This is a genomic window from Paenibacillus puldeungensis, assembly GCF_042678945.1.
Lineage (GTDB): Bacteria > Bacillota > Bacilli > Paenibacillales > Paenibacillaceae > Fontibacillus > Fontibacillus puldeungensis.
In genome coordinates, this window is sequence record NZ_JBHTLM010000008.1 from 114,491 (window position 1) to 172,161 (window position 57,671).

Consider the following 57,671-nt stretch of genomic DNA (forward strand, 5'->3'; position numbering starts at 1 on the left):
CAGGGGATGTCTGAGGCAAGGATTACCCTTTACCCAGAGCATTTGGGACATGTTGACGTAAAAATTACGATGCAAGGAGGTCAACTTGTAGCTCAATTTGTAACAGAGCATGCATTTGCCAAAGAATCGTTGGAACAGCAGATGGCTCAATTGCGATCAGCACTCCAATCCCAAGGTTTGCAGGTCAGCAAATTGGAGGTTACGCAGAACAGCTCTTTATCCTCGCATATGTATCATGACGGACGCCAATCTGGCAATGGAAATGGACATCAGCAAACGAGCAAACGCCGTACCTCGACAGAAGATGATGCGATAGCGATTAATGACTTGAATGAAGAGTGGAATGAATGGGTTGCGGAGGTAAGAGCCAAGGAACAAAGTTACGGAAGCTCCTTTGTTGCCAGAGCATAGGAAGAAAGGAGGGAGTCTAGTGGCAGATAGCAACTATCCGCTGGTAATGTGGCCCAATTATTCACAAAGCAATGTAGAGAAAGCAGCAAAGAAAAGTAACCAATTAGGTAAAGATGATTTCCTGAAGCTGATGATGGCTCAGATGCAGTATCAGGATCCGTTATCCCCTATGGACAACAAAGATATGGTAGCTCAGATGGCTCAGTTTACTTCAGTTGAGCAGCTGACGAACATTGCTAAACAAATTACGGATTTGGGTCAGTCTCTGGGAAGCGAATCCGGTCTTATCGGGAAGCAGGTTAGCTGGAACAGTGAAACCAAAACGGGAAATTACGATATAAAGACCGGAAAAGCGGAAGTCATCAAGAAGAAGGAAACCGGAATCGTCGAGTCCATTATTATTCGCGATGGTGTCCATTATGTGAAAATCGGGGATAAGGAAATCAAAATTTCCGAGATCGAGCAGGTGGAAAACCAACCGGTCAAGGATGACAAGACGGACGGGACTGACAAGACTGGTGAGCAGGCGCAGGGAGCTGATAATTCATGAATGCTCCGATAAAAGTTGGACAACTGTATCCAGGGTGTATCCAGCCGAACGGTTTGTCGCCAGCAAAAAGTACTTCGCATGTGGATTCGGGTCAGAAAACAACTGCTTTTAAGGATATGCTGCAAAATCAGCTAATTCATTTCAGCAACCATGCGGTGAAACGTCTGGAGCAGCGAGGTATTACAATCCGACCGGAACAGCTTGATCAGATTGAATCCGCCATCAACAATGCTGCTGCCAAAGGTGCCAAAGATTCGCTCATATTAATGAAAGATATGGCCCTTATTGTGAATGTAAACAATAGAACCGTTGTGACGGCTATGGACGGAAAAAGTATGAAGGATAATGTTTTCACACAGATCGATAGCGCAGTCATTATTTCTTAATCGGCTGGACCGGTTACGGAAAGCCGAGAACGCCGTGGATCGACTGAAACGGCTTCAAGTCATTTTTTCAATGGGAGGTAAGAAAATAAATGTTAAGATCTATGTATTCGGGCGTATCCGGGATGCGCGGGTTTCAAACAAAGCTTGACGTCATCGGTAACAACATTGCTAACGTCAACACAATAGGCTTTAAATCGGGACGCGTTATGTTTAAGGACATTATGAGCCAGACTGTTTCAGGCGTAACCCCACCGGCAGAAGGAGAGACTGGTGGCGTCAATGCGAAACAAATTGGACTTGGTGTGTCCATCGGTTCTATCGACACATTACATACCGGTGGTAGCGCAATGACAACAAATAATCCGCTCGATTTGCGTATTAATGGAGATGGCTTTTTCCTAGTGAAATTGTCCGCTGATCAAGAGGTCCCATTCCTAACACGGGCCGGAGACTTCCACATGGACGCTTCTCGTCAGTTGGTTACTTCCGACGGATTGCTTGTATGTGACTCAGGTGGAGCTCCAATCCAACTTGGTGAAGATGTTACAGCATTTTCAATTGCACAAGATGGTACTATCGTGCAGAAGATGGCCGATGGCGGTACTGAGCCTGGTGTACAAATCGGTATTGGAAAAGTAACGAATCCTGAAGGGCTTGAGAAAATTGGAGGTAATCTGTACCGGATGACCCTGAATGCCGATACAAATGAACTTACGCCTACAACTGCCAACAATGCAGAAGTAGGAACAGGAGCAATTATCGCGGGGCAATTGGAAATGTCTAACGTCGATCTGACTGGCGAATTTACAGAGATGATTGTTGCACAACGTGGTTTCCAAGCCAATTCACGTATCATTACTACATCTGATGAAGTGTTGCAGGAAGTTGTTAACCTCAAGCGTTAAAGTAAGCCTTAGCGGGGGAGGATAACTTCCTCCTCCGATATACTGTCCCGTTACTTCTTAGGAGGGGTATCATGATTTCTCTAACACGCTTAAACGGTTCTCAGATGTGGCTAAACGCTATTATGATCGAGACCGTGGAAGAAACACCGGATACTTACGTGACCCTTGTAACGGGCAAGCGTATGATCGTGCTGGAGAAGGCGGCCGATGTGATCGATAAGATCAAGGAGTATTACCAGGAAATCGGCATCCACGCAGCAACAATTAAAGTGCAACAAACGGAGGAATGGTCATGAAGAAAATGGCACCTTGGTTGATAACGATCTTTCTGGCAATCACATTGATCGTATTAGCCGCCTTCTTGCTGATGAATCAAATGAATAAGCCAGCTTCTGGTACAGAAGTAAATGCCGCTGTTCAAAATGTCGCACCGGCAGAAAGTTTGTCAGCAGATGAAATAGTCAAGGTTACCTCGACTATTGATGACATCAAAACGAATCTGTCTGATCCCAATTATGTTGTGGTCATGAATTTCGCGTTTCAGCTCGATAAGGATACTTCAAAAGAAGCCTTTGATAAAATTAAGGACTATAAAATCAAGCCTATTATTATCAAGACGCTTGCTGACACAAAACCGGAAGAGCTGACTGGGGCGCGGGGCAAAGATAACTTAAGCTCAAAGCTGCTCAACCTAATCAACAAGTCGCTGCCGGAAGGGAAATTGATTCAAATCGATATTACTAACTTTATTATGACGACGATCTAGTCAATATCGATCGAAACTGATTTTCTAAGGGGGTGAGATGTTTGGTAGATGTGTTATCGCAGAACGAGATTGATGCGCTGCTTGCCGCGCTGTCATCCGGTGAAATGGACGCAGAGGAACTGAAGAAGGAAGAGACGCAAAAGAAAATACGAGCTTATGACTTTAAAAGAGCCGTGAGATTTTCTAAGGATCATATTCGCAGCTTGACCCGAATTCATGAGAACTTCGCCCGTTATCTCACCACCTATTTCTCGGCGCAGTTACGTACATTCGTGCAAATTAACGTAGTTCAGGTAGAGCAGCTTCCATATGATGAATTCATTCGGTCTATTCCGAAGATGACCATACTTAACATTTTTGAAGCCGAACCGCTTGAAGGAAGAATGGTACTAGAAGTCCATCCCAATGTAGCTTTTGCAATGTTGGATAGACTGCTAGGCGGCCTTGGAACGGCGCCATCAAAGATCGCGTCGTTGACGGAAATTGAGACAATCATCATGGAGCGAATTTTCAGCAGGTGCTTCGAGAGTTTGCAAGAGGCTTGGAAGACGATTGTAGACATTACACCGAGGATGGAAGGGTTAGAAACCAATCCTCAGTTTATGCAGATCGTTTCTCCTAACGAAACGATTGCGCTCATTTCGCTGAGCACTAAAATTGGTGATACCACCGGGATGATTAACTTGTGCATACCTCATGTAGTCATCGAGCCGATTATGCCTAAACTATCGGTCCACCACTGGTTTGTATCCCAGAAAAAATCGCGTATTCCTGAAGAGGTAGATGCGCTTCGCAATCGTGTAAATAAGGCTCAATTACCGATTGTTGCGGAACTTGGCGAATCACAAATTACAGTTCGCGAATTCCTGGGACTTTCCGCCGGTGATGTGATCTCCTTAAATAAGCCGGTCCAAGAAGGATTGCAAATTCGGATCGGTGACAGATTGAAGTATATCGGCAGCCCGGGGACGGTCAAAGACCGAGTAGCCGTACAAATTGATGAAATTGTCAGCGAAGGAGTTGAGGAACTTGACGAGTAAAGATTATTTGTCCCAAGAGGAGATCGACGCCCTTCTGAAACAAGCTAATCAGGAGCCAACATCGGGCCCTACGATTGATGATGTTTTATCTCCACTTGAGCAGGACGCCCTTGGAGAGATCGGTAATATCACTTTCGGTAGTGCGGCTACAGCGCTATCTACTTTGTTGAATAAAAAGGTGGATATCACCACCCCCAAAGTTTCCGTTATTACACGCGCTCAGTTTGAATCAGAATTTCCCAAACCTCATGTAGCGATTCACGTTGAATATGTTGATGGATTCGAAGGTATGAATTCTCTAGTAATTAAAACGAAAGACGCTCAGGTTATTGCTGATCTTATGCTCGGTGGAGATGGTAATCCTGCAGAGGAAGAACTGAATGAAATTCATATCAGCGCAGTTCAGGAAGCTATGAACCAAATGATGGGTTCTTCAGCTACATCAATGTCGACGATCTTTAACCGGTTTGTTAATATTTCTCCACCAGGAATTGACATTCTGAATATGTCAAATGGACATGGTTTAGGAAGCTTACCACCAGCTGATCCTTTAATAAAAATTTCGTTCCGTTTGACAATCGGAGATTTGATCGATTCCACGATCATGCAGTTGCTAACAGTAAAATTTGCTAAAGAGATGGTGGATAGCCTTATCAGTGGTTCTAATTCGGAACAAGCACCTAAAGAGAAGACGGCACCTGCAGCTGCTCGAGTAGCTCAGCCGGCAAATCCAGCACCAGCATATCAGCAGCCGCCTGTACCGCCTCAACCAACGATGATGCAGCCGCCAGTAGATTATCCATACCCGCCACAGGATCGCCCATACAACGGTGAACCTCATCATTACGGGAGTGTTCCGGCGCGCAATTTGAATGTGCAACCTGTACAATTTGCAAATTTTGGGAATGGAACTTTCAGTCAAGTTGATGAAAATAATTTAAATCTCTTGATGGACATCCCGCTTAAAGTCACCGTAGAATTAGGAAGGACCCAAAAGCAAATTAAAGATATCTTGGAACTGTCCCAAGGTTCCATCATTGAACTGGACAAGCTGGCCGGTGAGCCCGTGGATATTTTAGTGAACAACAAGCTGATCGCCAAAGGCGAGGTTGTTGTTATTGATGAAAATTTTGGGGTTCGTGTTACAGATATTGTTAGTCAGTGGGACCGCATTCAAAAATTACAATAGTAGAAGTTTAGGGAGGATTTTAAATCAATGGCAAACCGAATTCTAATCGTAGACGATGCAGCATTTATGAGAATGATGATCCGCGACATTTTGACAAAAAACGGGTTTGAGGTTGTGGGGGAAGCACAAGACGGCGCTCAGGCAGTTGAGAAATTCAAGGAGCTGCATCCTGACCTCATTACGATGGATATCACGATGCCTGAGATGGACGGCATTGCAGCACTGAAAGAGATCAAGAAAGTTGACCCTAACGCCAAAGTTATTATGTGTTCTGCGATGGGGCAACAAGCTATGGTTATCGATGCCATTCAAGCTGGTGCAAAAGATTTCATCGTGAAGCCGTTCCAGTCCGACCGGGTAATCGAAGCCATAAATAAAACGCTAGGATTGTAGGCCTGGTTTATGAACTCAAGTGGGCAACCCCCATACAATGGGGATGTTAACTTATGGGGTAACTTGGTGACGGTCATAGTCGTTCTTGGCCTCATACTTGTTTTAATTGTCGTATTGATTCGTTTTCTTGGGAAAAGAAACCGATTATTAACCCAAAGTCAATCGATCCGTACATTGGGCGCCATCGGTCTAGGACCGAATAAATCACTGCAAGTGGTTGAGATCGGTGGCAGTATCTACCTTATAGGTGTTGGAGAAGATATTTCCCTGGTAGATAAAATATCCGATTCGGCTGAGGTTGCCTTAATGGTGCAGGCTTTTGAGGAAGAGAGGACTGAATTTGCCGGATTTGCTTCCGTCATGTCCGGCTTAATCTCTCGTTTTAAAAAGGAACAACCCCAGGAAGAAGAATTAGAAGGAACAGCTTTTCACGAAGTCTTTCAGTCACAACTGAAAAAGATGCCAAACCGTAAACGGCAAATGGAAGAATTGCTGCAGAATGCAGAAGAACAATCTACAGATCGGTCGAGGGATTCATGAAGAAAAAAGTCATTTTCGTCAGTTTGATGTATGCACTTTTAAGCCTATTTGCTGTCTCTATTGCTTCTGCTGAACCGGTAGATCCAATTCCTAATATCGGGATACAGATCGGGAATTCGGGTGGGCAATCAGGAACTAGTTCGTTATCAATTATTTTGCTTATTACGGTACTTAGCATCGCACCGGCGATTCTCGTTTTGATGACGAGCTTTACCAGAATTGTTGTTGTTCTGGGATTTGTTCGCAGTTCTTTAGGTACACAGCAAATGCCGCCTAATCAGGTTCTTATCGGTTTGGCATTGTTTCTTACGCTGTTCGTAATGAGTCCAACGATCACCACCATTAATCATGATGCATTACAGCCTTACATTAAAGGGGAGATCACCCAGTCGGAAGCTATAAACAAGGCTGCGGTACCCATGAAGAAATTCATGTACTCACATACGCGAACAAAGGACCTTCAGCTCTTTATGGGTTACACCAAACTGGAAAAACCAAAGAGCTATGCGGATATTCCGATTTCAGTCTTAGTTCCGGCATTTGCAATTAGTGAGCTTAAAACGGCATTCCAAATGGGATTTATGATCTTTATTCCTTTTCTGATCATCGATATAGTCGTTTCTAGTGTACTAATGGCTATGGGGATGATGATGCTTCCTCCGGTCATGATATCACTACCATTTAAGGTCTTGCTGTTTGTACTTGTTGATGGCTGGTATTTAGTCGTCAAATCTTTGTTAGTGAGCTTTAACACTTAGAGAAGGTCCGATGCTTTTCACATTCAGGGAGGGGGACTCGGTTCATGAGTTCAGAATTCATAATCGGGTTGGCCGGACAAGCCGTTTACACTGTTTTGAAGATCAGCGCACCGATGCTGGTGATCGCCCTAGTGGTCGGTTTAATAGTCAGCATATTTCAGGCTACGACACAAATTCAGGAGCAAACACTTGCGTTTGTGCCTAAAATCGTAGCTGTTATGATCGCCTTGCTTTTGTTCGGCCCTTGGATATTAACAACGATGGTTGACTTTACCTATGGTATTCTAAACAACCTATCTAATTATATCGGTTAGGCTGAAGCGATTATGGAGATTTTTTTGCAGGGATTTTCTGTTTTTGTACTTATTTTTTGTCGAATATCGTCCTTTTTTGTAGTTGCACCTATCTTTTCTTCTCGAACACTACCAACTACATTCAAAATTGGACTATCGGGGATCGTTTCTTTTTTAGTTCTACTCATTATTGGGTACAATCAGTCGGTTCCATCCGACCTTAACTATATCTTATTTATGCTAAGAGAAGTTTTGATTGGCCTTTTAATGGGATATGTCGCCTTTCTGATATTTGCTGTAATCCAAATGGCTGGCTCCTTCATAGATATCCAGGTTGGGTTTGGAATTGCTAATGTGATCGATCCAATGACAGGGGCGTCCGCTCCAGTACTTGGAAATCTAAAGTATATTGTAGCCACGCTAGTGTTTCTCAGCATTAATGGCCATCATTATTTACTGGATGCGATTATCAGAAGCTTCAATTGGATTCCATTATCGAACAAACTGTTTGAAAAGATTTACGGAGGGGACTTGTCGGGATTTCTGATAAGAACGTTCAGTCAATCATTTCTTTTAGCTTTTCAAATGGCGGCGCCGATCATTGTTGCTTTGTTTGTGACGGACCTCGCGCTGGGCTTTCTAGCCCGCACTGCTCCACAGTTTAATATTTTTGTAATAGGGATTCCAGTTAAAATCATTGTTGGCCTATTAGTTTTGCTAATTTTAGTACCGACCTTTGTTTACGCTTTTCAGTCCTTATTTCAGGTATTGTTTAATTCGTTACACGATTTACTGAGTACAATCGGCCAAAGGCCAAAGTAGGATGGGGGGTCATCAATGGCGTTTCGGTACTCGCTTGATTTGCAATTATTCGCCGGCGAGAAGACGGAAAAGGCCACGCCGAAGAAGCGACAAGATGCCCGTAAAAAGGGGCAGGTGGCCAAAAGCCAGGATTTATCAGGAGCCCTCGTCCTTCTATCTGGATTCCTTTGTCTGACGGCTTTCGGAGGATACATCAAGGAACGTCTTGTGGCCTTGTTTACGGATGTTTTTTATAATCGCCTGACGATGAATGTGACGAAAGAAAGCGTAATGACGATGTTAGGGGATTATGCGATCCAGATCCTTTTGCTTCTTGCTCCAATGTTTCTTGTTGTGATGGTTATGGCAGTTATTGCTAACTATGCGCAGGTTGGATTTATGCTTACGGGTGAGCCTCTGAAGATGAAACTGAGTAAGCTGGATCCGATCAAAGGTTTTAAAAATATATTTTCTATGCGTTCCCTAGTAGAATTTGCTAAAACCTTATTTAAATTAACCATCATTGGCTATATTGTTTATTCAACAATTTGGGGAATCCGAGGCAGCATATCATCGCTAGGCAACATATCTGTAGAGGATACTTTTCATTTTGTTGCTCAGGTGGCGATGAACTTAGGCTTGAAAATATCGGCTGCTTTGTTTGTACTTGCTGCTCTCGATTATATTTATCAAAAGTATGAGCATGAAAAAAGTTTAAGAATGTCTAAACAGGACATCAAGGATGAGTACAAGAAAATGGAAGGCGACCCGATGATTAAAGGTAAAATTCGGGAGCGACAGCGGCGGATGGCCATGCAGCGTATGATGCAGGAAGTACCTAAAGCCGATGTTATCATCACCAACCCGACTCATTTTGCTGTCGCTTTGAAGTATGACGGTTCGAAAATGGATGCTCCTCAGGTGGTAGCTAAGGGCCAGGATTATATGGCACTTCGTATTAAAGAGATTGCTAAGGAGCACGGTGTCATTACGATGGAAAACAGACCACTGGCACGAGCACTGTTTAAGCGAACAGAGATCGGAGATATAATCCCAGCTGATTTGTTCCAAGCAGTTGCCGAAGTGCTGGCTTATGTATATAGAATCAAGGGCAAAATGAAATAGTGCAGGGATCGGAGGGAGAACACCAATGAAAAAATTTAAAGAATTGTTCATCCTTGTTGGTATTATCGGAATCGTCCTGTTAATGATTGTACCGATCCCGACATTGCTGCTGGACATTCTTCTAATCACCAACATATCATTAGCCTTGATGATTTTGTTGGTAGCGATGAATACGAAAGAAGCTTTGCAATTCTCCATTTTTCCAGCAATGCTTCTCATAACAACGTTATTTCGGTTGGCGCTTAATGTATCCACTACAAAACTGATTCTGGGACAGGCCAAAGCTGGTGACGTTGTTGCCACGTTTGGTTCGTGGGTATCCCAAGGGCAGCCTGTTGTCGGTTTTGTCGTCTTCCTGATTCTCGTAGTGGTTCAGTTTATTGTTATTACGAAAGGTTCTGAACGGGTAGCTGAAGTAGCCGCACGCTTTACACTCGATGCGATGCCAGGGAAGCAAATGAGTATCGATGCCGACCTGAATGCTGGTCTGATCAATGAACAACAGGCTCGTGAACGACGTACAAAAATCGAACGTGAGGCTGACTTCTATGGTGCTATGGATGGTGCCAGTAAGTTTGTAAAAGGCGACGCTATTGCAAGTATCATTATCTTACTTATTAATCTCATCGGCGGATTTATCATCGGGATGTCCATTCATGGAATGGGATTCCAAGATGCTTTGTCCACATACTCGATCCTTACTATCGGGGACGGCTTAGTTAGCCAGATTCCGGCACTGCTCATATCGACTGCAGCCGGGTTGATCGTAACAAGAGCCTCTTCGGAAGGAAATCTGGCCGACGATATTACGGGGCAATTATTTACTTATCCGAAGTTAATCTATATCGTGGCCGCAACTATCGCATTGTTAGGATTGTTTACTCCGATTGGAATATGGACTACATTTCCGTTTGCAGGTTTAATGATATTTGCCGCAAGAAGAATGCAGAAAAATATCGACCTTAAGCAAATCGAGCAAGAGCAGCACGAAGAAGAACAGCAAATTGAGGAGGTCCGAAGTCCCGAGAGTGTCATCAACTTGCTCCAGGTTGACCCCATTGAATTTGAATTCGGTTATGGGTTGATTCCATTAGCTGATACTTCACAAGGGGGAGATTTGCTAGATCGAATCATAATGATTCGGCGCCAATGTGCGCTTGAAATGGGGCTTGTCGTTCCGGTTATCCGCATTCGCGACAATATTCAACTAAAACCTAATGAATATGTCATAAAAATAAAAGGAAATGTCGTAGGTGGCGGTGAATTATTACTTAATCACTATTTAGCGATGAGTCCAGGGATGGATGACGACTCGATAACAGGAATTGAGACCCAAGAACCGGCTTTTGGACTTCCGGCACTTTGGATTGATGAAATGACGAAAGATCGGGCTGAATTATCTGGGTATACCGTTGTAGACCCACCATCCGTAGTTGCAACACATTTAACAGAAATGATCAAGAAACATGCGCATGAGCTATTGGGCCGTCAGGAAACAAAAGCTCTGGTTGACAACCTTAAGGAAAATTACGCAGTGCTTGTAGATGAACTTATTCCTTCGGTCCTATCAATTGGCGATGTTCAGAAAGTGTTGGCTAAATTGCTGCGTGAGAAGATATCCATCCGTGACATGGTAACCATTTTCGAAACACTTGCGGATTATGGAACGTACACCAAGGACCCTGATGTGCTTACGGAATATGTTAGACAGGCGCTTTCGCGGCAAATCACACAGCAGTATACCCAGCCAGGGGAAACGATGCGAGTCATTACCGTGGGACCAACGCTAGAGAAGAAAATTGCTGAGAGCGTTCAGCAGACAGAACAAGGAAGTTACTTGGCACTAGATCCGGCTTCAACGCAATCGGTATTCCAAAAGCTTTCGGAACAGGTTAATCGTTTGGTTCAGATGGGACAGCAGCCAGTATTACTGACTTCTCCAACGATTCGGATGTATTTACGTCAGGTCATTGAACGGAGTATGCAGGATATACCGGTATTGTCCTATAGTGAGCTAGAACCTAATGTAGAAATTCAAAGTGTCGGGGTGGTCAACTTATGAGAGTGAAAAGATATATCGTCGACACAATGCCTGACGCCATGCTAAAAATCCGAAATGAGCTCGGAGCGGATGCCGTCATCTTAAGCACAAAACAAATGAAAGTTGGCGGTTTCCTTGGGATGTTTCAAAAGAAAAAAATCGAGGTGATTGCTGCTACAGAGAGTGAAGCGCCGACGCCTAAGGCTAAATCTGTTGCTAGACCAACCCCGCAGGCACCGACGGCGCCTGTGGCTCGTCAAACGGTACCGGAAGCTTATCGCAAATCTTCACAATTGGCAGCTTCTATGGCTACTCCAACGGTAGCACTCACGTCTGCAGCCGTAGGTTTAAAGGAAAAACCTGAAATCGCCTTTGATGAGGGGCCTCAGCTTCCGCAGAGCGAACCAAGGCTGGTGCCACGGATTTTGGAAGCGATAGAGGCTTCATCTTCAGTAGCTTCGCCTGCTAGAGAAAAAAAGGTGGAGGAGAAAGCACCTCTTCGCCAAGCTTCATTAAATGTCGAACCAGATCCACGGGAAGAACGGTTGCTTGAAGAAATTAGACAGATGAAGTCTTGGATCAGTCAATTAGCAAAAAATCAGGTGAAAAACGGACGTGATGAACTCCCTGAAGCATTACTAACGATACAGAATCGACTTATGGATCAGGAACTTTCAGTGGAACTGGCCGAAACATGGATCAATGAAATCTACGAAGAATGGCTGGATTCAGGAAAAACACTTAGTGATGGGGAAATAATTGCAAAAATCCAGCGCAGGGCTGCCTCTTTCCTTGATGATCGGATCGGAGAAGGAATTGGTGAAAATACACGTATCGTTTATATTGCCGGACCTACCGGAGTCGGTAAAACGACTACGATTGCCAAACTAGCAGCGGATCAAATTTTTCGGCTCCACAAGAAAGTAGGTTTCATTACAGCTGACACATATCGGATTTCAGCGATAGAGCAACTACGTACCTATGCATCCATCTTGAATGTTCCGATCGAGGTGGTTCAATCTCCGGGAGATGTGCAACGAGCGATGCAGCGTCTTGAACATTGCAATTTGATTCTAATGGATACAGCAGGCCGAAATTATTTGAACGAACTTTTCGTGGCAGAGTTGCATAGTCTTCTTACACCTTCAGATGTGAGTGAGATGTATCTTGTGCTTAGTCTAACTTCTAAATCACATGATATGAGAAAAATTACCGAACATTTCAGTAAATACGGCCTAGACAAAGTTATTTTCACTAAGCTAGATGAAACAGAAAGTGTTGGACCTATCTATAACTTATTAAATGATTACCCACTGAAAGTTTCATATATCACAAATGGTCAAAATGTCCCAGATGATCTGCTTCAGGCAGAACGGGAGTTATTGGTCGACATTCTCTTGGGAGATCGCAATCCATGACGGATCAAGCCCAAGTACTTCGACAACTTGTTTCTTCTCGCGATAGTTCTACGGAACCGTATTTCAAAAAAGGCTCTGCCCGTATATTGACCGTAAGTAGTGGTAAAGGTGGAGTTGGAAAATCAAACTTTACGCTAAATTTTGCATTGGCTCTAAAATCGCTTGGCAGAAAAGTATTGCTGTTCGATGCTGATATCGGTATGGCAAACATTGATGTTCTGATGGGAGTCAGACCACAATACAGCCTGTATCATTTGCTAAAAGGGGAAAAGAGTATTTCGGAAATAATCGAGCTAGGAACTCACGGGCTACCGTTCATTGCTGGAGGTTCCGGTTTAGCAGATTTATTTTCCTTATCGGAAGCTGATTTGAATTATTTTACATCGCAGATTGAAAAAATCTCCGAAGAGATGGACTTCATCATTTTTGATACCGGTGCAGGCTTATCTAAAGAGACGCTCAAGTTTATCACTGCTGCTGATGAGTGCTTGGTGGTCACAACGCCTGAACCTACATCAATTACCGATGCGTATGCGCTAATCAAAGTGGTACATGGCTTGGATGAAATGGTTTCGTTCCGGCTCGTCATCAACCGTGTAACCGGTGAACAGGAAGCTAGGCATGTTGCCGATAAAATCGCGCTGGTTGCCAATAAGTTTCTAGATATGACAATACCAACTCTAGGTTACTTGAGTGATGATACACATGTAGTACAAGCGGTTAAAAAGCAGGTTCCATTTTCTATAGCTTTTCCTGGTTGCATGGCTGCGCAAGATATTCAGCGGTTGGCCATGACATATTTGGATGTTCCACAGGTAAAGCCAAGAGATACTTTATCAGGAATCAAGGGATTTATGCACAGGTGGCTAAAACTAGCAAAATGATTCTGCATGAAGGACAGGGGTGGAACGACGAATGCCTTATCGAATTATGGTAGTAGATGATTCCGCGTTTATGCGAAAAATCATAACAGATTTAATTGAGCAAGAACCGGCTTTCAAGGTTGAGGGTACAGCGAGAAACGGGCGTGAGGCGATTGAGCAAATCGCCGCGCTTTCTCCAGACCTCGTCACGATGGATGTCGAAATGCCGGAGATGAACGGACTGGATGCTTTAAAAGAGATTATGAAGAAACACCCTCTCCCGGTCATCATGCTTTCAGGTATTAATGAACAGGGGGTGAGGGAGACCATCATGGCCCTTGAGCTGGGGGCTTTCGATTTTATTCGTAAGCCTTCGGCAACGACCAGCTCGCATGATATTGACGAGGTTGGTCGCGAGCTGCGTGAGCAGATCAAGGCAGCGATGCTGACGAAGCAGCGCCGGGATGCTCGTGCAGAGGCGCTACGGCAGGTAGTAGCGCCGGAGCTGCCAACGGTTGCCCACAAGGCGGCAGCCGAGGAAGCGAAGCCGCAGGCGCAGATTGCGCCGCCTGCAGCTCCTTTGGAAGCGGCAGCATCGCAGCCGCTTCCCCCAGCGAAGGCGCAAGGTGCCCAGCCTAAGCGCCCAACGAAGACGAGCCTGCCTTCTTTAGACATAAGGCAGGTCTTGGATAAAGCCAAGGCAGCCCCTGGCAAAGGCTTCGGGGAGATGGGGCGGCGTCAGTCCATGACGCCGGAGCGGAATCAGCCGATAGGGGATTCCGAACTAAAAGTCTCAGGGGTCCTTTCCTTAACTCCAAATCCGAACCCGTCGCGAGGGACTGTGCAGGCTGAACCGTCTTTTCTTGGGACATTAAGCGGGACTGAGGCGGCGCGGGAACGGCCTGTAAAGAGTTCTAAAACGGGCTTTACCGATATCGTAGCCATCGGAACATCAACCGGAGGACCTAAAGCGTTAAAAGCGGTCTTGGAGAAAATACCGGCCGATTTTCCAGCTCCGATCGTGATTGTTCAACACATGCCGCCAAACTTCACCAAATCTTTGGCGCAGCGTCTAAACAGTTTGACCGACCTGACCGTCATTGAAGCGGAGGAAGGGATGGAGCTGGTTAGCGGTACGGCCTATATCGCTCCGGGTGGGTTTCATCTAAACGTAGTTCCGGGGGTGGCTGGAGCCTACCGAACACATCTCACGAAGCAGGAGCCCTGCAACGGACATAGGCCGTCGGTCGATGTGATGTATGAATCTTTGCTTCCACTTCAAGCTCTTAAGCGGCATATTGTTCTCCTGACAGGGATGGGCAGCGACGGGGCGAAGGTCATGAAGCGGTTATACGAAGCAGGCGTGACTTCTACCTTTGCCGAGAGCGAGGAGACTTGCGTAGTGTTTGGAATGCCGCGATCGGCAATTGAACTGAAGTGTGTCAGCTATGTTTTACCGTTACATGAGATTGGCCCTAAGCTTGTACAGGTTGTGAAATAACGGAATCTCTTGAAGGAGGTGCCTCACCATGGACATGAATCAATATTTATCCATGTTTATCGATGAGTCGAACGATCATTTGCAATCATTAAACGAAAAAATGCTGGAGCTTGAAAATAACCCCGATGACCTCAGCATCGTACAGGTCATTTTCAGATCTGCGCACACCTTGAAGGGTATGGCAGCGACGATGGGCTTCGAGGATTTGTCATCGCTCACACACCAGATGGAAAATGTACTTGATCTGGTGCGGAATGAGAAGTTGAAAATGCAGGAGTTCATTTTCGATACCTTATTCAAAAGCTTAGATGCACTTCAGTCGATGGTTCAAGACATTACTGAAGGAGGAGACGGAAAAGAGGACGTCAGCGAGATCGTTGCCGCACTGCAGTCCATTGTTCGTGGCGATTTCAATCAAGGCGGTAGCGCGAATACTTCAAGCGGGACTGCTGCGGCGAACACGTCTTCCGAAACGACTGGTTCCGGTACAACAGCGATACAGCTAGATCAGTATCAATATTCTGTACTGGATCAATCTATCTCCGAAGGACATAAGGTTCTGTATATTGAAGTTGCGGTTCGCGAGGATTGCCAGTTAAAGGCAGCGCGGGCGTATCTTGTATTCGACCTGTTAGAGCGTTATGGAGAGATTGTGAAATCGTACCCGACCGTTCAAGACATCGAGCAAGAAAAGTTTGATCGCAGTTTCTCTCTTTATTACATAACTCAAAAAGAGGCTGCCGAAATCCAAAGCATGATCCTTAACCTTTCCGAAATTGATTCCGCCCAAGTTGCTGCACTAGATCATGAAACACTTCAGCAGCTTACTTCCGGAGCTAAAGAAACTGCCGCTGCAGTTGCTCCTGAAGCCCCGGCACCATCTGCTGCTTCAACTCCTACCAGGGAAGCGAAAGAGGATGACCACGGCTCATCCGATAAGAAGGATCATCAAGGTGCCGATCATAAGCATGGACGTGCCGGTGCACCGGCACCATCCAGAACGATTCGCGTCGATATTGACCGGCTCGATGTACTGATGAACCTCCTCAGTGAGCTGCTCATCGACCGATCTCGATTGGAACAGCTGGCAGCCGAGGTGAAACGTACCGATTTAACGGAAACAGTAGAACATATGAGCCGCGTTGGAAGCGATTTGCAAAATATTGTGCTGAAGCTGCGGATGGTGCAAATCGATACCGTCTTTAACCGATTCCCTCGGATGGTTCGCGACTTGGCCAAATCACTCGATAAAAAAATCGATTTGGTCATCATTGGGGCTGAGACCGAGCTGGACCGAACCGTTATTGATGAAATTGGCGATCCGCTTGTTCACTTACTTCGCAACGCCGTTGACCATGGGGTTGAATCTACAAGTGAGCGGATTGCGGCAGGTAAGCCGGAAACAGGGACAGTCACTCTTAAGGCGTTCCAAAGCGGGAACCATGTGTTTATCGAAATCGAGGATGATGGCCACGGTATAGATCGTCACAAGGTATTGGCTAAGGCGCTCAAAAACGGAGTCGTTACAGAGAGCCAAGCGGCTACGATGACCGATGAACAGGTTTATATGCTTCTGTTTGCACCGGGATTTAGTACTGCAGAAGTGATCTCTGATATTTCGGGTCGAGGCGTTGGCTTGGACGTAGTAAGATCTAAAATTGAGTCGCTCAGCGGGGTCGTGGCAGTAGACTCCAAACTCGGTTCGGGCACTAAGTTCTCGGTTCAGCTTCCGCTGACATTGTCCATTATTGCAGCGATGATGGTTAAGGTTGGAGCCGAGAAATACGCGATTCCGTTGTCTTCGATCGTCGAAACCGGACTTATTAAGCGGACGCAGATTCGTGAGGTTCATGGATATACGATGATTCCATATCGCGATTCGCATATTCCGCTGATGTCTCTTGCTCAGCTGTTCGACATTCCTAGCTATGCTGAAGATGATGAAGAAGAAACGGAAATCGTCGTGATTCGCAAAGGTGACCGCTTGGCTGCAATTACCGTCGAGGACTTCATAGGTCAAAGCGAAATCGTCATTAAGAACCTTGGCAAATATCTTCCGTCAATACAAGGTGTTGCCGGGGCAACTATTTTGGGCGATGGACAAGTTGCTTTAATAATCGATCCAAATGCATTCATTAAATAGAGGTTCCAGGTATGCACTCGGTTAAGTTAGGCATTTGCCTAACACCGGAATCAATAAGGAGGGATTTTTACATGGGAGAGGAATTGAAAGTCATCGTTTTTAAGTTGGGCCACGAGGAGTATGGCATTGAAGTAGATAAAGTACAGACGATCGAGAGAATGATGCCGATTACTAGAGTTCCCAAGACGTTCTCCTTTGTCAAAGGGGTAATTAATCTTCGCGGTGTCGTTATTCCAGTTATCGATCTTCGCGGTCGCTTTGGATTGCCGGAAGCCGAGTTTACCGATCAAACGCGTATCATTATTGTGACAGCGAATGAGATGGAAGTAGGCTTTATTGTTGATTCAGCAAACGACGTTATCGACCTTAACTCAGATCTGATCGATACGCCGCCGGATGTTGTGGGAGGTATCAAGGCTAGATACTTGCAAGGCGTTGCCCGAATCTCCGATGAACGTTTACTCGTGATGCTCAATTTATCCGAAGTGCTTAACCGTAAAGAAATTATACAATTGGAAAGCTTAGAGGGGTAAACCGTGGATCTATTTAAAGATTTGCCGGATTTCAAGATGGATATTTTAAAGGAAGTAGGCAATATTGGAGCCGGAAATGCCGCCACGGCACTGTCGAAGCTGCTGGATAAGCCAATTGATATGGCTGTTCCCAAGGTTCAAATGCTGCCGTTTGAAGCGGTGGCAGATCGCGTGGGTGGAGCCGAAAACATCGTGCTCGCTATCTTTTTTCGGGTAGAAGGAGATGCTCCGGGAAATTTGTTCTTCATATTAAGCCCAGAGGCTGCTAAGAAGCTGCTCCACCGCCTCGCGGGCTTGAGTGTAGAAAGCGATGAAGGCTATTCAGAAATGGAATGGTCCGCGCTTTCGGAAATCGGTAATATTTTGGCGGGGTCTTACTTGTCCTCGCTGGCAGATTTTACATCTCTTTCAATGACACCAACCGTGCCAGCACTTGCTATGGACATGGCGGGAGCAATTCTAAGTTACGGGCTCCTGCAATTTGGTGAAATGGGGGATTCCGCCCTGCTGATTGATACGACATTTATTGAAGGACACCATGAGGTAGAAGGTCAGTTTTTCCTCATTCCGGATCCAGATTCATTCGACAAAATCTTTGCCGCTTTAGGAGTAACTTCCGATTATGATTGATGAGCAATATGTTGTAAAGGTTGGCATGGCCGAGTTGGATGTCATTACTCAGCAGGGATTGATACGTACAACTGGGCTAGGCTCTTGTGTTGGATTAACACTATTTGATCCGCAATTGAAAGTGGGCGGTCTTGCACATGTTATGCTTCCCTCATCCGAGATTGCTCGTGAGGGAGCATTAAACATCGCTAAATATGCCGACACCGCCATCCCGGCACTATATGAGCAAATGTTAGCAATTGGGGCCGCTCCTAGACGACTTGTCGCCAAGATGGCTGGCGGCTCTCAAATGTTCTCGTTTGCAGGGACCGGAGATTCCATGCGGATCGGCCCGAGGAATGTGGAGTCTTGTAAAATAAAATTGTCCGATTTAGGAATTCCTTTATTAGCTGAAGATACTGGCGGGAATTTTGGCCGGACGATTGAACTCGATAGCGAGACGGGAATATTGTATGTTCGTAGTGTACAAAAAGGAATAAAGGAATTGTAGCCATGGCTGGAAAAATGCGATATTACTTGTTGTTGGGCTTTATCGGTTTTCTTATAACATTTGCGGTATCGGCAAGTAACAACTTGTTTATGACCAGCTTTATCCGGGGGCTTATCGCTTTTGCAGTTTGGTTTGCACTCGCATTCGCTGCCAATTGGATGTTAGGTTTTTTAAAGGAATTACCAAACAATCCTGGAGAAGTTGACCAAGAGTCACCACTGTCTGACCGAAGTAAAGGTGCTAATCTTGACTTGACGACACCTGAAGAGAGCGAGCAGTTAAATGATCTGCTGAAACAACCCCCGGGACAATCAGAGGAAGCTAAAGAGTTTACTCCGTTGAGCCCACCTAAATTAGTAAAGACACCTGACGACAAAGATCCTGAAGAGCTTGTTAAGGTCGTTCGTCACCTGACAGAAAAATAAGGAGGGTGAAGGCAATTGAACGAGCGGAAGACATCCACTCTGAATTATGCCGAGCTTTGGGAGAAGTGGAAAGAGCACGGCGATTTAGAGGCCAAGAAACAACTTATCGAGAAGTATTTGCATATTGTCGACTACGTTTCGGGACGTCTCGCGGTTGGCCTTCCCAAAAACGTTTTAAAAGATGATTTGGCCAGCAACGGTGTTATGGGCCTTATCGATGCGGTCGAGAAATTCGATTATAAGCGAGGACTTCAATTTGAAACCTATGCTTCCTGGAGAGTCAGAGGTTCGATACTGGACGGTCTTCGGCAAGGGGATTGGGTTCCTCGTTCCGTGAGAGAGAAAGCTAAAAAAATCGAAGAAGGCTATCAGCATCTGGAACAGAAATTTTTGCGTTCTGTTACAGATGCAGAAATGAGTACTTACCTTAATATCAGTGAGAAAGAGTTTCAAAGCATGCTTCAAGAAGTCGCAGTTATGACGCTTTGTTCACTAGAGGATCCGATCCGGGAAGAGGAATCGGAAACTAGACTCACTTTACTCGTTGACGAAAAAGCGAAAAACCCGGATTATAAGGTTAAGGAGTTTTTTTTACAAGATTCGCTAGCCAAAGGAATCGAAAAATTGACCGAAAAAGAGCGTACTGTTGTCTCACTATTATATTATGAAGACTTATCATTAAGCGAAATCGCAGAGGTAATGTCCCTATCTCCATCACGGATTTCTCAACTTCATTCTAAGGCGATTTTACGGTTGCGTGGTAGTCTCGAAAAACAGCGAGATTTGCTTATGTGTGAGGATTAACCGGTTTTGACCTTTTTCTGACGAATGAATGAAAGGAGGAACGACTTCGTGGAGCTTATGGAAGATTTAAGACAAACTTTGAGTGTTACGATAGACGATGATAAAACTGTAGCGTATTTGCAGTTCTTGAAGAAGGAAGAAGACTTTTCCTGCACAGTGGATGCCCTCCTCCATTTTCTCCAAAGCGAGGGTTTGAAGTTCGGGATTCAAGAAGATATTGTTCGGAGGTTTGTAGAAAATCCGAAAGAGTATTTTTTTAGTAAAACACCAATTGCCATGGGGCAGGAACCCGTTCACGGACAAGACGGATGGATCAGATACGCATTTCCTATGGATGATGACAACCGGCACAAACCAGTTGAAACCGATGATGGTAAAGTAGATTTGAAAGATGTTACTAAACTGAACAACATCCGAAGAGGGCAAATTATCGCAGAACTTGTACCTCCGGTGCCAGGTCGTCCGGGAACGGCAGTTACTGGAGAGCAGATCCCTTGTAAATCCGGGAAGGAAGCCCGATTTAAGCTTGGCAAGAACGTTGTTCTGAACCCCGAGCAGACGGCAATGTATGCTGCGATCGACGGATTGGTAACGCGTACAGACAAAGGAAAGTTAAATGTGTTCCCGGTTTATGAGATCAATGGAGATGTGGATTACAGCACAGGAAATATTGATTTTGTGGGAACAGTAGTCGTTCGAGGTAATGTATTAACGGGTTTCAAAATTACAGCGGCCGGCGATATCAGAGTTGTTGGCGGGGTTGAGGGTGCCGAGCTTTATGCGGATGGATCCATCGAAATATCTGGTGGCATTATCGGCTATAACAAAGGCTTAGTGAAAGCGGGGCATGATGTAAAGAGCTCGTTTATTCAAGATGGAAACGTTCAGGCAGGGGACGATGTAGTTGTCTCACAGAGCATTATGCACTCAAATATACGAGCAGGAAGAGACGTCCTATGCAATGGTGCCAAAGGGTTGATTGTTGGGGGGAACATTCAGGCTGGAGAAAGGGTCATTGCGAGAATTATCGGTAACCCGATGTCAACGACGACAGCGATTGAGGTAGGGGTATTGCCAGAACTTCGGAATGAGCTGCAGGAGTTAAGGCAGCAAGTGAAGGAGCAGATCTCCAATATGGATAAAACTGAGAAAGCGCTGACACTGCTTGATCAGTTGGCTTCGATGGGGAAACTTACACCGGATAAGGTAGCTATGAGATCAAAATTAAGTATGACTAAAAAATCTAATATTGAAGAGTTAAATTTAATGAAGGAACGCATGCTGACAATTGAAAAAGCGCTTGAGGACACAGGAAAAGCGAGAGTCGATGTCCTGAAAATGATATATGGCGGTTCTAAAATCGTCATCGGTCGATACACCAAGTACATTAAAGAGCCTATTTCAAGAATGTCCTTTTATTTTAGTGAAGGAGATATTTCCATGTCGGCTTACATCTAGAATCGGCACTCAAAAGAGGATTTTAGCTCATACAAAGGCCATGTCCTTTAATAAGATGAGGTGATCCCATGAATATGAAATCCGTTGAAATGCAAATCGCGGTCCCGCGGACCAGCGAAGCGGGACGTGTTCAGCATGATCAGCAGCATCGCCCTCTTATCGATCAAAGTCTGCTATCGGTGCAAACCGTAAAGGACAGCGAAGTAGAGCGCCGGCGTAGTGCCGGTGTAGACGAGAGCGCCCATAATACGACCGTAAGGCGGGAAGGAAATGGTTCCTTCACCCAGGAACAACAGGGGCAACATCACCCTGGGGATAAACCGGCTGAGCAAGAGCAGGAGCATTTGGCGGAGCATCCTTATAAGGGGCGGCACATCGATCTTTCATTATAACGGGTAAATGATCAAAACAGCTGTTCATTTTCCGGAAGAATAGAGAGATTGATGCCGCTCCAGTCTTACATTCTAATTCAACAGCATAAAGGTGAGGATTACATTGTCATTTGGAGATCCCTGGATCTATATTGTCCTTCTGGGGGCAGCGGCCCTTGTTTATGCTCTGTTTCTTCCGGAACGGAAAGCTGCCGCTCAAACGAAGAACGATACGGCCAGAGAAGATTTAGAGGCTACTCTGGAGCATTATATGGCGGAAGTTGAGAAAGAAAATGAAGAGCTGATCGATTTAGTTACGCAAATGAAACAAGATTTTACATCAAAGCAGCTTGCACAGCAGGAGCAAATCGTGGAGCTTCGTCAGCGTTTGGGAGAAGTTGAGTTGGCTGCGAAACAAAGCCAAACCGGCTTAGAAACGCTCGGTGCATCTATACAGGAGAAAACCTTGGCGAATGTTCCCGCCACGAATGTATCGAAGCCTGCGTCTGTATTATCGGAGACAAGCTCTGAGGCTACACAAGATGATAAAGCGTTAGCAGAGGAAGGTGATGTTCCTGAGGCTGTTGGGCCGGCTACTGAACTGGTTCGGGACAGATATCCGGAGCTTTTTGACTTGTATGCTAAAGGAAAGTCCATAGACATGATTGCAAAAACCATCGGCATCCAGCGCGGCGAAGTACAGCTTATATTGCAGCTGGCCAAGAGGGAGGAGTCCCGATGATCAAAAACCGTCATTTCATGCTCGGACTTGGTTTTGGGCTGATTATTGGCGCATTGCTGCTGCAGCTTATGATGATTGGACAGAGAACAGCCGGAGGCTTGTATACAAAAGAGGAAGTTCAAAAGGCGGCTACTCGTATTGGCCTTAAAGTAGTGGAGACGGATCAGGAGCTGCTGACCAAAGAAGAGTGGCAAGCCAAAGAAAAGGATAATAAAGGGAATTTGGAGTCTAAGGAAGCTCAAAATCCTTCTGCTCCGAGTGATCCCAAGAAACCGGCGACACCCGTAAAGCCGACTCAACCAAGCTCTAAGGACAGCAAGCCGGCAGCGAAAGCGGAGCCTTCCGGTGCGTCAACCCCGGCTGCTCCCGAGAAACCTAAGGCGGCCTCCGTTGAATACAAAATCGCGTATGGCAGTACGCTTGCCGGCGTAGCGGAAGGTCTCTATGAATCCGGAGTTATTGAGGATAAAGATGCTTTTCTACAAAAAGCAAAATCTAAAAAGATTAACTCTAAAGTTCGAACGGGAACGTACAGCTTTACGGTTGGTGAAGATTTCAGCTCTATTATTTCCAAAATATCACCTAAAGGGTCTAACAAGTAACCTAAAACACGTAACAAGGCACCGAAAGGTGCTTTTTGTTTTTTTACCGTTTACTGGTAAATTGAATTGCGTTGATCTCTAGTTGCATCACCATATGACTTATGGTATAGTAATTGACGGTGTTATAACGCACGGTAGTTGATTCCGACTAGGGGTGCTCTCTTATAATGAAGGGAGTCTTAGCGGGAGATGAAACTTCCGGAGGAAGCATCACAAAAAAACCAAACTTAGGAGGTGCGTGAAGATGGCAGTAATCTCCATGAAACAACTGCTTGAAGCAGGCGTTCACTTCGGTCACCAAACTCGTCGTTGGAACCCGAAAATGGATCGTTATATCTTCACAGAAAGAAACGGTATTTATATTATTGACCTGCAAAAAACGGTCAAAAAAGTCGAAGAAGCTTACAACTTCGTAAAAAGCGTTGCTGAAGAGAATGGAACTATTCTGTTCGTAGGCACGAAAAAACAAGCTCAAGATTCGGTTAAGGAAGAAGCTGAACGTGCTGGTCAATATTACATTAACCAACGTTGGCTCGGCGGTACGCTGACAAACTTCCAAACGATTCAAAAACGGATCGATCGTTTGAAACAGCTTGAAACTTGGGAAGAGGACGGTACTTTTTCTGTTCTGCCTAAGAAAGAAGTTATCATTCTGCGCAAAGAAAAACTGCGCCTTGAGAAATTCTTGGGCGGTATTAAGAACATGAAGGGCTTGCCAAGCGCTCTGTTCGTTATCGACCCACGCAAAGAACGCATTGCTGTAGCGGAAGCTCGCAAATTGGGTATCCCAATCGTAGGTATCGTTGATACAAACTGCGATCCGGACGAAATCGACTACGTCATCCCAGGTAACGACGACGCGATTCGCGCGGTTAAACTACTTACTGGTAAAATGGCGGATGCTGTAATCGAAGCTAACCAAGGCGAACAAACTAACGCTTAATTGCTTTCTTTGCACATAATAGCGAAATTAAATGAAAAGGGTGGTTGGTAGGTGTCAAACCTCTCACTACCCTTTTTTTAAAGAGGAAGTTTAAAAATCGGCTTTTGATCACAAAGCTGTATCAGTTGTATATAATCGATATGGAGGGAATTTGAACATGGCTGTTGATGCAAAATCGGTCAAAGAACTACGTGAAAAAACAGGCGCAGGTATGCTGGACTGCAAAAAAGCGCTTGAGGAAGCAAATGGCGATATGACGAAAGCAGTTGAACTGCTTCGTGAAAAAGGTCTGGCTGCAGCCGCTAACAAAGCTGGACGTATTGCTACTGAAGGTGTTGTTGAATCTTACATCCACGCAGGGGGCCGTATCGGCGTTTTGGTGGAAATCAACTGCGAAACTGACTTCGTAGCTAAAACAGATCAATTTAAAGATTTCGCTCGCGACATCGCTATGCACATCGCTGCGATGAGCCCTCGCTATGTTCGCCGTGAAGAAGTTCCACAAGCCGAAGTTGAGCATGAGAAGGAAATTTTGAAAGCTCAAGCTTTGAATGAAGGTAAACCTGAAAAAATCGTTGAAAAAATGGTTGAAGGCCGTATCGGTAAATACTACGAAGAGTTCTGCTTGCTGGAACAAGCTTTCGTTAAAGATCCAGATAAAACGATTTCTCAACTGCTTAACGAGAAAATCAGCACGATCGGTGAAAACATTTCCATCCGTCGCTTTGTTCGTTATGAACTGGGTGAAGGTCTGGAGAAAAAAGTGGACAACTTCGTTGAAGAGGTTATGGCTCAAGTTAAAAAATAATCGCACTGCCGATCATAAATGTCATGAAAGTTGGAACACGCCGTGTTCCTTCTTTTTTAGCCAGATGACCTGACGAAAGAGTTCAAAGTGGAGGTATACATTTGGAACAGCCAGTGTTTAAACGTATTGTCTTGAAGGTCAGCGGAGAGTCGCTTGCCGGCCAAAACGGCTATGGTATCGACGCGAGTACCATTTCATCCATTGCTCAGCAGGTTAAAGAAGTGGTGGAGTTAGGTGTTCAGGTCGCTATCGTTTGCGGAGGCGGCAATATATGGCGGGGAATCGCCGGTAGTGCCAAAGGTATTGATCGCGCTACTGCCGATTATATGGGAATGCTTGCTACCGTTATGAATTCCCTTGCTTTACAAGATGCCCTTGAGCAGATTGAAGTTCCGACTCGGGTACAAACTTCGATTGCTATGCAGCAAATTGCTGAACCTTACATCCGGCGCCGGGCCATTCGTCACCTTGAAAAAGGCCGTGTCGTTATTTTTGCGGCTGGAACTGGCAATCCGTTCTTTTCGACGGATACGACGGCTGCCCTTCGTGCTGCTGAAATCGAGGCGGAGGTCATTTTGATGGCCAAGAACAAGGTGGACGGTGTTTACTCTGCCGATCCTTTTGTCGATCCGACAGCTGTAAAGTATGAATTCCTTACTTATATGGATGTGCTCAACAAAAATTTGGGTGTCATGGACTCTACGGCTTCATCGCTCTGCATGGACAATAACATCCCGCTCATCGTGTTTGCAATTACAGAACAAGGGAACATTAAACGCGTCGTTCTCGGTGAAAAAATCGGGACGATCGTTAAAGGGAGTGTTGATTAAATGCCACAATCGATAAAGAAACATGCTGAAGAACGCATGGACAAAGCGATTCACGCTCTGAAGAGGGACCTTTCAACACTGCGTGCCGGAAGAGCTACTCCTTCATTGCTCGATCGAATTCAAGTCGATTATTATGGATCACCAACCCCGGTAAATCAATTGGCCAATATCAATACACCGGATTCGCGGACGTTGATGATCCAGCCATGGGACAAATCTTCGCTATCGGAAATCGAGCGGGCCATTCAAAAATCGGATCTTGGTCTGACACCGGCAAATGACGGAACGGCGATCCGCTTGACGATTCCGGCTCTCACGGAAGAACGTCGGGTCGAATTGGTTAAGACGACCAAGAAGTTTGGCGAAGAGGCTAAGGTAGCTGTCCGCAACATTCGACGCGATGCGAATGACGAGATCAAGAAGCTCGAAAAAACGGATATTTCGGAAGATGAATCGCGCAGACACCAAGAGGATATTCAGAAACTGACAGATAAGTTTATCGCGGAAGTGGATAAGGTTCTTGCTGCGAAAGAGAAAGAGATTATGGAAGTTTAAGAGACAATAAAGCGGCCCCTCCTATTACGGTGGGGTTTTGTCTCTTTTTCATCACCGGCTGGAGGAGAACCAATGATCAAGCTATTTGAATCGTGGCGAAAAAAGGGGTCTAAACACAAGAACCCAACGCTGTCCCAAGACAATATACCTAAGCATGTAGCCATAATTATGGATGGCAATGGGCGCTGGGCCAACAGGCTCGGCTTGCCGAGGGCTGTCGGTCACCGAAGCGGCATGAAAGCCGTGAAACGGGCGACGATCGCTGCGGATGATTTGGGAATCTCCGTTTTAACCTTGTATGCGTTCTCTACGGAGAATTGGAAACGTCCAAAGGATGAGGTAGATTACCTTATGTCTCTTCCGCAGGAATTTTTGGCGATTGAATTGGATGAGCTGGTTCAAAAAAATGTTCAGGTTCGGATGATGGGCTATACGCAACAGATCCCACCCCAAACAATTGCAGCTTTGGAAGAAGCTATAGAGAAGACGAAAAACAATACAGGCCTCATTCTGAACTTTGCTTTCAACTACGGAGGGCGACGTGAAATCGCCGAAACTGTGAAAATGATCGCTCAAGAAGTGCAGGAGGGCCGAATTTCGATAGACGATATTACGGAGAATACGATTGAAGAGCGGTTACTTTCCGGAGAAATCCCTGAACCAGACCTGCTAATTCGTACAGGCGGAGAGCTTCGGCTGAGCAATTTCATGCTTTGGCAGACCGCATACAGCGAATTGTGGTTTACCGATCTGTACTGGCCTGAATTTGGCCGAGAACATTTGATCGAAGCGGTCGCGGAGTACCAGCATAGGGCTCGGCGTTACGGAGGGTTATCCTAGCAGGATGGAAGGTGCAGACTTGTGAAACAGCGTTTGATTACAGGGATCATTGCTGGCGGGTTATTTTTGGGGATTTGCTGGCTTGGCGGTTTGACCTATCATGTACTCATTATGATCATGGCTTTGATTGGATATTATGAATTTGTCCGTATGACCAAGCTTCCGGCATTTGGGGGAACTGCTGTTCTAGGCTATTTGGGCGTTCTGTACATCACATTTCCATGGGGACTATTGGATGTAACCATCCCGCTTGGAACGTTTCCGGCGCTATGGCTGCTCATGCTGCTTTTTTTGACAGTTACGGTCATTTCCAAGAATGAAATTCCAATAGGTCAGGTTGCGCTTTTGCTGCTGGGGGTTGTATATATTGGTATCGGTTTTACCTCCATTGCTGAAACACGGAATACAGCGGATGGGCACGGCCTATTTTGGACTTTTCTCATGCTGTCGGCGATTTGGAGCAGTGATGCAGGCGCATATTTTACTGGACGCAAATTTGGAAAAAACAAGCTCTGGCCGGCGATTAGTCCGAATAAGACAGTCGAGGGTGCTTTGGGCGGCGTTCTCTTGGCGGTTGTGGTAGCCGTTATTTTCGCAATGTCATCTGGCGGGCTCCTTACGGTGGGACGAGCTGTATTGCTAGGGGTTGCCGCAGCGGTTGTAGGACAAATGGGTGACTTGATTCAATCTGCATATAAACGCGTTTATGGGATAAAGGATTCCGGAAAATTGCTGCCTGGACACGGTGGAATTTTAGATCGCTGTGATAGCTGGATTGCGGTGTTTCCGTTTATACATATCCTCATGCTATTGCCCGTATAGGAAAGTTCAAAAATCGTCTTTTGATTATTTTTTGGAATAAAACACGCGAGGTGCAACATGAAAAAAATAGCGTTGATCGGTTCGACAGGCTCCGTTGGAACTCAAACCCTAGATGTCATAAGAGAGCATCCCGACCAGTTCTTGGTTGAGGGGCTCGCGGCGGGAACAAACATCGAGTTGTTTGCGCAGCAAGTGAACGAATTTCGTCCGAAGAAAGCATCGGTCGGCACAAAAGAACTGGCGGACCGAGTGCGTTCACAGCTTCCGGACGAGGTTGAACTGTACTACGGCGAACAAGGTCTGATTGAGGTTGCCGCAGGTACTGATGCAGACACCGTAGTAACGGCTATAGTAGGGAGCGCAGGGCTGCCAGCGACACTCGAAGCCATATCAGCCGGGAAAAACATCGCTCTGGCGAACAAGGAAACACTTGTAACTGCCGGACATCTCGTGACGGAAATGGCCAAACGCAAGGGAGTGTCTTTGCTTCCGGTAGATAGCGAGCATTCGGCTATTTTTCAATGCTTGAACGGAGAACACAGCGATGAGATACGCGAGATCACGTTGACGGCATCGGGTGGTTCTTTCCGCGACCTGACTCGCGAGCAGCTGAAGAATGTAACTGTAGCCGATGCTTTAAAGCATCCGAATTGGTCGATGGGCGCAAAAATAACGATCGATTCAGCCACGATGGTCAACAAAGGATTGGAGGTAATTGAAGCCCATTGGCTTTTCGGACTCCCCTTTGAGCAAATCGGTGTGCTGCTCCATCCTGAAAGCATCATCCACTCCTTCGTTGAATATCGTGACGGAAGTGTCATTGCTCAGCTCGGTACGCCGGATATGCGTATTCCGATCCAATACGCGCTTTCGTATCCTCATAGATGGCATTCGCCTGCGAAACGATTGTCGCTTGCAGAGGTTGGTAAGCTGCATTTCCGCGAAATGAACTTTGAGCGCTTCCCTTGTTTAAGACTAGCCTATGAATGTGGTAAAATAGGAGGTACGGCGACAAGCGTGTATAATGCCGCTAACGAAGTTGCCGTCGCTCGTTTTCTGAATGGAAGCATTCCATTTTTACAGATTGAGACGATCATCGAGACGGTTCTGTCCAAACATGACGTCCAGTCCGAGCCTGATCTGGAGGGAATCCGGCAGGCCGACCGCTGGGCCAGAGAAGTGGCCGAAACATTATAATTAATTTCTATCAATCACCTTGCTTCCGGTATTCTCTTGTGCCTGGTCGGAGAATAATGATAATCTAGAGGGACATTGGACGATCCGTGGCCAAAAGGAGGATGCTTACGCTTGGAACTGCTAAAGATCATATTTTTGACAGTGCTGATGTTCTTTGTTATTGTCACCGTGCATGAATGGGGACATTATTTCTTCGCCAAACGCGCGGGTATATTGGTGCGTGAGTTTGCGATCGGATTCGGGCCCAAGCTGTTTTCATATAAGAGAAATGAAACGCAGTTTACCTTGCGCCTACTGCCTTTTGGGGGATATGCCCGGATGGCCGGTGAAGATCCGGAACTGATTGAAATCGCGGTCGGACAGACCGTAGCACTGCGACTTGAGCAAGATCTCGTACGGAAGATTTACTTGGATCGTTTGGACAGTCGTAAAAATGTCATTCGCGGTGAGGTGCAGCATGTCGATTTAGAAGAAGCGCTAGTCATACGGCTGGAAGTCGACGGAGAACCGCAGACTTATCATGTACATCCGCAGGCGATGCTCGTTACCAAAGGCAAAGAGACTCAGATTGCGCCTAAGGATCGGCAGTACGGAAGCAAAACCGTCGGGCAACGTGCGTTGTCCATTTTTGCCGGGCCTTTGATGAATTTCATATTGGCATTTGTATTGTTTGCCTTGCATATTCAAATGGCCGGTATTCCGCTGGAGCATCCAAGCCATTTGCAAATCGGCGAGGTTGTCAAAGGGATGCCTGCGGCTGAGGTTGGTCTACAGCAAGGGGATATCATTGAGACCATTAACGGCAAGCCGGTGGGTACCGATGCAAACAAAATGATCGAAACGATCCAGGCCTCGAAGAACAAACCGATGGAGTGGACGGTTAAACGGGGAAGCCAAACTCTTAATTTCACCATTACCCCACAAGGGGCGGAAAAAGAGCAGGGCAAAATCGGCAGTACGATCGTAACCTTCTTTCCGACACGAAGCGCCTCCTTTGGCGAGACGTTTCAAGTTGCAGGAGAACGAATGGTTACGATGACGAAGGCGATCTTTCTCGGCTTCCAGCAGCTTATCAATAAATTCTCCATGGACGACCTCGGCGGACCCGTTCGGACCTTTGAAGTAACCGGTCAAATCGCCAAACAGGGAATCGACCAACTAACGTATTGGGCGGCTATTTTGAGCCTTTACTTAGGAATCTTTAATTTGCTGCCGATTCCTGCACTAGACGGAAGCAGGCTCGTTTTCCTAGGAGTAGAAGCGCTGCGAGGTAAGCCGATCGATCCTAACCGGGAAGGCATGGTGCATTTCATCGGCTTTGCGATGCTGTTCCTGCTGATGATTGCTGTAACTTATAACGATATACTTCGCTTGATCCGCGGCTAATTTAGGTTCGCTAAAGATTAAGCTGAACAACTATAATCTTGCGTTTTTTACAGGAGGACAAGGGTTCTTATGGCTAACGAGGAGAAACAATTTGTAACGGAGATTACCCCGCAGGGAGAGGATTTCTCAAGGTGGTATATCGACGTCATTAAAAAAGCGGACTTGATGGATTATTCTCCGGTGCGCGGTTGTATCGTGTTCAAACCGGACGGTTACGAGATTTGGGAACACATTCAAGAGGAACTTAATCGCCGGTTCAAAGAAACAGGCCATCGTAACGCATATTTTCCGCTTTTTATTCCGGAGAGCTTCTTCCAGAAGGAAAAAGAGCATGTTGAAGGTTTTAACCCTGAGCTACCTTGGGTAACAGAAGCGGGTGGGGAGAAGCTGGAAGAACGCCTGGCAATTCGCCCGACATCGGAAACGATGATTGGACATATGTACGAGAAATGGATTCAGTCCTATCGTGATTTGCCGGTGCTGATCAACCAATGGGCTAATGTCGTTCGTTGGGAAAAACGGACGTTACCTTTCCTTCGTACAAGTGAATTCTTATGGCAGGAAGGCCATACAGCGCATGAAAACGAACGGGAAGCTCGCGAAGAGACGATGCGTATGCTGGAGGTTTATCGCGATTTCGTAGAGAACTACTTGGCGATTCCGGTCATCGAAGGGCAGAAGACACCTTCCGAGAAATTTGCCGGAGCGGTTGATACGTACTCGATTGAAGCGATGATGAAGGACGGCCGCGCCGTACAAGCGGGGACATCCCACTATTTGGGGACAAACTTTGCCAAAGCGTTTGATATTCAATATTTGAACCGGGAAAATGTTCGGGAATACGTACACACGACTTCTTGGGGCGTTAGCACGCGGCTAATCGGTTCGCTTATTATGGTGCATGGCGATGACCGCGGCCTGGCTTTGCCACCAAAAGTGGCTCCAAAGCAGGTCATGATCATTCCAATAGGTCCTCCTAAGACGCGTGATGCAGTCGTTGGTCGGGCTGACGAGCTGTTTGCTGAACTCAAAAAAGCAGGTATTCGCGTAGGAATCGACGACCGTGCCGATGTTCGCCCAGGTTGGAAGTTCAATGAATACGAAATGCGCGGCGTACCTGTCCGCATGGAAATCGGACCTCGCGATATGGAAAACGGCGTCTGTGTTCTGGTATCACGGATCAGTGGCGAGAAAAAAATAGTGCAGCAAGCGGACCTCGTAGAAGAGGTTAAAGCTATGCTTCATCAGGTTCACCAAGAAATGTATGAACGAGCTCTCGCGTTCCGCGAGGAACATTTCTATAACGTAGATACACTGGACGAAATGAAAGCAAGCATTGAAGAAAAACGTGGTTTTACATTAGCCGGATGGTGTGGTTCGGAAGCTTGCGAACGCCACGTTAAGGAAGAGACGGGGGCGACTAGTCGCAACATTCCGTTTGAGCCAAAAGTTGTGAAGAGCACTTGTCTCGTTTGTGGGGAAAAAGCTAAGCATACTGTCGTTTTTGCCAGAGCCTACTAAGAGGTAAGTCGTACGATTATATAAACTGCTTTATCCGCTAAACTAGGGAAATAAGAACTGGATCAGCGGGATATTAGCACAATTAGGAGAGGGCTTCCGGCAGTCACTGTCGACAGGTTAGCGCTTGTCGGCTCCCTGCCGGAAGCTTTTCTTTTGGAAAAAAGCTTTTAAGGTACCTCTTAAGATTGGGGGAGGATAATGTGACCGAAACTCAGGACAAGAGAAAACGTTTTGAACTATTGATGAAGCAGGCGGAGGTGCCTGCCTCGTTGGTGGATCCTTATTTTCTCGACGGATGGATTGAGCAGGTTGAGGTAAGCCGCAGTAATCGAGAATGGAAAATTACGATCAACAAGGACACGTTGGTACCGGCACAAGCCTTCCGGACTTTTGCACTGCGTATTAAAGAACGGATGGAGCATATTGCTCACATATCTTTTGTGTTTAAGTACGGTATGGACGTTTCCACATCACAGATCGTTCACGAATATTGGAAGTTATTCCTGGAGTGGGTGCAGCGTGAAGTCCCTTCAGTCAACGGCTGGATGACTAGAGCCGGGTTCGAGGTGGATGGTGATTTGGTCACTGTCACGATGAGTGATACTACCTCTTTGGAACTCGCCAGAAAAAAGCATATCGACAAGGCCATCGTTACGTTTTACGAAACGTTCTTTTCGTTAAGCCTGCGCGTCAAATTGCAGACGGGTGAGAACAGTGCCGAAGCGTTCGAGGAATTCCAGCAGCGAATCGTTGAAGAAGAACGTGAAGTCATTCAGCAGCTCATGGAAAGCATGACAGTTGAAGCGCCTCCTGAAGAGGTGGATGGGGAAGTCATCAAGCTGCAAATCGGTTACGACATTAAAGAACCAGCAGTCCCGCTTCAGCAAATTCAAGATGAAGAGAAGAAAATTACGGTTCAAGGGACTATTTTCGGCTTGGATAGCAAAGAGCTGCGTAACGGTAATACCTTGTTTATGTTCTACCTGACAGACTTTACTGATTCATTGCAGATGAAGCTGTTCGCCAAAAACAAGGAGGATTTAAAGGTGATGAACCAGCTTGCCAACGGCAAATGGATAAAAGCCCGGGGCAAGGTTGAGATGGACCGCTTTATGCCGGTCCCTGAACTAGTCATGATTCCTTCGGACCTGAATGAGATCACCGCACCTCCAGGGCGCAAAGACAATGCGTCAGAGAAACGGGTAGAATTCCACCTTCATACGACGATGAGCACGATGGATGCGGTGACTCCGATCGCTGATTATGTGAAAATGGCGGCCAAATGGGGCCATAAGGCAATTGCTGTTACTGATCATGGCGGGGTGCAGAGCTATCCCGATGCAGCGAAGGCGGCCAAGAAAAACGGGATTAAGATGATTTACGGGGTAGAGGCCAATGTCGTAAACGATGATGTAGCTGTTGTTCTTAACCCCCGAAACGATGATCTGAAAACAACGACATACATCGTCTTTGATATAGAAACTACCGGGCTCTCCGTTACACAGAACAAAATTATTGAAATTGCCGCTGTTAAAATGAAGGAAGACAAAGAAATCGATAGATTTACGACCTTTGTCAATCCGCATGAGCGAATCCCATATCATATTCAGCAGTTGACCAACATCAATGATGAGATGGTTCAGGACGCGCCTGATGTGGAGCCTGTGCTTCGTGATTTTCTCGAGTTTGCCGGAGATGCGGTGCTTGTAGCGCATAACGCTCGATTTGACGTCGGGTTTGTCAACGCCAAGCTGAAGGAGCTGGGAATTCCGGAGATGAAGAATCCGGTTCTCGATACGCTGGAGCTGGCTCGGATGCTGTTCCCAACGCTGAAAAATCACCGTCTGAATACGCTGGCTGCGAAATATAAGGTTTCGCTGGAAAATCATCACCGTGCTATTGACGATACGCTGGCGCTTGCCGGAATAATGATTGGCCTGCTCGAAGACGCCACCAAGATCGAAGGCTTTACAACACTGGATCGCCTGAACGACAAGGTCGGCAAGGATTTGTCCAATGCGCGTCCGTTCCACTGCGGAATTTACGCGCTGAATGCGGTCGGAAAGAAAAATTTGTTCAAGCTTGTATCGCTGTCCCATACTGAATATTTCAAGCGGGTTCCCTGCATCCCTAAATCGCTGCTCGTTAGTATGAGAGAAGGGCTGCTAGTGATGTCGGGATGCGAGAAAGGGGAATTTTTTGAAACGGTCTTAAATAAATCCGTGGAAGAAGCCGAGGCTGTGGCGGAGTTTTACGATGTGCTCGAAATCCAGCCGCTGACGATGTACATGCATTTGGTCGAAAAGGGGCTCGTGGGCAGCGAGGTAGAACTGCAGACCGCGGTTCGGAAAATTGTCGAAATCGGTTTTAAACTTGGCAAACCAGTAGTAGCTACTGGAAATGTGCACTACATGGATCCTCGTGACAAACTGTTCCGCGATATTACGATCCATGGTATTACCGGATTCAGTCCGCTGAAGGATATCCGTAAGCCGGATGCTCATTTTCGTACCACTGAAGAGATGCTTGAAGAATTCTCGTTTTTGGACAAGGATGTAGCTTATGAGGTCGTTGTGACTAATACAGCTAAACTGGCGGATCAATTTGAGGAGCTTACACTGTTCCCGGATAAATTGTTTACCCCGATTATCGAAGGGGCTGATGAGGAGATTCGAGAAACCTGTTACAGGACGGCAAAGACGATTTATGGGGAAGAATTGCCGGATGTGGTCGTCAAACGATTGGAGAAAGAGCTTGAGCCGATTGTCAAATACGGTTTCTCGGCCAACTATCTGATCTCCGAGCGGCTCGTTAAAAAATCAAATCAAGACGGTTACCTGGTTGGCTCGCGGGGTTCGGTAGGATCTTCAGTTGTGGCGATGTTTCTCGGTATCTCCGAGGTAAATCCACTGCCTGCACATTACATTTGCCACAATCCGGAGTGTAAGTACAGCGAATGGTTTCTGGATGGCAGCGTACCGAGTGGATTCGACCTCCCTGATAAGAACTGCCCGAAATGCGGTCAAAAGCTAAAGGGAGACGGACATGATATTCCTTTTGAAACGTTCCTTGGCTTTAAAGGTGATAAGGTACCAGATATTGACCTCAACTTCTCGGGTGAATATCAGCCACAAGCGCATAACTTTACGAAGGTAATGTTTGGGGAGAAGAACGTGTTCCGGGCCGGAACAATCGGTACAGTTGCGGAAAAAACGGCCTTTGGATATACAAAAAAATATGAAGAGGATCATCACAAGCATTGGCGTGGAGCCGAACTGAACCGCTTGGCCGCCGGGTGTACCGGCGTGAAGCGCAGTACGGGCCAGCATCCGGGCGGGATTGTGGTCGTCCCGGATTATATCGATGTTGAAGATATTACGCCGGTACAGTATCCGGCGGATGATACGGAAGCGGAATGGAAGACGACGCACTTTGACTATCATGCCTTTGACTCCAACCTTCTGAAGCTGGATATTCTGGGCCATGATGATCCGACGATGATGCGTATGCTGCAGGATTTGACAGGTATCGATCCGCAGAGCATCCCGATGAACGATCCGAAGGTCATGGGCATGTTTAATTCGACCGAATCGCTGGGTGTACCGCAGCAGCAAATTCGCACGCCTGTGGCCACCTATGGCATTCCGGAAATGGGAACGAAGTTTGTACGGCAAATGTTGGTTGAATCGCAGCCGTCCACCTTTGCTGACCTTTTGCAGATTTCAGGGTTATCTCATGGTACCGGCGTTTGGCTTGGCAATGCACAAGAGCTAATTAAAAATGGCACTTGTAACATCAAAACAGTTATCGGCTGTCGGGACGATATTATGCTGTATTTGGTTTATAAAGCCGGCATGGACGCCGGGCTTGCCTTCAAAATCACAGAAAGCGTGCGGAAAGGGAAAGGGCTGACTCCCGAATGGATTGAGGAAATGAAGAAATGCAAGGTGCCGCAGTGGTATATTGATTCTTGCCTCAAAATCCAGTACATGTTCCCGAAGGCGCATGCGACCGCGTATGTTATCTCGGCAGTGCGCACCGCTTATTACAAGCTGTACCATCCGATTGAATTCTATGCTACTTATTTCTCGGTGCGTGGGGAAGAGTTTGATATTGAGCTTTGCTGCAAAGGATACGAAGCGATCTATCGGAAGATAGAAGAAATCGAGCAGAAGGGCTTCCAGGCACCGCCGAAGGAAAAAGCTATGATACCGATTCTGGAAATGGCTCTGGAGATGACTGCCCGCGGATTTCACTTTAAAAATATCGACCTCTACCGCTCTGATGCAACCAAGTTTACGGTTGACGGGGACTCCTTAATTCCGCCGTTCTCGGCTCTGGCCGGTATTGGGGACAACGCAGCTAAGAACATTGCGGCTGCCAAGGAGCAGGGAGAATTTCTTTCGATTGAGGATTTCCAGCAGAAATCAAAGGCCAGTAAGACGGTCATCGAGCTGCTTGGTTCTATGGGTTGCTTCCGTGGATTACCGGAGAGTAACCAGTTGTCCTTATTCTAAAACAGCGTAGTAAAGGTGTTTTACTTGTCACTATACCCGGACTATGATATAATTTTTTTGGCAATCATGAAGATAGAACCGTTGTTTAAAGAGTGGGGAAACCCACTCTTTACTCTTTGGTATACAGGAATGAACCATTATTGGAGGTAATGTACGCTTGAGCACACCAAAGATCAAAGCGACCGTGGAGCAAATGGTCACGCCTTATTTGGAGGAAAACGGCTTTGAACTGGTAGACGTGGAATACGTCAAGGAAGGAAGCAATTGGTTCCTTCGCGTATTTGTAGATAAGGACGGAGGCATCGATATCGACGACTGCGGCCGGATTAGCGAATATTTAAGCGAGAAGCTTGATGAGAATGATCCTATTCCTTCGGCTTATTTTTTGGAAGTGTCTTCTCCAGGCGCGGAGCGACCGCTTAAGAAAGCAGAGGATGTAACCAAGGCTGTGGGGAAAGACGTATTCGTGACTACATATGAACCGGTAGATGGTCTGAAAGAGTTCGAAGGCAAGCTTCTATCCTTTGAAGACGATATGCTTGTCATTGAAGTCGGCAAGAAGAATCACACCGTTCCATACAGTAAGGTAGCCAGCGCCAGATTGGCCATCATTTTTTAATGGAGAGGGAAGTAGTGTTTCTATGCTGCTTCCTTATCTTGTAATTCATCGGTCTGTGCGCTCTATGGCTTAGTTGAACAATTACTTTAACATATGTTTTTATGACGAACTAGCATGACTTGCAGGGGGATTATGAAAGGGGGAACTCGAGGCAAATGAGTATGGATTTTATTGAAGCCTTGAATGAATTGGAAAGGGAAAAAGGGATTAGCAAAGACATTTTGTTTGAAGCGATTGAAGCTGCGCTCATTTCCAGTTACAAGCGCAATTTTAATACGGCGCAAAACGTTCGTGTAGATATGAACCGTCATACTGGGGCTATCAAGGTTTATGCACGTAAGCTTGTCGTAGAAGAGGTGCTTGATCCTCGGACTGAAATATCGGTTCAAGCTGCTCGCGAGATTAATCCGAACTTCCAGTTGGACGATATTAGCGAGATTGAAGTAACACCGCGGGATTTCGGGCGTATTGCCGCACAAACAGCGAAGCAGGTCGTTACACAGCGCATTCGCGAAGCGGAACGCGGACTGATCTACAATGCTTTCGTAGAGAAAGAAGAAGATATCGTTACAGGTATCGTACAGCGTCAGGATTTGCGGAACGTTTACGTGGATCTTGGTAAGATTGAGGCCCATTTGCCGCTGAACGAACTTATGCCTAACGAGAAATTTAAGCACGGTGACCGGATAAAAGCCTATATCACGAAGGTTGAGAATACAACCAAGGGTCCGCAAATTTTGCTTTCCCGCACGCATCCAGGCCTGCTTAAACGTCTTTTCGAACTTGAAGTTCCGGAAATTTTCGATGGTGTCGTTGAGATTCGTTCGGTAGCCCGTGAAGCAGGTTTTCGTTCTAAGATTGCCGTGTTTTCCCGCAATAGCGAAGTCGATCCTGTCGGTTCCTGTGTAGGGCCTAAAGGCACGCGAGTACAGACGATTGTCAATGAGCTCCGCGGGGAAAAGATCGATATCGTCCGTTATTCGGAAAGCGTTGAGGAATACGTTGCCAACGCGCTGAGCCCTTCAAAAGTGCTGGAAGTACAAGTGTTTGAGTCTGAGAAAATGGCTCGTGTCATCGTTCCTGATTATCAGCTTTCCCTAGCTATCGGGATAAAAGGGCAAAACGCTCGTCTGGCAGCTAAACTCACCGGCTGGAAAATTGATATTAAGAGTGAAAGTCAAGCGGAAGAGGAATTTGGTAGAGAAAGAACTGAACAAGGCGAATTGCCTCAAGATTCAATCTCCGTGGATTAGTTAAAGGTGGTGCATGATGAAGCCTAGAAAAGTACCATTGCGCAAATGCGTAGCCTGCCAGCAAATGATGCCTAAAAAGTCGCTGATTCGGGTTGTACGTTCCCCGGAAGGCGTGGTCTCGATTGATCTTACCGGCAAGAAATCGGGACGGGGCGCTTATCTGTGTGGTCAGGAGTCCTGTTTCAAGCTGGCGCATAAGAATCGGGCGCTTGATCGTGCACTTAAAGCGCCGGTGGGTCCGGAAGTTTATGAACAACTGGCCCAGGATTTTTTGGCTGTGGAAGAAGAGTTTCTAGCCAGCCAGGATCGTGAAGAGGATTTGGATGAATAAGGCGCTTACAGGTCTTGGCCTTGCTATGCGAGCCGGAAAGCTGGTGACGGGGGATGAAATCGTGATGAAAGCGATACGTTCCTCGGAAGCCAAGCTCGTTATCGTTGCCGGAGATGCTTCTGCCAACACGCAGAAGAAATTTCGCGATAAGTGCGGAACCTATAAAGTTCCATTGATGATCGGGTTCGACCGGGAACGGCTTGGATCAAGTGTAGGAAAACCTGAACGGGTAGTTCTAGCCCTTGTAGATCAAGGGTTTGCCGATATGATTCGTAAAGCGTACGTGAAAACGTCGGAGGTGGAGTATATTGAGTAAACAAGAAAAACAAGATAAGCTCAGGGTGTACGAATATGCCAAGTCATTAAACATGAGCAGTAAAGAAATTATTACGATTCTTAAGCGTCTTAATATTCCGGTTAATAATCATATGAGTGTGATGGAGAATGATGCCGTCTCTCGTGTGGAGCAGTTTTTCAAGGATATTAAGAGCAATGCCGCAGCGAAAAGAGATCATTCTGTACGCGCCGAAGCTTCAGCTAAATCGTCGTCGGCACCGGCTCCCGCAGGAGGAAGCCAAGCACCGAAAGCTCCGGCCGGTGAAGGATCCGGAACTCATGGAGAACAAGGCCGTCAGCCACAAGCAGCTAGCTCAAATGGGCAAGCAAGAAACAAAAATCAACAGGAAAAGCAGGTAAGCATGAATAATAGACCAAATCAAACTCAAAATGTTACAACCGGTAGCACGGCTGTCCAGGAAAGAAACAACCGTCCAAACGGCGGAAATCAGCAAGGCACTCGCCCTCATGGGCAAAACTCGGGTAACTCATCTTCAGCAGGGCGTAATTCTCAAGGCAATCGTGGACCAGGCCAAAGTGGCGGACAACGTAATGATGCCGCAGCTTCCCGTCCAGCAACAGGCGGGGCTAACCGCGGCCCGCAACAACAAAATCGTAATTTCACACCGAGCAATAATAACGGTGGAGGAAGCAACAATAGCTTTAGCGGTGGTAAAGGTCAAGGTCAAGGAGGCCAAGGCCAAGGTCAAAGAAAAGGCAATAACAACGGCGGAAGAAATCAAAGAGGATTTGATGATAACCGTAACGGTAATTTCAAAAATAACCGCGGTGGTAAAGGCGGCCGTGGTGGCAGAGGCGGCGGGCAGCAGCAGCCTCCGCGTGAGAAAATCGATAATACGCCAAAGAAAGTTATCGTACGTGGTACGATGACGGTTGGCGAAACCGCTAAACTATTGCATAAAGACGCTTCCGAAGTAATTAAGAAGCTGATTTTGCTTGGTGTTATGGCAACTATAAACCAAGAGCTGGATATTGATACAATTCTGCTTCTGGCTGGTGATTTCGGGGTTGAAGTTGAAGTGAAAATCCCGGTTGAAGAAGATCGTTTTGAAACGGTTGAAGAGGTAGATGATGAAGCTGATCTGAAGGAACGTCCACCGGTTGTTACGATTATGGGTCACGTCGATCACGGGAAAACAACGTTGCTTGATGCAATCCGTTCGACAAATGTAACGGGTGGAGAAGCCGGCGGGATTACCCAGCATATCGGAGCTTACCAAGTTGAGATCAACGGGAAGAAGATTACTTTCCTCGATACCCCGGGTCACGAGGCGTTTACAGCGATGCGGGCGCGTGGCGCGCAATTAACCGATATTACCATTATCGTAGTTGCAGCTGACGACGGTGTAATGCCACAGACGGTAGAAGCAGTTAACCATGCCAAAGCGGCTGGTTTGCCGATCATCGTAGCTGTGAACAAAATCGATAAGCCTGGTGCAAACCCGGATAAAGTGAAGCAGGAATTGACAGAATATGAACTTGTACCAGAGGAATGGGGCGGAGATACGATCTTTGTCAATGTCTCAGCTAAGCAAAAAATGGGGCTTGAAGGTTTGCTTGAGATGATCCTCTTGGTAGCAGAAGTTAATGAATACAAAGCGAACCCGGATAAACGCGCCCGCGGTGCTGTCATTGAGGCAGAGCTTGATAAGAGCCGTGGTCCGGTAGCTCGTGTGCTCGTCCAACACGGTACGCTGAAAGTCGGAGATGCTTTTGTTGCAGGTAACTGCTTCGGACGTGTCCGGGCTATGGTGAATGACCGTGGACGCCGCTTGAAAGAGGCAGGACCTTCCACACCGGTCGAAATTACCGGTTTGAACGAGGTGCCACAGGCTGGCGATCCGTTTATGGTGTTTGAAGATGAGCGTAAAGCTCGTTCCATTGCCGATAAACGTGCAACGGCGCAGCGCCAATCGGATTTAGGTACGAATACGCGCGTCACGCTCGACGATTTGTTCCGCCATATCAAAGAAGGCGAAATCAAAGACTTGAACGTGATTATCAAAGCGGACGTTCAAGGTTCGGTAGAGGCTCTGAAAGGTTCACTCGAAAAAATCGAGGTCGAGGGTGTCCGCGTGAAGATTATTCACAGCGGCGCTGGTGCGATTACCGAATCCGACGTTATTCTTGCGGCGGCATCCAATGCAATCGTGATTGGCTTCAATGTTCGTCCGGATAGTCAGACGAAAGCGACGGCCGAACAAGAGAAAGTTGACATTCGTCTGCATCGCGTAATTTACAACGCCATCGAAGAGATCGAACAGGCGATGAAGGGCATGCTGGATCCGGTTTACAAAGAAACCGTGATCGGTCACGCCGAAGTGCGCAATACGTTCAAAATTAGCAAAGTAGGAACGATTGCTGGGTGTATGGTTACCTCTGGTAAAATTGCCCGCTCTGCCGAAATGCGTTTGATTCGTGACGGTATCGTAGTTTATGAAGGTAAAATCGATTCCTTGAAGCGTTTCAAGGACGATGCTAAAGAAGTTGCTCAAGGTTACGAGTGCGGGATTACCCTGGATAATTATAACGACCTCAAAGAAGGCGACGTGATTGAGGCGTTTATCATGGAAACCGTCGAACCGAAGTAAGGTGAGGTGTCATAGATGGCCAGAAATCGTACCGGCCGCGTAAGCGAGCAAATTAAGAAAGAGCTTAGCGTGCTGATTCAAAGTGAGCTTAAAGATCCGCGAATCGGTTTTGTCACCGTGACAGGAGTGGAAGTTACTCCGGATTTGTCGCAAGCAAAGGTATATCTAAGCGTATTTGGCGACGATGAGAAGAAAAATGAATCGCTAAAAGGACTGGAGAAGGCGAATGGATTTTTACGGACCGAGCTTGGTAAGAGAATCCGCTTGCGCCATACACCGGAGCTGATATTCAAAATCGACGAATCGATCGCTTATGGCAGCCGTATCGAGAAACTACTCGGAGAAATTTCGCACGAGGACGAAAAATGAACAATTAAAGGAGAAGGCAATGCAGACCAATGAACGGGAGTTCCGCCAAAGTAAAGAGTTTCTGACGGAGCATGATCAATTCCTGGTAGTCTCGCATGTTCAGCCGGATGGAGATGCAGTCAGTTCTACCCTAGTGGTGGGCTGGCTTCTCTCATGTCTGGGTAAAAAATGCGTTATGGTCAACGAAGGACCGATTCCAAAGCGAATGGCTTATTTGTGGAATGCGGATCAGATTCAAGACCTTTCCCAGCAGCCACTGGACCAGAAATTCAGTCACGTCATTTGCGTCGACTGTGCTGACTTCAAGCGTGTTGGAAAAACGAAAGAACTTTTTGCCGAGAATGCAAAAATTTTAAACATCGACCACCATCCGACGAATGACGGATACGGCATGTTCAACCTCATCGTGCCAAATGCCGCGGCAACCGTAGAAATTTTGTTTGATCTTATTCAGTATATGAATTTAGAGCTTAACGAGCAGGCGGCTACGGCCATATATACCGGCCTATTAACAGATACCGGAGGTTTCCGTTATTCAAGCACTTCTCCAAAGGTTATGGCCATTGCCTCAAAGCTGCTGGAGTACGGTGTGGACGGGCCAGGATTATCCGAGCTCCTGCTGGAGCAAATGACATTACCTCAGCTTCGTTTGCTGACAAGCGCTTTAAACGCTTTACAGCTCAGTGAAGACGGCAAAATCAGCTGGGTTACCATCACAGACGAGGATCTGCAAGCAACTGGGGCGATTCATGAGGACATGGAGGGGATCGTGAACTATCCCCGGAACATTCAAGGGGTAGAAGTAGGCCTTTTGTTTAAAGTGATTGACGAGCATGCCGTTAAAGTCAGTATGCGCTCCGCAGGTAAGGTAGACGTGGCCAAGGTAGCTCAAAGCTTCGGAGGCGGCGGACATGTTCGAGCCGCAGGTGCGCGTATAGAAGGGACACTGGACACCATTATTCCACGTGTCATTGAGCAGGTGAAACAGCAGCTATGAATTCATATGAAGGTATACTGCCGATCCACAAACCGGCAGGATTCACATCACATGATGTAGTGGCCAAATGCCGAGGAATTCTAAAAATGAAAAGAATCGGCCACACCGGGACGTTAGATCCGGCTGTAACTGGTGTTCTTCCTCTCTGTCTGGGCCGAGCAACGCGAATGGTGGAATATTTGCAGGATTTGCCCAAGGAGTATCAGGCAACGCTGGTGTTAGGGATAGCTACCGATACGGAGGATCTCTCCGGCACGATCATCGAAGAGATGGAGAATGTTGTTGTTTCGGAAGAGGCGGTTCGCGAGATCCTGGAACGGTTTGTCGGAACAATTTCGCAAATCCCACCGATGTATTCCGCTCTTAAGCAGGACGGAAAGCGACTTTATGAGCTTGCTCGGGAGGGTAAAACCGTTGAGCGTAAGCCGAGGGAAGTCACGATCTATGAGCTGGAGTTAACCGGATTTCATCCGGAAGATCCGCATCCGAGAGTTTCTTTCCGTGCTTTATGCTCCAAAGGTACCTATATCCGAACGCTATGTGTAGATATCGGCCGAGCGCTTGGTGTACCGGCTGCGATGACGCAGCTCAAAAGAACAATGTCCGCGGGCATCGCAGAGGAAAACTGCTTAACGCTGGATGAAGTTAGCCGCCGTGTAGCAGATGGGAGCTTACAAGATTGCTTATTACCCGTTGATAAAGCTGTTGAACATTTGCCGGCTCACACGGTAGCCGAGGAGAAGGTGAAGGCGGCGCTTCAGGGGCAACGCTTGTCTTCAAAGGTTATTTTTCCGCCAGCATCACCAGGTCAGACCATCCGGCTATATGATCCACAGCAGCACTTTTTAGGCATTTTCCAAGTAGAGGAAGCTACGCTTGCCGTAAAGGCAGTCAAAGTATTCCTCCCTGATACAACGAAGTAATGCGCTAATTCGAGGAAAATTGCAGGTGAGACGATTTATGGAAACAATAAGCTTATCATATCCTTTATCAGCACAATTTATTGAAAATAATGCCCGGCCGCAAGTGTTGGCCATCGGTCAATTTGACGGTTTGCATTTAGGACACGCTAGTGTTATTGAAACTGCCGTACGACTTGCCTCCGAAGTTGGGCTTCCTGCCTCCGTGATGACATTTCATCCTCATCCGAAGGAAGTTATGAAAAAAGGCGACTATGACGGATATTTGACGCCCCCTCAAGAGAAAGAGCGTATTTTACGCAATATGGGTGTCGATAATGTTTATATCGTTGAATTTAACGATGCTTTTTCACAGGTAAGCCCGCAAGACTTCGTTACGGGGATGCTCGTGCCGTTGCAAATTCATACAGCCGTGGTTGGCTTCGATTTCCATTTTGGCTATCGGGGAGAAGGGCATGCGGGAATGCTTCGTGAACTGAGCAATAATACGATGGAAGTCAATACTGTACCGCCATTTCTCATTTCCGGTGAAAAAGTGAGCAGCTCCGGGATCCGAAAAGCGCTACAGGAAGGCAACATGGAATTAGCCAATGGCTGGCTGGGACGGCCTTATGCGATTAAAGGAACAGTGTCGCACGGCGAAAAGCGCGGTCGGCAAATGGGTTACCCAACAGCTAATGTTAAGCCTGACGAGCACTACGTACTGCCAACCACTGGTGTTTTTGCAGTAAGAGTGCACCATAACGGTAACACTTACTCGGGAGTCATGAATGTCGGAGTTAAGCCAACCTTCCATAATGACGCTACCGTACCATCGCTCGAGGTACATCTGTTTGATTTTAATGGTGATATATATGGAGAAAGCTTACATGTCGAACTGGCACATTTTATCCGCAAAGAAAGAAAATTCGGTTCTATGGAAGAATTGATGGAACAGATCGCTAAAGATGCCGAAACGGCCAAAAAATTGCTGGGTTGTGCTAGTAAACAATAAGCGGCATTTACTTTTATCATGTCTTTATGATATACTGTCATAGGTTGTCGTACTAGAAAGCTTATTGCTTTCTGCATTGATAACTATAACCTTAGCTTGGTTGTGCGGACTCACCGACGGCAACGAGGCTAATGGCGATTAAGAGAAGGAGGTGAATAGGATGGCATTGACTCAAGAACGTAAACAACAACTGATTCAAGAACACAAAACTCATGAGTCCGATACAGGATCCCCAGAGGTACAAATTGCTATCCTTACGGAGAACATCGTGAACTTGACGGATCATCTGCGTACGCATAAGAAAGACCACCACTCACGTCGCGGTCTTTTGAAAATGGTCGGCCAACGTCGTAAGCTGTTGGTTTACCTGAAGAACAAAGACGTACAACGTTACTCCGCATTGATCGAGAAACTCGGATTGCGTCGTTAATAGCATGTTTTTACGAAAGCAGCCTAGTGGCCGGCGGACGCTTGCGAAGCGTTTGATGGTCGCCGGGTTGCTTTTTAAAATCATAGCTTTTTCGGCAAATTCATAGGAAAACAATAAGCTCCGTGAGGAGCTTTTGTTGTGAGCGGGACAAGTTCATCGTTTTGCCAATTCCATGGATAATGTTATTTATGAATTGCGGTAAAGCAGGAAATAATGAACTGAGTACCGAACTTTTATTGGTGATAAGGAGGGATTTCATGGAGAATCATGTGAAAATGGAATTAGGGGGAAGACCTCTAGTTCTGGAAACCGGTCGCTTGGCAAAGCAGGCGAATGCAGCAGTCATGGTACGGTACGGTGAAACGGCTGTGCTTTGTACAGTTACGGCTTCATCTGAGCCGAAGGATCTGGACTTTTTTCCACTAACCGTAAACTATGAAGAAAAGCTGTATGCCGTAGGTAAAATTCCTGGCGGTTTTATCAAACGCGAAGGCCGTCCTAGTGAAAAGGCTATTCTGGCCAGCCGGTTGACAGACCGTCCAATTCGCCCACTATTCCCTGAAGGATTCCGTAACGATGTACAGATCGTAAATCTGGTCATGAGTGTGGATCAGGATTGTGAGCCTGAAATCGCTGCAATGATTGGGACTTCGGCAGCGCTTAGCATTTCCGATGTACCTTTCAACGGACCTATCGGCGGTGTTGCAGTGGGGCGTGTTAACGGGGAGTTTGTCATTAACCCGAATGTAGCCCAACAAGAAATCAGTGAGATCTACGTAGTGGTTGCTGGTACGAAAGATGCGATCATGATGGTGGAAGCCGAAGCAAATGAAGTGCCGGAAGAAGTGATGCTTGAAGCGATCATGTTCGGGCACGAAGAAATTAAGAAGATCGTTGCAGTCATTGAAGATCTCGTGAAGATTGCAGGCAAAGAAAAAATGCAGGTCAAGCTGCACAGCGTTGACGAAGCAGTCAACCAAGAGGTTCGTGCCTATGCCGCTGAACGTTTGATCGAAGCGGTGAAAATTGCTGAGAAGCATGCTCGTCAGGATGCAATTGATGCAATCAACGAGGAGACGGTAACTTATTTCGAGGAGAAGTACATAGAATCTCCAGAGCTGTTAGCCGATGTGAAAGAGGTATTGCACGACATCGTCAAGGAAGAAGTGCGCCGCTTGATCACACACGATAAGGTCCGTCCGGACGGCCGCAAGCTTAATGAGATTCGCCCGATTGAGTGCGACATCAACCTGCTGCCGCGTACTCATGGGTCCGGCTTGTTCACGCGTGGACAAACTCAGGCGCTTAGCGTTTGTACGCTTGGTGCGCTGGGGGATGTACAAATTCTCGATGGCATTGATCTTGAAGAAACCAAGCGCTTTATGCACCACTACAATTTCCCGCCGTTCAGCGTAGGCGAAGCTCGTCCGTTGCGCGCACCTGGACGCCGCGAAATCGGCCACGGAGCACTTGGGGAACGTGCCCTCTCGAAGGTTATTCCGCCGGAATCGGAATTCCCGTACACGATTCGTCTTGTATCGGAAGTGCTCGAATCTAACGGTTCAACCTCTCAAGCAAGTATCTGCGCCAGTACCTTGGCTATGATGGATGCAGGCGTGCCGATCAAGGCGCCGGTAGCCGGAGTGGCGATGGGGCTGATCAAGGACAGCGAACATGTATCCATTTTGACCGATATTCAAGGGATGGAAGATCATCTCGGGGATATGGACTTTAAAGTGGCCGGTACCGCTGAAGGCGTAACAGCTATTCAAATGGATATCAAAATCGACGGGATTGATCGGCAAATTTTGACGGATGCTTTGAAGCAAGCTAGAGAAGGCCGGATGTTCATCCTATCCAAGATGATGGAACGTATTCAAAAGCCGAAAGAGCATCTGTCGCCTTATGCGCCTAAGATCGTAACGATGAACATCAACCCGGACAAAATCCGTGACGTTATCGGAGCCGGGGGCAAAATCATCAACAAAATCATTGAGGAAACCGGCGTAAAAATTGATATTGAACAGGATGGACGTGTATTCATCGCTTCTACAAACGAAGAGATGAACAACAAAGCCCGTTCGATTATCGAGGGTATCGTTAAGGAAGTTGTGGTTGGCGAAATTTATGTCGGTACGGTTAAACGTATCGAAAAATTCGGCGCCTTTGTAGAAATCCTGCCGGGTAAAGATGGGTTAGTCCATATTTCTCAGCTTTCTACGGAACGTGTTGGTAAAGTGGAAGATGTCGTAGCCATCGGCGATACCATTACGGTCAAAGTTACCGAAATTGACAACCAAGGACGCATCAATCTTTCCCGCAAAGCGGTTTTAACTGCTGAAACGGAAAAATCATCTTCATAACAGCTGCATATTAAATTGAAGTGTGCGGGAAAAGAGACAGAATAATCAATTCTGGCTCTTTTTTTAATGCCCAGAGAGCTTGTAACGGTGGTCTTCTTGTTTATATCTGGTATAATCCGGGACTTGTCTACATATGATTGGGACAAAAACGGGTTGAGGGGATGAGCCTTTCATGGGCCGTAACAAGTTAACGATTATCGTAACATGCATCGTTTTAGTCATGTTTTTAGGTCAGTTTGCCGGAATTCGGGCGTATGTGATGCAGGGCAGCGGAGAGGACCGTTGGAGCTATGCCTTCAGGTTGTTTTCGGAAAAACGTGAGGGAGGTGAACAGCAAGCAACCAACAATCAAAACGTTGCCAAAGAGGATCCTCTGATGAACCGTATATTAGAGGAAGCAGAAAAAAGACGAATCGAGCCTGTCAATGCGGTAAATGACCGCATCTGGAAAGCGATCCCGGGATATGACGGACGAGAGATCGATGTGGAGCGTACTTACGAAAAGGCGAAGCAGCGGGCTACTGGGACGAATATCGAGTATGTGTACCGATCTATAAAACCAAAGGTTGGCCTGGATGATTTAGGAGCGCAGCCGATTTACCGGGGCAATCCAAACAAGCCGATGGTCGCCCTAATGATTAACGTGGCTTGGGGCAACGAATTCATCGAGCCAATGCTGAACACGTTGGATGAGGCGAAAGTGAAAGCGACTTTTTTCCTGGATGGAAGTTGGCTGAAGAAAAATGCTGATCTCGCACAAGAGATACAAAAGCGAGGGCATCAGCTCGAAAACCATGCATATTCACACCCCAATATGAGCCAGTTGGAGTCGCAGCGTGCCCGCCTGGAGATATCTAAGACTAAAGATTTACTGAAGGTAATGCTGGGGGTGGAAAATCGATGGTTTGCCCCACCATCCGGCGATTTTAATGCGCAAACCGTGAAGCTTGCGGCGGAACAGGGACTAAAAACAGTGTTATGGACGCTCGATACAGTAGATTGGAGAAAACCGCCTGCTGCCAGCATCGTCAGCAAGATTGAATCCAAGGTGGAGCCTGGCTCACTTATATTGATGCATCCGACGGCTTCAAGCCGGGATGCTTTAATGGATATGATTCGTGTGATTCGGAGCAAGGGTCTTGTACTGGGAACGGTGGAGCAAACGCTGTCTTCCGAAAGAGTTGAGGTACCCGAGAGTTGAGTATACCGCCTTTTTTTGGTAGGATAAGGATGCATTTAATGAAGCAAGTTTTGCAGCGATGTAAATTCAGTGAAGCCTATGCTTCGCAAAACTTTTAGGAGGGCCTTTCGTGAACAAAACGCAGTTAAAAAACGGCCTCCGGGTGGTGATAGAGAAAATACCTACCTGCCGCTCGGTTTCGTTTGGCATATGGGTCAAGACAGGGTCACGCAATGAAAGACCCGAGCTGGGCGGGATATCGCATTTTATCGAACACATGTTGTTTAAAGGCACAGAACGGTTTAGCGCTAAGGATATCGCTGAGCAGTTTGACGCGATCGGCGGTAATGTCAACGCGTTTACTTCTAAAGAATATACGTGTTATTATGCGAAGGTGCTGGACGAACATCTACCTATAGCGGTCGATGTGCTGTCGGACATGTTTTTCCGTTCTCTTTTCGATGCTGAAGAGCTCCGGAAGGAGAAAAATGTTATCGTGGAGGAAATCTCCATGTACGAGGATACGCCTGACGATATGGTTCATGATCTCGTATCCCAGGCCGCTTATGGTGACCACCCGCTGGCCTTGCCAATTTTAGGCACCGAGGAAAAGCTCCGGTCCATGGAACCGGACGATTTGTGTAATTACATGCGGGAGCAATACACGATCGAAAATACGGTCATCAGTGTTGCTGGTAACATTGACGAACGAATTATTGATTTACTTGAGAAATATTTCGGCGATTTTGCAAACCGCGGTCAAAGTAAGTCACTAGCTGCACCTGAATTTCTCGGCGACATGAAATATTTCCGTAAAAAGACGGAGCAAAACCATATTTGTATGTCATTCCCGGGACTTCCCGTAGGAAGTAATCTCCAGTATGCCATGGTGCTACTGAACAATGCGTTAGGCGGTGGCATGAGCTCACGATTGTTCCAGGAAATTCGTGAAAAGCGCGGACTTGCTTATTCTGTTTACTCCTATCATAGCTCTCAAGCAGACAGTGGATTGTTTACTGTGTACGCGGGAACGGCCCCACGCCAGACGAAAGACGTACTGGAGCTGACAAAGGAAATTCTGCACGATGTATCGGTGCATGGGATAAGTGAAAGCGAGCTAAGTAAAGGGAAAGAACAGCTGAAAGGCAGTTTAATTTTAAGCTTGGAAAGTACAGGAAGCCGGATGAATCGACTTGGCAAAAACGAGCTGATGATCGGCCGCCATTATACTCTTGACGAAATGATTGCCCGGATAGAAGCAGTTACGATGGATGACGTAAACCAAGTGTTGCAAGGGATGTTTAAGGAGCCTTTCGCCTTAGCTATGGTTGGTTCCTCGGATCGTGTACTATCAGGATTAAGGAGAGATGAACTTGTCGTTTGAAGTACAAATTAACCGCCTAGCGGGAAATGAGGATATTGAGCTTCCTCGCAAAATGTCGGAGCTTGCCTCCGGCTTTGATCTCTATGCAGCAGTTACCGAAGATATGGTATTGGTTCCGGGGCAGCGTGCGCTTGTCCCAACGGGTATAGCCATTGCGATGCCTGGCGGTTTAGAAGCACAGATTCGCCCTAGAAGCGGTTTAGCTTTTAAGCACGGAATAACCTGTCTGAACACCCCGGGTACGATTGATGCGGATTACCGTGGCGAGATCAAGGTGCTGCTCATTAATTTAGGGCAGGAGCCATTTGCAATAAAACGTAACGAGCGCATTGCCCAGATGGTTTTTCAGGTCGTACCTGAAGTCGATTTAGTCCAAGTGGACAAGTTATCCGATACTGTTCGCGGAGCAGGCGGTTTTGGACATACGGGGACAAAATAAAGTTAATAAAAACATTTGACAAAAGCTGCAGCACCCGAGCCGTTGAAGGCACGGTTGCTGCAGTTTTTTTTGAATATTAAAGAATTTAAAGCTATAAGTTTTCAGCAGAATCGAACACACGAACTAATTAAACCCCTGAACAAAATGTGGCAGGCTGTCCGTCTCCTTGCTCTACTTGATTCATAGCAAATTGAAAAATCGGCAGTGGTGCTGGGGCAAATGTTGTATTTTTTACAACAATCTAATCGGGTCCTGAGCTTTCAGACCGGATTGTTGTAAAAAGTACAACAATATTGCAACAGTAGGTCCAATTAGCCCTAAATTGTTGCACGTACTACAACAATCTGTGGTGTGTAAGCTGTCTTGTGTTTAAATTGTTGTATTAAATACAACAATCGGAGCGGGGCTATGTGCGGTAAAATGGAGGCGCTGTAAAGGTGACGGACGGAGATGACGCTATTTACCTCGAATCGCCTGGGGTAACTTGTTTAAAACCAAGTAGCATCTTGCGGGTCCGTTAGGTAGGAAATGTTGGGGAATACTCGGGACCGAAGTATTCATCGTTGCTTTAATGATGTAAAAAGTGAAGGTTCTCGAAGTAGAACAGAAGAGGGAATGGGTATGGGGTGAAAAAGCGAAAGCGTCCGCCTTTGAACTTCGTGTTAAAACCGCCAAAAACAAATTCCAATAACACGAAGTTCAACAGCGGTTGGAATCCCATACCCAATTTCCTCCCCATGCTCAAACGTATGGGGTTAGACCTAGCCGCAGGCTGGGTTTTTCTATTAGTATCGTCATACACTTTTCACCACTTTGTAGGCGGCGGCATAAGATGGTCTATACTGTGTTGCTTGGAAGGAGTGCCATCAACGAATGCTAACCGGAATTACAATTGTATTCCTGGGTGGGGACGCAAGGCAGGTAGAGGTCATCAACAAATGTGTTGAACTGGATGCAACAGTACGAATCGTCGGCTTTGATCGTATCGAAACTCCGCTTCCGGGAGTATCGCACGAAACGTTAACTCCAGGATTACTTGCCGGCGCAGACGTGATCATCCTTCCTGTAATCGGTTGCGATGACCAAGGTGTTATTAAGGCACCATTCTCAGCAGAACATATCGTTATCAGTCAGGAACAGTTTGCTGCAGTACGAAAAACTACCTTAATGTATACGGGCATAGCTAAGACCTTCTTGAAACAAATGAGTACGGAATACGGCTTTCGGTTAATCGAAGTGCTGGAACGTGATGACGTCGCGATATTCAATTCGATTCCAACTGCAGAGGGTGCTGTCATGATGGCGATCCAGAATACGGATATTACGATTCATGGATCAACCTGTATCGTACTTGGAATCGGCCGAACTGGTTTTACACTGGCAAATACATTACAAGGATTGGGAGCGAAGGTAAGGGTAGGTGTGCGTAGGGAGGACGATATTGCAAGGGCTGTACAAATGGGGTGGACGCCTTTTGCGACAAGGGATTTGGCGATTTGCGTAAGCGATGTTGACTTGATTTTTAACACAATTCCGACTATGATAGTCACAGCGCAAATCATCTCTAAATTACCTCGTAGGGCTGTAATTATTGATCTTGCGTCGGCTCCAGGCGGGACGGATTTTCGTTTTGCTGAGAAACGTGGAGTCAAGGCGATCCTCGCCCCCGGTCTACCCGGAATCGTCGCTCCCAAGACGGCTGGAATTATTATGGCAAATACGATTTGTCAGTCGATTTTGGATGAGTATCATTTACGGGGGGATGAAGAGTGAATTGGCAAGGGAAAACTGTAGGATACGCCATTACAGGCTCGCATTGTACTTTTGCGGAGGTTATGCCGCAAATTAAACGATTTGTTGACGGCGGGGCAAAGGTTGTTCCGATCATCTCGCAAACCGTTATGACGACGGATACCCGATTCGGTAAATCCGAAGATTGGCGAAAGCAGTTGAAAGATATAACAGGGAATGATATTATTTCTTCAATTGTCGAAGCGGAGCCGCTTGGACCTAGTAAATTGTTAGATGTACTCGTGATTGCTCCATGTACGGGAACGACGACGAGCAAGCTCGCCAACGCGGTGACAGATAGTCCGGTTTTGATGGCTGCAAAAGCCCAGCTAAGAAACGGGAAACCTCTTGTTATTGCCGTGTCGACAAATGATGGATTAGGATTTAATTTAGCGAATATTGCTAAACTGATTATAGCGAAACATGTATATTTTGTTCCATTTGGCCAAGACAATCCAGCCGGTAAACCTAATTCACTGGTGGCGAATATGGAACTTGTTCCTGAAACATGTTATGCGGCACTAGAGGGCAAGCAACTGCAACCGCTCATTATTGAACGTTTTCATTAAATTTAGCGCATTAACGCAGCAATATTGTGTGTTATAATACAATACTATAAACAGCTATATTGGAAGAAGGGGAGACGTGCCAGATGAGCAAAACAAAATGGAATGTCGCTGTCGTAGGGGCGACGGGCGCTGTAGGAGAGCAAATCATCGGGCTGTTGGAAAAAAGAGACTTTCCGATAGATAAGCTAAAGCTGTTGTCCTCAGCGCGTTCCGCAGGAACCGTTCTTCGCTTCAAAGGGCAGGATATTATCGTTGAGGAAGCTGGCCCGGATAGCTTTGAAGGGATCGACATAGCCTTGTTTAGTGCGGGTGGAGATGTCAGCAAAGTGCTTGCCCCGCATGCCGTACGTCACGGCGCCATATGTATCGACAATACGAATGCATTCCGTATGGATCCAGATACACCACTTGTCGTCCCTGAAGTGAATGAGGAGAAAATTTTTGAACATCACGGGATCATTGCAAATCCAAACTGCTCGACCATTCAAATGGTTGCTGCACTGAAACCTCTATATGACCGTTATGGCATTTCTCGTATTATCGTTTCTACGTATCAGGCTGTTTCCGGAGCAGGTACGAAAGCGATTAATGAAATGCTTCGTCAAAGCAAGGAGGTTCTGGAAGGGAATGAAGTAAAACCGGATATTTTGCCAGTTGGCTCATTGCCCGTAAAACATCAAATTGCTTTTAATGCTATTCCGCAAATCGATAAATTCCAAGATAACGGATACACATTGGAAGAAATGAAGATGATCCGCGAAACGAAAAAAATTTTCGGCGATGATTCCATTGAAGTAACGGCAACTTGCGTGCGGATTCCGGTCGTATACGGTCACTCTGAATCGGTGTACGTGGAATTGAAACAAGATTACAATTTGGAAGAGGTAAGTGCGCTTCTGGCGAAAGCTCCTGGGGTACAGGTCGTAGATGATCCGGCCAATCAGGGTTATCCACTCGCTACGATGGCAGCTGGCAAAAATGATGTTTTCGTAGGCCGTTTGCGTCGCGACTTAACACATGAGCGGGCCCTTAATATGTGGATCGTGTCGGATAATTTGCTTAAGGGAGCAGCATGGAACGCAGTACAAATCGCTGAGATTATAGCGGCGAAAGGTTAAGTTTTCCATACCTTCGTTACTACAGCAACTGAACACAGCATGGAGCATCAGCTTCATCCGCACATATTAAATGGAGGAATTTTCAATGCGCATTTTGGTGCAAAAGTTTGGCGGTACATCACTCTCGACTAAAGAAGCGAGAGAACATGTCATTTCACATATTCGCCGGGAACTGGATAACGGTTTCCGGCTCGTCGTGGTGGTTTCAGCGATGGGACGAAAAGGAGATCCTTACGCTACAGATACTTTGCTCGGACTCGTTGCAGAAGGAAACGGCTCTCTGCCAGCGCGCGAGCAGGATCTTTTAATGGCTTGCGGAGAAATCATATCTGCGGCAAAACTATGCAGCTTGCTTGCTGAACAGAAAATTACTTCCGTCGTGTTGACGGGAGCTCAAGCAGGTTTCCGTACGGACAGTCAATATGGAAATGCCAGAATATTGGACATTGTTCCAACTAGAGTTTTAGAAGAACTACAGCAAAAGGACGTTGTAATCGTAACCGGATTTCAAGGGCAAAACCAGGGCGGAGATTTTACGACGCTTGGCCGTGGGGGAAGTGACACATCAGCGACGGCACTAGGTGCAGCACTACATGCCGAAATGGTTGACATTTATACGGATGTTGATGGTATTTTAACCGCTGATCCTAGAATCGTTGAGGATGCACAGCCACTTGATTATGTTAGCTATACGGAAATTTGCAACATGGCTCATCAAGGAGCAAAGGTTATTCACCCTCGTGCGGTGGAAATTGCAATGCAGTCCGGGATCCCGGTGCGAGTTAGATCTACATTTTCGGAAAGTGAAGGGACGCTTGTTGCAAATCCGGAAGGATTCAAAGACGTTCAGCTTGGTATCGTTGACCGCTATGTGACGGGCATTGCCTATGTGGCCAATGTGACGCAGATTCGTGTCGAATCCTCGGGAAAGGGTGCGGACAACCTTCAACTGAAAGTGTTTAAAGCGATGGCCGAAAATGCAATTAGCGTTGATTTTATCAGTGTAACCCCAACGGGAGTTGCTTATACCGTGTTTGACCGAGATTCTGCTAAGGCGGAAGCCGTGCTTCATTCCATGAACTTATCTCCTAGTATTTTAACTGGATGTGCTAAGGTTTCTGTTATTGGTGGCGGTATTAATGGAGTACCTGGAATTATGGCGAAAATTGTCGAGGCATTAACGGAACAAAATATTCAAATTCTGCAATCCGCGGATTCGAACACAACAATTTGGGTGCTCGTTAACAAGGAAGATATGGTTCAGTCTCTGCGTGCTTTGCACACCAAGTTCGAGCTTGGCCGCCCGAGCGAATGATGCGATAAAGAAATGTGGATGCTTTAAGAAGGTACGCGAACATTTCACGGAAAGCGGAAGGAGAAGACAACATGGTCGATTTCGGAAGTCTAATCACAGCCATGGTAACGCCTTTCGATGATAAGGGGAACATCGATTGGAATCAAACTGCCCTCCTCATCGATGAATTAATTGAAAATCAACAAACTGACAGTCTCGTGATATGCGGTACAACCGGCGAATCACCTACTTTGGACGACACGGAAAAGCTGGCAATGTTTAAATTTGCTGTGGAGCACGCTGCAGGTCGCTGTAAAATTATAGCTGGGACCGGAAGCAATAACACGGCACATTCCATTCACTTAACGAAAGAAGCCGAACTATGTGGCGTTGATGCCGTTTTACTGGTTACTCCTTATTACAATAAACCGAATCAGGAAGGATTGTTTCGCCATTTTGAAGCGATTGCTTCCGCAACGAAGCTGCCGGTTATGTTGTATAATGTGCCCAGCCGTACGGTAGTTGGTTTGAGTGCAGCGACAACGCTTCGTTTAGCGCAAATACCAAATGTGGTAGCTACAAAAGAGTGTGGCCCTTTGGATCAACTGGCTGGAATTGTCTCGGGAGCTCCGAATGATTTTATTGTGTATACGGGGGATGATTCCTCGGCATTGCCTGCGCTGGCGGTTGGGGCACGAGGGATTGTTAGCGTTGCGAGTCATATCGTTGGCAAATCGATGAAACAAATGATTTCTTCATATCTCCAAGGAAATGTTCAAGAGGCAGGTAAACTGTATCGGGAGCTGCTTCCTTTATTCAAGGTGTTGTTTGAGTGTCCAAACCCGGTAGGAGTGAAATATGCGCTGGGTGAAAAAGGGCTTAACGTTGGGTCTGTACGTTTGCCGCTAGTGCCTCCGAGCGAGGATGAAGCAATGCACATTCGTAACCTGCTGCAATAGCTTTTTGCCCAGATATCTGCTCTATTTCCAGAAACCGATGCGCTTAATAAAGCATCGGTTTTTTTGCTGTGGAGCAAGGTAACGTTAAAGGAACGTAAAGCTGCCGACTTGTTTTTTGCCAATTTAATCATGTATAATGGTTTCAAGTGACTGGGTGCGGTGTATTTTTTAAAACTAATACGAATTTGAGAAACGGCCAGGCTGTCTACTGTGAGACAGTCATTATTCCTGCTAAAACGTGTTGAATTTGCAGTGATCGGTGCCATTTCCATATGAAAAATGATACGACGTCCAAAACAATTAGGAGGGTTAGATTCACTTGTCCAAAAAAATTAATAATGAAAAATTGACGATCTTTGCGTTGGGCGGCGTCGCTGAAATCGGGAAGAACATGTATGTCGTTCAATACGCAAATGATATCGTTGTCATCGATTCGGGACTTAAGTTCCCAGAAGAGGACATGTTAGGTATTGATATCGTCATTCCCGACATCACTTATTTGACGGAGAACCGCGATAAAGTTAGAGGGATCGTGCTGACGCACGGACACGAGGACCACATCGGCGGATTGCCTTACGTACTGAGAAACTTGAATGTACCGGTATATGGAACGAAATTGACGTTGGGACTTGTCGAGAATAAATTGAAAGAAGCCGGGCTGCTCGGTGAAACGAAACGGATTCTCATCAACGCTGACTCGGAAATCGAGCTTGGTACTACGCTGAAAGCAACGTTCTTTAGAACGAATCATAGTATACCGGATTCAGTTGGTGTATGTATTGAAACGCCGGAAGGCAATGTAGTGCACACCGGGGACTTCAAATTTGATCATACCCCAGTCAATGATCAATATGCGGATTTACACCGGATGGGCGAAATCGGAAAGAAAGGCGTACTTGCTCTTCTCTCTGATAGTACAAATGCTGAGAAACCAGGCTTTACTCCTTCGGAAAAAAATGTAGGTATTGTGTTAAGCGACATTTTCCATAAGGCACAGCAGCGTGTCGTCGTAGCCACATTTGCTTCGAATGTTCATCGGATTCAACAGGTTATTGATGCCGCTTATGCTACAGACCGTAAGCTCACGATTATCGGTCGCAGCATGGTCAATGTGGT

58 protein-coding genes (2 of these 58 running past the window's edge) are annotated in these 57,671 nt (G+C 46.5%); all 58 read left to right on the plus strand.

The annotated features are described in order from the left end of the window. Positions 1 to 411: the 3' end of a flagellar hook-length control protein FliK gene (locus ACFQ3W_RS12915; protein ID WP_379319636.1), read on the plus strand. Its footprint begins 1,005 nt before the window's first position; the window shows 411 of its 1,416 coding nt (coding positions 1,006-1,416); its start codon lies beyond the left edge, outside the window; the stop codon is at positions 409 to 411. Between the two features lie 19 nt (positions 412 to 430). After that, positions 431 to 961 (plus strand): flagellar hook assembly protein FlgD, encoded by a 531-nt coding sequence (locus ACFQ3W_RS12920; protein ID WP_379319637.1) that lies wholly within the window; start codon positions 431 to 433, stop codon positions 959 to 961. Then, positions 958 to 1,347 (plus strand): TIGR02530 family flagellar biosynthesis protein, encoded by a 390-nt coding sequence (locus ACFQ3W_RS12925; protein ID WP_379319638.1) that lies wholly within the window; start codon positions 958 to 960, stop codon positions 1,345 to 1,347. Before ACFQ3W_RS12920 ends, ACFQ3W_RS12925 begins: the two co-directional genes overlap by 4 nt. Positions 1,348 to 1,436: 89 nt before the next feature. After that, positions 1,437 to 2,252 (plus strand): flagellar basal body rod protein FlgG, encoded by an 816-nt coding sequence (gene flgG, locus ACFQ3W_RS12930; RefSeq protein ID WP_379319639.1) that lies wholly within the window; start codon positions 1,437 to 1,439, stop codon positions 2,250 to 2,252. A gap of 71 nt (positions 2,253 to 2,323) precedes the next feature. Next, positions 2,324 to 2,548 carry a flagellar FlbD family protein gene (locus tag ACFQ3W_RS12935; protein ID WP_379319640.1) on the plus strand — a complete coding sequence of 75 codons (225 nt, stop codon included), beginning with the start codon at positions 2,324 to 2,326 and terminating at the stop codon, positions 2,546 to 2,548. Further along, a complete protein-coding gene (locus tag ACFQ3W_RS12940; protein WP_379319641.1) occupies positions 2,545 to 3,018 on the plus strand; it encodes a flagellar basal body-associated FliL family protein in 474 nt (157 codons plus the stop codon). Before ACFQ3W_RS12935 ends, ACFQ3W_RS12940 begins: the two co-directional genes overlap by 4 nt. Before the next feature lie 41 nt (positions 3,019 to 3,059). Continuing rightward, positions 3,060 to 4,058, plus strand: coding sequence for a flagellar motor switch protein FliM (gene fliM / locus ACFQ3W_RS12945; RefSeq protein WP_379319642.1), 999 nt, complete (start codon positions 3,060 to 3,062; stop codon positions 4,056 to 4,058). After that, entirely contained in the window at positions 4,048 to 5,247 is a 1,200-nt protein-coding gene (fliY, locus tag ACFQ3W_RS12950) for a flagellar motor switch phosphatase FliY (protein WP_379319643.1), read from the plus strand. Before fliM ends, fliY begins: the two co-directional genes overlap by 11 nt. Before the next feature lie 27 nt (positions 5,248 to 5,274). Then, positions 5,275 to 5,640: a response regulator gene (locus ACFQ3W_RS12955; RefSeq protein ID WP_379319644.1), complete on the plus strand. Its 366-nt coding sequence runs from the start codon at positions 5,275 to 5,277 to the stop codon at positions 5,638 to 5,640. Positions 5,641 to 5,649: 9 nt separating this feature from the next. After that, complete coding sequence (locus tag ACFQ3W_RS12960) at positions 5,650 to 6,180, plus strand: flagellar biosynthetic protein FliO (protein ID WP_379319645.1); 531 nt, start codon at positions 5,650 to 5,652, stop codon at positions 6,178 to 6,180. After that, the gene (fliP, locus tag ACFQ3W_RS12965; protein ID WP_379319646.1) at positions 6,177 to 6,938 is read left to right on the plus strand and encodes a flagellar type III secretion system pore protein FliP; all 762 of its coding nucleotides are present in this window, start codon (positions 6,177 to 6,179) and stop codon (positions 6,936 to 6,938) included. Before ACFQ3W_RS12960 ends, fliP begins: the two co-directional genes overlap by 4 nt. Positions 6,939 to 6,982: 44 nt before the next feature. Then, positions 6,983 to 7,252: a flagellar biosynthesis protein FliQ gene (gene fliQ, locus ACFQ3W_RS12970; protein ID WP_379319647.1), complete on the plus strand. Its 270-nt coding sequence runs from the start codon at positions 6,983 to 6,985 to the stop codon at positions 7,250 to 7,252. A 12-nt stretch (positions 7,253 to 7,264) separates the two neighbouring features. Continuing rightward, positions 7,265 to 8,053: a flagellar biosynthetic protein FliR gene (gene fliR / locus ACFQ3W_RS12975; RefSeq protein ID WP_379319648.1), complete on the plus strand. Its 789-nt coding sequence runs from the start codon at positions 7,265 to 7,267 to the stop codon at positions 8,051 to 8,053. 15 nt (positions 8,054 to 8,068) lie between these two features. Then, entirely contained in the window at positions 8,069 to 9,157 is a 1,089-nt protein-coding gene (gene flhB / locus ACFQ3W_RS12980; protein WP_379319649.1) for a flagellar biosynthesis protein FlhB, read from the plus strand. Between the two features lie 25 nt (positions 9,158 to 9,182). Further along, entirely contained in the window at positions 9,183 to 11,219 is a 2,037-nt protein-coding gene (gene flhA, locus ACFQ3W_RS12985) for a flagellar biosynthesis protein FlhA (protein ID WP_379319650.1), read from the plus strand. Beyond that, a complete protein-coding gene (gene flhF, locus ACFQ3W_RS12990; RefSeq protein WP_379319651.1) occupies positions 11,216 to 12,616 on the plus strand; it encodes a flagellar biosynthesis protein FlhF in 1,401 nt (466 codons plus the stop codon). Before flhA ends, flhF begins: the two co-directional genes overlap by 4 nt. After that, positions 12,613 to 13,500 carry a MinD/ParA family protein gene (locus tag ACFQ3W_RS12995; RefSeq protein WP_379319652.1) on the plus strand — a complete coding sequence of 296 codons (888 nt, stop codon included), beginning with the start codon at positions 12,613 to 12,615 and terminating at the stop codon, positions 13,498 to 13,500. The genes flhF and ACFQ3W_RS12995 overlap by 4 nt, the downstream gene beginning before the upstream one ends. Before the next feature lie 31 nt (positions 13,501 to 13,531). Continuing rightward, on the plus strand, positions 13,532 to 14,980 hold the full coding sequence (locus tag ACFQ3W_RS13000) for a protein-glutamate methylesterase/protein-glutamine glutaminase (RefSeq protein ID WP_379319653.1): 1,449 nt from the start codon (positions 13,532 to 13,534) through the stop codon (positions 14,978 to 14,980). A gap of 28 nt (positions 14,981 to 15,008) precedes the next feature. Next, on the plus strand, positions 15,009 to 17,123 hold the full coding sequence (locus ACFQ3W_RS13005; protein WP_379319654.1) for a chemotaxis protein CheW: 2,115 nt from the start codon (positions 15,009 to 15,011) through the stop codon (positions 17,121 to 17,123). A gap of 71 nt (positions 17,124 to 17,194) precedes the next feature. Continuing rightward, positions 17,195 to 17,656, plus strand: a complete 462-nt coding sequence (locus tag ACFQ3W_RS13010; protein WP_379319655.1) for a chemotaxis protein CheW — start codon at positions 17,195 to 17,197, stop codon at positions 17,654 to 17,656. Positions 17,657 to 17,692: 36 nt separating this feature from the next. Next, positions 17,693 to 18,286 (plus strand): chemotaxis protein CheC, encoded by a 594-nt coding sequence (locus tag ACFQ3W_RS13015; protein ID WP_379319761.1) that lies wholly within the window; start codon positions 17,693 to 17,695, stop codon positions 18,284 to 18,286. Then, positions 18,279 to 18,776 (plus strand): chemotaxis protein CheD, encoded by a 498-nt coding sequence (locus tag ACFQ3W_RS13020; RefSeq protein ID WP_379319656.1) that lies wholly within the window; start codon positions 18,279 to 18,281, stop codon positions 18,774 to 18,776. Before ACFQ3W_RS13015 ends, ACFQ3W_RS13020 begins: the two co-directional genes overlap by 8 nt. A 2-nt stretch (positions 18,777 to 18,778) precedes the next feature. Next, positions 18,779 to 19,201 (plus strand): hypothetical protein, encoded by a 423-nt coding sequence (locus tag ACFQ3W_RS13025; RefSeq protein WP_379319657.1) that lies wholly within the window; start codon positions 18,779 to 18,781, stop codon positions 19,199 to 19,201. Positions 19,202 to 19,216: 15 nt separating this feature from the next. Then, positions 19,217 to 20,005, plus strand: coding sequence for a FliA/WhiG family RNA polymerase sigma factor (locus ACFQ3W_RS13030; RefSeq protein WP_379319658.1), 789 nt, complete (start codon positions 19,217 to 19,219; stop codon positions 20,003 to 20,005). Positions 20,006 to 20,053: 48 nt separating this feature from the next. Continuing rightward, a complete protein-coding gene (locus ACFQ3W_RS13035; RefSeq protein WP_379319659.1) occupies positions 20,054 to 21,463 on the plus strand; it encodes a DUF342 domain-containing protein in 1,410 nt (469 codons plus the stop codon). A 68-nt stretch (positions 21,464 to 21,531) separates the two neighbouring features. Beyond that, positions 21,532 to 21,855 carry a hypothetical protein gene (locus ACFQ3W_RS13040; RefSeq protein WP_379319660.1) on the plus strand — a complete coding sequence of 108 codons (324 nt, stop codon included), beginning with the start codon at positions 21,532 to 21,534 and terminating at the stop codon, positions 21,853 to 21,855. Between the two features lie 103 nt (positions 21,856 to 21,958). Next, positions 21,959 to 22,576 (plus strand): hypothetical protein, encoded by a 618-nt coding sequence (locus ACFQ3W_RS13045; protein ID WP_379319661.1) that lies wholly within the window; start codon positions 21,959 to 21,961, stop codon positions 22,574 to 22,576. After that, positions 22,573 to 23,178: a hypothetical protein gene (locus ACFQ3W_RS13050; RefSeq protein ID WP_379319662.1), complete on the plus strand. Its 606-nt coding sequence runs from the start codon at positions 22,573 to 22,575 to the stop codon at positions 23,176 to 23,178. Before ACFQ3W_RS13045 ends, ACFQ3W_RS13050 begins: the two co-directional genes overlap by 4 nt. A 244-nt stretch (positions 23,179 to 23,422) precedes the next feature. After that, entirely contained in the window at positions 23,423 to 24,121 is a 699-nt protein-coding gene (gene rpsB / locus ACFQ3W_RS13055; RefSeq protein ID WP_379319663.1) for a 30S ribosomal protein S2, read from the plus strand. Between the two features lie 157 nt (positions 24,122 to 24,278). Further along, a complete protein-coding gene (tsf, locus tag ACFQ3W_RS13060) occupies positions 24,279 to 24,929 on the plus strand; it encodes a translation elongation factor Ts (RefSeq protein ID WP_379319664.1) in 651 nt (216 codons plus the stop codon). A gap of 101 nt (positions 24,930 to 25,030) precedes the next feature. Further along, complete coding sequence (pyrH, locus tag ACFQ3W_RS13065) at positions 25,031 to 25,759, plus strand: UMP kinase (RefSeq protein ID WP_379319665.1); 729 nt, start codon at positions 25,031 to 25,033, stop codon at positions 25,757 to 25,759. Further along, positions 25,760 to 26,314: a ribosome recycling factor gene (frr, locus tag ACFQ3W_RS13070; protein ID WP_379319666.1), complete on the plus strand. Its 555-nt coding sequence runs from the start codon at positions 25,760 to 25,762 to the stop codon at positions 26,312 to 26,314. 72 nt (positions 26,315 to 26,386) lie between these two features. Further along, positions 26,387 to 27,154 (plus strand): isoprenyl transferase, encoded by a 768-nt coding sequence (locus tag ACFQ3W_RS13075; RefSeq protein WP_379319667.1) that lies wholly within the window; start codon positions 26,387 to 26,389, stop codon positions 27,152 to 27,154. A 21-nt stretch (positions 27,155 to 27,175) separates the two neighbouring features. After that, positions 27,176 to 27,976 (plus strand): phosphatidate cytidylyltransferase, encoded by an 801-nt coding sequence (locus ACFQ3W_RS13080; protein ID WP_379319668.1) that lies wholly within the window; start codon positions 27,176 to 27,178, stop codon positions 27,974 to 27,976. Positions 27,977 to 28,033: 57 nt separating this feature from the next. Then, positions 28,034 to 29,173, plus strand: a complete 1,140-nt coding sequence (locus ACFQ3W_RS13085) for a 1-deoxy-D-xylulose-5-phosphate reductoisomerase (protein ID WP_379319669.1) — start codon at positions 28,034 to 28,036, stop codon at positions 29,171 to 29,173. A gap of 111 nt (positions 29,174 to 29,284) precedes the next feature. Further along, positions 29,285 to 30,559 (plus strand): RIP metalloprotease RseP, encoded by a 1,275-nt coding sequence (gene rseP, locus ACFQ3W_RS13090; RefSeq protein WP_379319670.1) that lies wholly within the window; start codon positions 29,285 to 29,287, stop codon positions 30,557 to 30,559. 69 nt (positions 30,560 to 30,628) lie between these two features. Next, positions 30,629 to 32,080, plus strand: a complete 1,452-nt coding sequence (gene proS, locus ACFQ3W_RS13095; RefSeq protein ID WP_379319671.1) for a proline--tRNA ligase — start codon at positions 30,629 to 30,631, stop codon at positions 32,078 to 32,080. A 200-nt stretch (positions 32,081 to 32,280) separates the two neighbouring features. Further along, positions 32,281 to 36,597 (plus strand): PolC-type DNA polymerase III, encoded by a 4,317-nt coding sequence (locus ACFQ3W_RS13100; protein WP_379319672.1) that lies wholly within the window; start codon positions 32,281 to 32,283, stop codon positions 36,595 to 36,597. A 157-nt stretch (positions 36,598 to 36,754) separates the two neighbouring features. After that, positions 36,755 to 37,216 (plus strand): ribosome maturation factor RimP, encoded by a 462-nt coding sequence (gene rimP / locus ACFQ3W_RS13105; protein ID WP_379319673.1) that lies wholly within the window; start codon positions 36,755 to 36,757, stop codon positions 37,214 to 37,216. 155 nt (positions 37,217 to 37,371) lie between these two features. Beyond that, positions 37,372 to 38,469, plus strand: coding sequence for a transcription termination factor NusA (gene nusA / locus ACFQ3W_RS13110; protein ID WP_379319674.1), 1,098 nt, complete (start codon positions 37,372 to 37,374; stop codon positions 38,467 to 38,469). 16 nt (positions 38,470 to 38,485) lie between these two features. Then, entirely contained in the window at positions 38,486 to 38,800 is a 315-nt protein-coding gene (rnpM, locus tag ACFQ3W_RS13115; protein WP_379319762.1) for an RNase P modulator RnpM, read from the plus strand. Further along, on the plus strand, positions 38,793 to 39,116 hold the full coding sequence (locus tag ACFQ3W_RS13120) for a L7Ae/L30e/S12e/Gadd45 family ribosomal protein (RefSeq protein WP_379319675.1): 324 nt from the start codon (positions 38,793 to 38,795) through the stop codon (positions 39,114 to 39,116). Before rnpM ends, ACFQ3W_RS13120 begins: the two co-directional genes overlap by 8 nt. Further along, positions 39,109 to 41,748, plus strand: coding sequence for a translation initiation factor IF-2 (gene infB, locus ACFQ3W_RS13125; protein WP_379319676.1), 2,640 nt, complete (start codon positions 39,109 to 39,111; stop codon positions 41,746 to 41,748). Before ACFQ3W_RS13120 ends, infB begins: the two co-directional genes overlap by 8 nt. Positions 41,749 to 41,763: 15 nt before the next feature. Then, positions 41,764 to 42,117: a 30S ribosome-binding factor RbfA gene (rbfA, locus tag ACFQ3W_RS13130; protein WP_379319677.1), complete on the plus strand. Its 354-nt coding sequence runs from the start codon at positions 41,764 to 41,766 to the stop codon at positions 42,115 to 42,117. Positions 42,118 to 42,136: 19 nt separating this feature from the next. After that, positions 42,137 to 43,114, plus strand: a complete 978-nt coding sequence (locus ACFQ3W_RS13135) for a DHH family phosphoesterase (protein WP_379319678.1) — start codon at positions 42,137 to 42,139, stop codon at positions 43,112 to 43,114. After that, positions 43,111 to 44,037: a tRNA pseudouridine(55) synthase TruB gene (gene truB / locus ACFQ3W_RS13140; RefSeq protein ID WP_379319679.1), complete on the plus strand. Its 927-nt coding sequence runs from the start codon at positions 43,111 to 43,113 to the stop codon at positions 44,035 to 44,037. Before ACFQ3W_RS13135 ends, truB begins: the two co-directional genes overlap by 4 nt. A 37-nt stretch (positions 44,038 to 44,074) precedes the next feature. Beyond that, the gene (locus tag ACFQ3W_RS13145) at positions 44,075 to 45,028 is read left to right on the plus strand and encodes a bifunctional riboflavin kinase/FAD synthetase (RefSeq protein ID WP_379319680.1); all 954 of its coding nucleotides are present in this window, start codon (positions 44,075 to 44,077) and stop codon (positions 45,026 to 45,028) included. 160 nt (positions 45,029 to 45,188) lie between these two features. After that, positions 45,189 to 45,458: a 30S ribosomal protein S15 gene (gene rpsO / locus ACFQ3W_RS13150; protein WP_379319681.1), complete on the plus strand. Its 270-nt coding sequence runs from the start codon at positions 45,189 to 45,191 to the stop codon at positions 45,456 to 45,458. A gap of 257 nt (positions 45,459 to 45,715) precedes the next feature. Next, on the plus strand, positions 45,716 to 47,821 hold the full coding sequence (pnp, locus tag ACFQ3W_RS13155) for a polyribonucleotide nucleotidyltransferase (protein ID WP_379319682.1): 2,106 nt from the start codon (positions 45,716 to 45,718) through the stop codon (positions 47,819 to 47,821). Positions 47,822 to 47,993: 172 nt separating this feature from the next. Continuing rightward, complete coding sequence (locus ACFQ3W_RS13160) at positions 47,994 to 49,022, plus strand: polysaccharide deacetylase family protein (RefSeq protein ID WP_379319683.1); 1,029 nt, start codon at positions 47,994 to 47,996, stop codon at positions 49,020 to 49,022. Positions 49,023 to 49,131: 109 nt separating this feature from the next. Then, positions 49,132 to 50,385, plus strand: a complete 1,254-nt coding sequence (locus ACFQ3W_RS13165) for a M16 family metallopeptidase (protein WP_379319684.1) — start codon at positions 49,132 to 49,134, stop codon at positions 50,383 to 50,385. After that, positions 50,369 to 50,824, plus strand: coding sequence for a dUTP diphosphatase (dut, locus tag ACFQ3W_RS13170; RefSeq protein ID WP_379319685.1), 456 nt, complete (start codon positions 50,369 to 50,371; stop codon positions 50,822 to 50,824). The genes ACFQ3W_RS13165 and dut overlap by 17 nt, the downstream gene beginning before the upstream one ends. A gap of 873 nt (positions 50,825 to 51,697) precedes the next feature. Then, complete coding sequence (dpsA, locus tag ACFQ3W_RS13175; RefSeq protein ID WP_379319686.1) at positions 51,698 to 52,597, plus strand: dipicolinate synthase subunit DpsA; 900 nt, start codon at positions 51,698 to 51,700, stop codon at positions 52,595 to 52,597. Further along, on the plus strand, positions 52,594 to 53,184 hold the full coding sequence (locus tag ACFQ3W_RS13180) for a dipicolinate synthase subunit B (protein ID WP_379319687.1): 591 nt from the start codon (positions 52,594 to 52,596) through the stop codon (positions 53,182 to 53,184). Before dpsA ends, ACFQ3W_RS13180 begins: the two co-directional genes overlap by 4 nt. Before the next feature lie 83 nt (positions 53,185 to 53,267). Next, positions 53,268 to 54,302 carry an aspartate-semialdehyde dehydrogenase gene (locus ACFQ3W_RS13185; RefSeq protein WP_379319688.1) on the plus strand — a complete coding sequence of 345 codons (1,035 nt, stop codon included), beginning with the start codon at positions 53,268 to 53,270 and terminating at the stop codon, positions 54,300 to 54,302. A gap of 85 nt (positions 54,303 to 54,387) precedes the next feature. Continuing rightward, the gene (dapG, locus tag ACFQ3W_RS13190) at positions 54,388 to 55,617 is read left to right on the plus strand and encodes an aspartate kinase (RefSeq protein ID WP_379319689.1); all 1,230 of its coding nucleotides are present in this window, start codon (positions 54,388 to 54,390) and stop codon (positions 55,615 to 55,617) included. 71 nt (positions 55,618 to 55,688) lie between these two features. Continuing rightward, positions 55,689 to 56,555 carry a 4-hydroxy-tetrahydrodipicolinate synthase gene (gene dapA, locus ACFQ3W_RS13195; RefSeq protein ID WP_379319690.1) on the plus strand — a complete coding sequence of 289 codons (867 nt, stop codon included), beginning with the start codon at positions 55,689 to 55,691 and terminating at the stop codon, positions 56,553 to 56,555. Positions 56,556 to 56,874: 319 nt separating this feature from the next. Further along, positions 56,875 to 57,671 carry the beginning of a ribonuclease J gene (locus ACFQ3W_RS13200; RefSeq protein ID WP_379319691.1) on the plus strand. 883 nt of this gene lie beyond the right edge of the window, so 797 of the gene's 1,680 nt are visible here — the first part of the coding sequence; it begins with the start codon at positions 56,875 to 56,877; the stop codon falls past the right edge of the window.

What these genes read in the sequence shown, in the direction of transcription:
- pnp (WP_379319682.1), top strand. Translation starts at nt 45,716, where the DNA reads ATGGAGAATCATGTGAAAATGGAATTAGGGGGAAGACCTCTAGTTCTG.
- ACFQ3W_RS13135 (WP_379319678.1), top strand. Translation starts at nt 42,137, where the DNA reads ATGCAGACCAATGAACGGGAGTTCCGCCAAAGTAAAGAGTTTCTGACG.
- flhF (WP_379319651.1), top strand. Translation starts at nt 11,216, where the DNA reads ATGAGAGTGAAAAGATATATCGTCGACACAATGCCTGACGCCATGCTA.
- tsf (WP_379319664.1), top strand. Translation starts at nt 24,279, where the DNA reads ATGGCTGTTGATGCAAAATCGGTCAAAGAACTACGTGAAAAAACAGGC.
- ACFQ3W_RS13005 (WP_379319654.1), top strand. Translation starts at nt 15,009, where the DNA reads ATGGACATGAATCAATATTTATCCATGTTTATCGATGAGTCGAACGAT.
- dapA (WP_379319690.1), top strand. Translation starts at nt 55,689, where the DNA reads ATGGTCGATTTCGGAAGTCTAATCACAGCCATGGTAACGCCTTTCGAT.
- fliR (WP_379319648.1), top strand. Translation starts at nt 7,265, where the DNA reads ATGGAGATTTTTTTGCAGGGATTTTCTGTTTTTGTACTTATTTTTTGT.
- nusA (WP_379319674.1), top strand. Translation starts at nt 37,372, where the DNA reads ATGAGTATGGATTTTATTGAAGCCTTGAATGAATTGGAAAGGGAAAAA.
- dapG (WP_379319689.1), top strand. Translation starts at nt 54,388, where the DNA reads ATGCGCATTTTGGTGCAAAAGTTTGGCGGTACATCACTCTCGACTAAA.
- ACFQ3W_RS13015 (WP_379319761.1), top strand. Translation starts at nt 17,693, where the DNA reads ATGGATATTTTAAAGGAAGTAGGCAATATTGGAGCCGGAAATGCCGCC.
- ACFQ3W_RS13160 (WP_379319683.1), top strand. Translation starts at nt 47,994, where the DNA reads ATGGGCCGTAACAAGTTAACGATTATCGTAACATGCATCGTTTTAGTC.
- ACFQ3W_RS13145 (WP_379319680.1), top strand. Translation starts at nt 44,075, where the DNA reads ATGGAAACAATAAGCTTATCATATCCTTTATCAGCACAATTTATTGAA.
- rpsO (WP_379319681.1), top strand. Translation starts at nt 45,189, where the DNA reads ATGGCATTGACTCAAGAACGTAAACAACAACTGATTCAAGAACACAAA.
- ACFQ3W_RS13040 (WP_379319660.1), top strand. Translation starts at nt 21,532, where the DNA reads ATGAATATGAAATCCGTTGAAATGCAAATCGCGGTCCCGCGGACCAGC.
- ACFQ3W_RS12925 (WP_379319638.1), top strand. Translation starts at nt 958, where the DNA reads ATGAATGCTCCGATAAAAGTTGGACAACTGTATCCAGGGTGTATCCAG.
- ACFQ3W_RS12960 (WP_379319645.1), top strand. Translation starts at nt 5,650, where the DNA reads ATGAACTCAAGTGGGCAACCCCCATACAATGGGGATGTTAACTTATGG.
- ACFQ3W_RS12940 (WP_379319641.1), top strand. Translation starts at nt 2,545, where the DNA reads ATGAAGAAAATGGCACCTTGGTTGATAACGATCTTTCTGGCAATCACA.
- rpsB (WP_379319663.1), top strand. Translation starts at nt 23,423, where the DNA reads ATGGCAGTAATCTCCATGAAACAACTGCTTGAAGCAGGCGTTCACTTC.
- ACFQ3W_RS13185 (WP_379319688.1), top strand. Translation starts at nt 53,268, where the DNA reads ATGAGCAAAACAAAATGGAATGTCGCTGTCGTAGGGGCGACGGGCGCT.
- ACFQ3W_RS13020 (WP_379319656.1), top strand. Translation starts at nt 18,279, where the DNA reads ATGATTGATGAGCAATATGTTGTAAAGGTTGGCATGGCCGAGTTGGAT.
- ACFQ3W_RS13075 (WP_379319667.1), top strand. Translation starts at nt 26,387, where the DNA reads ATGATCAAGCTATTTGAATCGTGGCGAAAAAAGGGGTCTAAACACAAG.
- rnpM (WP_379319762.1), top strand. Translation starts at nt 38,486, where the DNA reads ATGAAGCCTAGAAAAGTACCATTGCGCAAATGCGTAGCCTGCCAGCAA.
- truB (WP_379319679.1), top strand. Translation starts at nt 43,111, where the DNA reads ATGAATTCATATGAAGGTATACTGCCGATCCACAAACCGGCAGGATTC.
- frr (WP_379319666.1), top strand. Translation starts at nt 25,760, where the DNA reads ATGCCACAATCGATAAAGAAACATGCTGAAGAACGCATGGACAAAGCG.
- ACFQ3W_RS12995 (WP_379319652.1), top strand. Translation starts at nt 12,613, where the DNA reads ATGACGGATCAAGCCCAAGTACTTCGACAACTTGTTTCTTCTCGCGAT.
- ACFQ3W_RS13010 (WP_379319655.1), top strand. Translation starts at nt 17,195, where the DNA reads ATGGGAGAGGAATTGAAAGTCATCGTTTTTAAGTTGGGCCACGAGGAG.
- ACFQ3W_RS12955 (WP_379319644.1), top strand. Translation starts at nt 5,275, where the DNA reads ATGGCAAACCGAATTCTAATCGTAGACGATGCAGCATTTATGAGAATG.
- rbfA (WP_379319677.1), top strand. Translation starts at nt 41,764, where the DNA reads ATGGCCAGAAATCGTACCGGCCGCGTAAGCGAGCAAATTAAGAAAGAG.
- proS (WP_379319671.1), top strand. Translation starts at nt 30,629, where the DNA reads ATGGCTAACGAGGAGAAACAATTTGTAACGGAGATTACCCCGCAGGGA.
- flhB (WP_379319649.1), top strand. Translation starts at nt 8,069, where the DNA reads ATGGCGTTTCGGTACTCGCTTGATTTGCAATTATTCGCCGGCGAGAAG.
- flgG (WP_379319639.1), top strand. Translation starts at nt 1,437, where the DNA reads ATGTTAAGATCTATGTATTCGGGCGTATCCGGGATGCGCGGGTTTCAA.
- ACFQ3W_RS13085 (WP_379319669.1), top strand. Translation starts at nt 28,034, where the DNA reads ATGAAAAAAATAGCGTTGATCGGTTCGACAGGCTCCGTTGGAACTCAA.
- ACFQ3W_RS12935 (WP_379319640.1), top strand. Translation starts at nt 2,324, where the DNA reads ATGATTTCTCTAACACGCTTAAACGGTTCTCAGATGTGGCTAAACGCT.
- ACFQ3W_RS13025 (WP_379319657.1), top strand. Translation starts at nt 18,779, where the DNA reads ATGGCTGGAAAAATGCGATATTACTTGTTGTTGGGCTTTATCGGTTTT.
- flhA (WP_379319650.1), top strand. Translation starts at nt 9,183, where the DNA reads ATGAAAAAATTTAAAGAATTGTTCATCCTTGTTGGTATTATCGGAATC.
- ACFQ3W_RS13050 (WP_379319662.1), top strand. Translation starts at nt 22,573, where the DNA reads ATGATCAAAAACCGTCATTTCATGCTCGGACTTGGTTTTGGGCTGATT.
- fliP (WP_379319646.1), top strand. Translation starts at nt 6,177, where the DNA reads ATGAAGAAAAAAGTCATTTTCGTCAGTTTGATGTATGCACTTTTAAGC.
- fliQ (WP_379319647.1), top strand. Translation starts at nt 6,983, where the DNA reads ATGAGTTCAGAATTCATAATCGGGTTGGCCGGACAAGCCGTTTACACT.
- dut (WP_379319685.1), top strand. Translation starts at nt 50,369, where the DNA reads ATGAACTTGTCGTTTGAAGTACAAATTAACCGCCTAGCGGGAAATGAG.
- ACFQ3W_RS13120 (WP_379319675.1), top strand. Translation starts at nt 38,793, where the DNA reads ATGAATAAGGCGCTTACAGGTCTTGGCCTTGCTATGCGAGCCGGAAAG.
- dpsA (WP_379319686.1), top strand. Translation starts at nt 51,698, where the DNA reads ATGCTAACCGGAATTACAATTGTATTCCTGGGTGGGGACGCAAGGCAG.
- ACFQ3W_RS13000 (WP_379319653.1), top strand. Translation starts at nt 13,532, where the DNA reads ATGCCTTATCGAATTATGGTAGTAGATGATTCCGCGTTTATGCGAAAA.